The 57,671-nt window shown below is 70.2% G+C and carries 47 protein-coding genes and 2 tRNA genes (1 of these 49 cut by a window edge); 31 read left to right on the top strand and 18 right to left on the bottom strand.

The annotated features are described in order from the left end of the window. Positions 1-1,379, bottom strand: partial view of a M1 family metallopeptidase gene (locus ACIA5D_RS02445; protein WP_396028021.1) — the 5' portion only. Its footprint begins 64 nt before the window's first position; 1,379 of the gene's 1,443 nt are visible here — the first part of the coding sequence; its start codon is at positions 1,377-1,379; its stop codon lies beyond the left edge, outside the window. A gap of 123 nt (positions 1,380-1,502) precedes the next feature. Between ACIA5D_RS02445 and gatB the strand changes: the two genes are divergently transcribed. Next, entirely contained in the window at positions 1,503-2,996 is a 1,494-nt protein-coding gene (gatB, locus tag ACIA5D_RS02440) for an Asp-tRNA(Asn)/Glu-tRNA(Gln) amidotransferase subunit GatB (RefSeq protein WP_396028020.1), read from the top strand. Positions 2,997-3,051: 55 nt separating this feature from the next. On the opposite strand, the gene ACIA5D_RS02435 is transcribed toward gatB, so the two are convergent. The 3 genes from ACIA5D_RS02435 to ACIA5D_RS02425 form a co-directional block, all read right to left on the bottom strand. Then, a complete protein-coding gene (locus tag ACIA5D_RS02435) occupies positions 3,052-4,674 on the bottom strand; it encodes a metallophosphoesterase (protein ID WP_396028019.1) in 1,623 nt (540 codons plus the stop codon). Between the two features lie 6 nt (positions 4,675-4,680). Next, positions 4,681-5,859 carry a PQQ-dependent sugar dehydrogenase gene (locus ACIA5D_RS02430; RefSeq protein WP_396028580.1) on the bottom strand — a complete coding sequence of 393 codons (1,179 nt, stop codon included), beginning with the start codon at positions 5,857-5,859 and terminating at the stop codon, positions 4,681-4,683. Between the two features lie 91 nt (positions 5,860-5,950). Further along, positions 5,951-6,325 (bottom strand): PH domain-containing protein, encoded by a 375-nt coding sequence (locus ACIA5D_RS02425; protein ID WP_396028018.1) that lies wholly within the window; start codon positions 6,323-6,325, stop codon positions 5,951-5,953. 174 nt (positions 6,326-6,499) lie between these two features. Here ACIA5D_RS02425 and ACIA5D_RS02420 point away from each other — a divergent pair, with 174 nt between their 5' ends. Then, a complete protein-coding gene (locus tag ACIA5D_RS02420; RefSeq protein WP_396028017.1) occupies positions 6,500-9,124 on the top strand; it encodes a putative bifunctional diguanylate cyclase/phosphodiesterase in 2,625 nt (874 codons plus the stop codon). On the opposite strand, the gene ACIA5D_RS02415 is transcribed toward ACIA5D_RS02420, so the two are convergent. Then, positions 9,121-10,131 (bottom strand): LacI family DNA-binding transcriptional regulator, encoded by a 1,011-nt coding sequence (locus tag ACIA5D_RS02415; protein WP_396028016.1) that lies wholly within the window; start codon positions 10,129-10,131, stop codon positions 9,121-9,123. The two genes, ACIA5D_RS02420 and ACIA5D_RS02415, sit on opposite strands and share 4 nt — an antisense overlap. Before the next feature lie 299 nt (positions 10,132-10,430). Between ACIA5D_RS02415 and ACIA5D_RS02410 the strand changes: the two genes are divergently transcribed. From ACIA5D_RS02410 to ACIA5D_RS02395, 4 genes are all read left to right on the top strand, one after another. Continuing rightward, complete coding sequence (locus ACIA5D_RS02410; protein WP_396028015.1) at positions 10,431-11,702, top strand: ABC transporter substrate-binding protein; 1,272 nt, start codon at positions 10,431-10,433, stop codon at positions 11,700-11,702. Positions 11,703-11,767: 65 nt separating this feature from the next. Further along, positions 11,768-12,748: a carbohydrate ABC transporter permease gene (locus ACIA5D_RS02405; protein ID WP_396028014.1), complete on the top strand. Its 981-nt coding sequence runs from the start codon at positions 11,768-11,770 to the stop codon at positions 12,746-12,748. After that, positions 12,745-13,599, top strand: coding sequence for a carbohydrate ABC transporter permease (locus ACIA5D_RS02400; RefSeq protein ID WP_396028013.1), 855 nt, complete (start codon positions 12,745-12,747; stop codon positions 13,597-13,599). Before ACIA5D_RS02405 ends, ACIA5D_RS02400 begins: the two co-directional genes overlap by 4 nt. 11 nt (positions 13,600-13,610) lie before the next feature. After that, the gene (locus ACIA5D_RS02395; RefSeq protein WP_396028012.1) at positions 13,611-16,067 is read left to right on the top strand and encodes a glycosyl hydrolase 2 galactose-binding domain-containing protein; all 2,457 of its coding nucleotides are present in this window, start codon (positions 13,611-13,613) and stop codon (positions 16,065-16,067) included. Here the strand turns inward: ACIA5D_RS02395 and ACIA5D_RS02390 are convergent. The 4 genes from ACIA5D_RS02390 to ACIA5D_RS02375 form a co-directional block, all read right to left on the bottom strand. Beyond that, positions 15,999-19,715, bottom strand: a complete 3,717-nt coding sequence (locus ACIA5D_RS02390) for a HEAT repeat domain-containing protein (protein ID WP_396028011.1) — start codon at positions 19,713-19,715, stop codon at positions 15,999-16,001. The genes ACIA5D_RS02395 and ACIA5D_RS02390 overlap by 69 nt on opposite strands. A 167-nt stretch (positions 19,716-19,882) precedes the next feature. After that, positions 19,883-20,440 (bottom strand): carboxypeptidase-like regulatory domain-containing protein, encoded by a 558-nt coding sequence (locus ACIA5D_RS02385; RefSeq protein WP_396028010.1) that lies wholly within the window; start codon positions 20,438-20,440, stop codon positions 19,883-19,885. Positions 20,441-20,758: 318 nt separating this feature from the next. Continuing rightward, positions 20,759-21,571 carry an MFS transporter gene (locus tag ACIA5D_RS02380; protein WP_396028009.1) on the bottom strand — a complete coding sequence of 271 codons (813 nt, stop codon included), beginning with the start codon at positions 21,569-21,571 and terminating at the stop codon, positions 20,759-20,761. Between the two features lie 35 nt (positions 21,572-21,606). After that, entirely contained in the window at positions 21,607-22,491 is an 885-nt protein-coding gene (locus tag ACIA5D_RS02375) for an SDR family oxidoreductase (RefSeq protein ID WP_396028008.1), read from the bottom strand. Positions 22,492-22,575: 84 nt separating this feature from the next. Between ACIA5D_RS02375 and ACIA5D_RS02370 the strand changes: the two genes are divergently transcribed. After that, a complete protein-coding gene (locus ACIA5D_RS02370; RefSeq protein WP_396028007.1) occupies positions 22,576-23,139 on the top strand; it encodes a helix-turn-helix domain-containing protein in 564 nt (187 codons plus the stop codon). Positions 23,140-23,292: 153 nt separating this feature from the next. On the opposite strand, the gene ilvD is transcribed toward ACIA5D_RS02370, so the two are convergent. Beyond that, positions 23,293-25,140 carry a dihydroxy-acid dehydratase gene (gene ilvD, locus ACIA5D_RS02365; protein ID WP_396028006.1) on the bottom strand — a complete coding sequence of 616 codons (1,848 nt, stop codon included), beginning with the start codon at positions 25,138-25,140 and terminating at the stop codon, positions 23,293-23,295. Between the two features lie 102 nt (positions 25,141-25,242). On the opposite strand from ilvD, the gene ACIA5D_RS02360 reads away from it, so the two are divergent. The 6 genes from ACIA5D_RS02360 to serA all read left to right on the top strand — a co-directional run bounded on the left by ACIA5D_RS02360 (position 25,243) and on the right by serA (position 34,378). After that, positions 25,243-27,597, top strand: a complete 2,355-nt coding sequence (locus ACIA5D_RS02360; RefSeq protein ID WP_396028005.1) for a putative bifunctional diguanylate cyclase/phosphodiesterase — start codon at positions 25,243-25,245, stop codon at positions 27,595-27,597. 153 nt (positions 27,598-27,750) lie between these two features. After that, positions 27,751-29,580: an acetolactate synthase large subunit gene (locus ACIA5D_RS02355; protein WP_396028004.1), complete on the top strand. Its 1,830-nt coding sequence runs from the start codon at positions 27,751-27,753 to the stop codon at positions 29,578-29,580. A gap of 2 nt (positions 29,581-29,582) precedes the next feature. Next, entirely contained in the window at positions 29,583-30,098 is a 516-nt protein-coding gene (ilvN, locus tag ACIA5D_RS02350) for an acetolactate synthase small subunit (protein ID WP_030436185.1), read from the top strand. A 71-nt stretch (positions 30,099-30,169) separates the two neighbouring features. After that, positions 30,170-31,183: a ketol-acid reductoisomerase gene (ilvC, locus tag ACIA5D_RS02345; RefSeq protein WP_396028003.1), complete on the top strand. Its 1,014-nt coding sequence runs from the start codon at positions 30,170-30,172 to the stop codon at positions 31,181-31,183. A gap of 139 nt (positions 31,184-31,322) precedes the next feature. After that, positions 31,323-32,591: a mannosyl-3-phosphoglycerate synthase gene (gene mpgS / locus ACIA5D_RS02340; RefSeq protein WP_396028579.1), complete on the top strand. Its 1,269-nt coding sequence runs from the start codon at positions 31,323-31,325 to the stop codon at positions 32,589-32,591. Between the two features lie 191 nt (positions 32,592-32,782). After that, on the top strand, positions 32,783-34,378 hold the full coding sequence (serA, locus tag ACIA5D_RS02335; RefSeq protein WP_396028002.1) for a phosphoglycerate dehydrogenase: 1,596 nt from the start codon (positions 32,783-32,785) through the stop codon (positions 34,376-34,378). On the opposite strand, the gene ACIA5D_RS02330 is transcribed toward serA, so the two are convergent. Then, positions 34,375-34,710: a hypothetical protein gene (locus tag ACIA5D_RS02330; RefSeq protein WP_396028578.1), complete on the bottom strand. Its 336-nt coding sequence runs from the start codon at positions 34,708-34,710 to the stop codon at positions 34,375-34,377. The genes serA and ACIA5D_RS02330 overlap by 4 nt on opposite strands. Positions 34,711-35,056: 346 nt before the next feature. Between ACIA5D_RS02330 and ACIA5D_RS02325 the strand changes: the two genes are divergently transcribed. The 4 genes from ACIA5D_RS02325 (at position 35,057) to ACIA5D_RS02310 (ending at position 38,270) form a co-directional block, all read left to right on the top strand. Continuing rightward, positions 35,057-36,088, top strand: a complete 1,032-nt coding sequence (locus tag ACIA5D_RS02325) for a 3-isopropylmalate dehydrogenase (protein WP_396028001.1) — start codon at positions 35,057-35,059, stop codon at positions 36,086-36,088. A gap of 113 nt (positions 36,089-36,201) precedes the next feature. Next, complete coding sequence (locus ACIA5D_RS02320; protein ID WP_396028000.1) at positions 36,202-37,299, top strand: branched-chain amino acid aminotransferase; 1,098 nt, start codon at positions 36,202-36,204, stop codon at positions 37,297-37,299. Positions 37,300-37,703: 404 nt separating this feature from the next. After that, the gene (locus ACIA5D_RS02315) at positions 37,704-37,844 is read left to right on the top strand and encodes a hypothetical protein (protein WP_396027999.1); all 141 of its coding nucleotides are present in this window, start codon (positions 37,704-37,706) and stop codon (positions 37,842-37,844) included. 12 nt (positions 37,845-37,856) lie between these two features. Further along, positions 37,857-38,270, top strand: coding sequence for an NUDIX hydrolase (locus ACIA5D_RS02310; protein ID WP_396027998.1), 414 nt, complete (start codon positions 37,857-37,859; stop codon positions 38,268-38,270). Here ACIA5D_RS02310 and ACIA5D_RS02305 read toward each other — a convergent pair. The 3 genes from ACIA5D_RS02305 to arfB all read right to left on the bottom strand — a co-directional run bounded on the left by ACIA5D_RS02305 (position 38,267) and on the right by arfB (position 40,361). Next, positions 38,267-38,473 (bottom strand): helix-turn-helix transcriptional regulator, encoded by a 207-nt coding sequence (locus ACIA5D_RS02305; protein WP_396027997.1) that lies wholly within the window; start codon positions 38,471-38,473, stop codon positions 38,267-38,269. The genes ACIA5D_RS02310 and ACIA5D_RS02305 overlap by 4 nt on opposite strands. 722 nt (positions 38,474-39,195) lie before the next feature. Continuing rightward, complete coding sequence (locus tag ACIA5D_RS02300) at positions 39,196-39,390, bottom strand: hypothetical protein (protein WP_396027996.1); 195 nt, start codon at positions 39,388-39,390, stop codon at positions 39,196-39,198. A gap of 530 nt (positions 39,391-39,920) precedes the next feature. After that, positions 39,921-40,361: an alternative ribosome rescue aminoacyl-tRNA hydrolase ArfB gene (gene arfB / locus ACIA5D_RS02295; protein ID WP_396027995.1), complete on the bottom strand. Its 441-nt coding sequence runs from the start codon at positions 40,359-40,361 to the stop codon at positions 39,921-39,923. A gap of 75 nt (positions 40,362-40,436) precedes the next feature. On the opposite strand from arfB, the gene ACIA5D_RS02290 reads away from it, so the two are divergent. The 6 genes from ACIA5D_RS02290 to thrS all read left to right on the top strand — a co-directional run bounded on the left by ACIA5D_RS02290 (position 40,437) and on the right by thrS (position 47,128). After that, positions 40,437-41,759, top strand: coding sequence for a M16 family metallopeptidase (locus tag ACIA5D_RS02290; RefSeq protein ID WP_396027994.1), 1,323 nt, complete (start codon positions 40,437-40,439; stop codon positions 41,757-41,759). Beyond that, entirely contained in the window at positions 41,756-43,102 is a 1,347-nt protein-coding gene (locus ACIA5D_RS02285) for a M16 family metallopeptidase (protein ID WP_396027993.1), read from the top strand. Before ACIA5D_RS02290 ends, ACIA5D_RS02285 begins: the two co-directional genes overlap by 4 nt. 67 nt (positions 43,103-43,169) lie before the next feature. Continuing rightward, positions 43,170-44,150, top strand: coding sequence for an endonuclease/exonuclease/phosphatase family protein (locus ACIA5D_RS02280; protein ID WP_396027992.1), 981 nt, complete (start codon positions 43,170-43,172; stop codon positions 44,148-44,150). 53 nt (positions 44,151-44,203) lie between these two features. Continuing rightward, complete coding sequence (locus ACIA5D_RS02275) at positions 44,204-45,223, top strand: endonuclease/exonuclease/phosphatase family protein (protein ID WP_396027991.1); 1,020 nt, start codon at positions 44,204-44,206, stop codon at positions 45,221-45,223. Next, complete coding sequence (locus ACIA5D_RS02270; RefSeq protein ID WP_396027990.1) at positions 45,220-45,729, top strand: GNAT family N-acetyltransferase; 510 nt, start codon at positions 45,220-45,222, stop codon at positions 45,727-45,729. The genes ACIA5D_RS02275 and ACIA5D_RS02270 overlap by 4 nt, the downstream gene beginning before the upstream one ends. A gap of 169 nt (positions 45,730-45,898) precedes the next feature. Further along, on the top strand, positions 45,899-47,128 hold the full coding sequence (gene thrS / locus ACIA5D_RS02265; protein WP_396027989.1) for a threonine--tRNA ligase: 1,230 nt from the start codon (positions 45,899-45,901) through the stop codon (positions 47,126-47,128). Here thrS and cimA read toward each other — a convergent pair. Further along, the gene (cimA, locus tag ACIA5D_RS02260) at positions 47,095-48,681 is read right to left on the bottom strand and encodes a citramalate synthase (protein WP_396027988.1); all 1,587 of its coding nucleotides are present in this window, start codon (positions 48,679-48,681) and stop codon (positions 47,095-47,097) included. The two genes, thrS and cimA, sit on opposite strands and share 34 nt — an antisense overlap. Before the next feature lie 197 nt (positions 48,682-48,878). On the opposite strand from cimA, the gene ACIA5D_RS02255 reads away from it, so the two are divergent. Continuing rightward, on the top strand, positions 48,879-49,622 hold the full coding sequence (locus ACIA5D_RS02255; protein WP_396027987.1) for a tyrosine-protein phosphatase: 744 nt from the start codon (positions 48,879-48,881) through the stop codon (positions 49,620-49,622). Here the strand turns inward: ACIA5D_RS02255 and ACIA5D_RS02250 are convergent. The 3 genes from ACIA5D_RS02250 to ACIA5D_RS02240 form a co-directional block, all read right to left on the bottom strand. Beyond that, positions 49,599-51,515, bottom strand: a complete 1,917-nt coding sequence (locus tag ACIA5D_RS02250; RefSeq protein ID WP_396027986.1) for a caspase family protein — start codon at positions 51,513-51,515, stop codon at positions 49,599-49,601. The genes ACIA5D_RS02255 and ACIA5D_RS02250 overlap by 24 nt on opposite strands. 136 nt (positions 51,516-51,651) lie before the next feature. Beyond that, on the bottom strand, positions 51,652-52,593 hold the full coding sequence (locus ACIA5D_RS02245) for a 3-methyladenine DNA glycosylase (RefSeq protein WP_396027985.1): 942 nt from the start codon (positions 52,591-52,593) through the stop codon (positions 51,652-51,654). A gap of 41 nt (positions 52,594-52,634) precedes the next feature. Next, entirely contained in the window at positions 52,635-53,396 is a 762-nt protein-coding gene (locus ACIA5D_RS02240) for an alpha/beta fold hydrolase (protein ID WP_396027984.1), read from the bottom strand. A 56-nt stretch (positions 53,397-53,452) separates the two neighbouring features. On the opposite strand from ACIA5D_RS02240, the gene ACIA5D_RS02235 reads away from it, so the two are divergent. From ACIA5D_RS02235 to ACIA5D_RS02205, 7 genes are all read left to right on the top strand, one after another. After that, positions 53,453-54,379 carry an ABC transporter ATP-binding protein gene (locus tag ACIA5D_RS02235; RefSeq protein WP_396028577.1) on the top strand — a complete coding sequence of 309 codons (927 nt, stop codon included), beginning with the start codon at positions 53,453-53,455 and terminating at the stop codon, positions 54,377-54,379. Continuing rightward, a complete protein-coding gene (locus ACIA5D_RS02230) occupies positions 54,376-55,221 on the top strand; it encodes an ABC transporter permease (RefSeq protein ID WP_396027983.1) in 846 nt (281 codons plus the stop codon). Before ACIA5D_RS02235 ends, ACIA5D_RS02230 begins: the two co-directional genes overlap by 4 nt. Positions 55,222-55,228: 7 nt before the next feature. Further along, the gene (locus ACIA5D_RS02225) at positions 55,229-55,486 is read left to right on the top strand and encodes a helix-turn-helix transcriptional regulator (protein WP_396027982.1); all 258 of its coding nucleotides are present in this window, start codon (positions 55,229-55,231) and stop codon (positions 55,484-55,486) included. Between the two features lie 36 nt (positions 55,487-55,522). Continuing rightward, positions 55,523-56,317, top strand: a complete 795-nt coding sequence (locus ACIA5D_RS02220) for a fumarylacetoacetate hydrolase family protein (RefSeq protein ID WP_396027981.1) — start codon at positions 55,523-55,525, stop codon at positions 56,315-56,317. After that, positions 56,314-57,129, top strand: coding sequence for an NAD(P)H-binding protein (locus ACIA5D_RS02215; RefSeq protein WP_396027980.1), 816 nt, complete (start codon positions 56,314-56,316; stop codon positions 57,127-57,129). The genes ACIA5D_RS02220 and ACIA5D_RS02215 overlap by 4 nt, the downstream gene beginning before the upstream one ends. Before the next feature lie 64 nt (positions 57,130-57,193). Then, positions 57,194-57,265, top strand: a tRNA-Gln gene (locus ACIA5D_RS02210). 92 nt (positions 57,266-57,357) lie between these two features. Further along, positions 57,358-57,430: transfer RNA gene (locus ACIA5D_RS02205), tRNA-Glu, on the top strand. The last annotated feature ends 241 nt before the right edge of the window (positions 57,431-57,671 follow it).

Genomic DNA, 57,671 nt, shown 5'->3' with positions numbered 1-57,671 from the left:
GTCTGCTTGTTGACGAACGCGATGAACGACGCCCGGTCCTGCTGGGTGCCCTTCTGCGTCTGGACCCACGCCTGGGCCAGCGCGAAGAACTTCGCGTCGCCGAGCGCGTCGTTGAGCTCCTTGAGCATCGCCGCGGGGCAGTAGTAGACATTGCTCTCGGCGAAGTTCGCCGCCTGGGGATGCCCGGGCGGCCCGAGCCGCTTGCGCAGCTCGGCGTCGGCCCTGCGCAGGTAGTCCTCGAGCGCGGTGTCGCTGAAGTGGTAGAGCTTCTGCTCCCAGAGGTACTGCGCGTAGGTCGCCCAGCCCTCGTTGAGCCACAGGTCGTTCCAGTTCGACGTGGTCACGGCGTCGCCGAACCACTGATGCGCGTACTCGTGGAGCAGGTCCTCCTCGAACGCCGCCGCGTCGAACTTCTTGATCCTGCCGCCCATCGTGATCATCTGCTGGGTCTCCATGCCGGAGGCCGAGTCGACCACCACGATGCCGCCGCTGGCGAACGGGTACGGGCCGAACCGCTCCTCCAGGAAGTTCAGGAACTGCGGCGACTTGCGCAGCGAGGGCAGCAGCTTGTCGTCGGCGCCGGGGCGGTACCAGTAGGCCAGCGGGACGCCGCCGGGACCCTCGGCGCTGACCTTCTTGTATTTGCCGACGGCCAGGGTCTGCAGGTAGGACGCCATCGGCACGTCGCTACGGTAGGTGAACGTCGTGCCCTCAACCCCGGCCGGCGTGCCCGCGGCGATCGCCGAGAACCCGGGCGGCACCGTCACCGAGATGTCATAAAGCGCCTTGTCCGAGGGCTGGTCGTTGGCGGGATACCAGGTGTACGCCCCGAACGGCTCCTGCATGGTCCAGAGGCCGCCCTCCTTGGTGACAGTCAGGCCCAGTGGCTCGACGTCGCCGCGGTGTGACGGCATCGGGGTCGTGCTCGGCGTGCCGTGATAGGCGACCGCGAGCGTGACCGGCTTGTCCTTGGTGACCGCCACCGGCACGACCAGCCGCTCGGCGGTCACCTCGGCGCCGTCGACGGGCTGGTCGTCGACGGTGACCTTGTCCAGCGTGTACGGCTTGAAGTCGAGCTCGATGGTGGGGGCGTCGGCGGCGGGGCGGATCTGCAGCGTGGCCAGGCCGGTGAGCGTCTTGGTCGGGGGCGCCCAGGACAGGTCGAGGCCGTACTGCAGCACGTCGAGGGCCGGGTTGCCGTGCTTGGGGTAGACCGGGTCGGCGACCGGGGTCGATTTGCCCTTCTCCCAGGCGGTGTAGTCGACAGCGGCCTTCGCCGGGGCGGGGGCGGACGGCTTTGTGAGCGGGGTTGCGGGCTTGCCGTCGCAGCCTGCGACCAGAAGGACCGCGGCGAGGGCCAGGAGCAAGGTGCGGCGCATGGTCGGGACGCTACCCAAACGATCATCTGTTGTGGGGGCAGCGCGAGGTCGGCGAAATTCTGTCGGCGGGGGCCACTAGGCTGGAGGCCGAAAGTCACCGGATCCAGTCTGGGAGCTCACCGCATGACCACCATCGCTCTGCCGACGTACGAGGACGCCGTCGCCCGCTACGAGCCGGTCATCGGCCTCGAGACGCACGTCGAGCTGGGCACGCAGACCAAGATGTTCTGCGGCTGCCGCACCGAGTTCGGTGCGGAGCCCAACACGCAGGTCTGCCCGGTCTGCCTCGGCCTGCCCGGTGCGCTCCCGGTGGCCAACCGCGCCGGCATCGAGGCGACGATCCGCATCGGTCTCGCGCTGAACTGCGGCATCGCCGAGTGGTGCCGCATGGCGCGAAAGAACTACTTCTACCCCGACATGCCGAAGAACTTCCAGACCTCGCAGTACGACGAGCCGCTCTGCACCGAGGGCTACGTCGACGTGGAGGTCGGCGGCAAGAAGTACCGCATCGGCATCGAGCGGGTCCACCTCGAGGAAGACACGGGCAAGTCGCTGCACGTCGGCGGCGCCACCGGGCGCATCCAGGGCGCGACCGAGTCCCTCGTCGACTACAACCGGGCCGGCATTCCGCTGGTCGAGATCGTGACCAAGCCGGTGCCGGGCCTCGGCGAGCTGGCCCCCGAGGTCGCGCGGGCCTACGTCACCGAGCTTCGCGACATCATCCGCTCGCTCGGCGTCTCCGACGTGCGCATGGAACAGGGCTCGCTGCGCTGCGACGTCAACACCTCGCTCAACAAGTCCGGCGCCGAGTGGGGCACCCGTACCGAGACGAAGAACGTCAACTCGCTGCGCTCGGTCGAGCGCGCGGTCCGCTCCGAGATCATCCGGCAGGCCGCGGTGCTCGACGGCGGCGGCCGCATCATCCAGGAGACCCGCCACTTCCACGAGGACCGCGGCGAGACCAGCCCGGGCCGGTCGAAGGAAGAGGCGACCGACTACCGCTACTTCCCCGAGCCCGACCTGGTGCCGATCGCGCCCGACCCGGCGTGGGTGGCCGAGCTCAAGGCGGCCCTGCCCGAGAAGCCGAGCGTGAAGCGGGCGCGGCTGCGGGAAGACTGGGGCATCAGCGAGCTTGACATGCAGTCGGTGGCCAACGCGGGCGCGGTCGAGCTGATCGAGGAGACGATCGCGGCCGGCGCGTCGCCCGCGGGAGCGCGCAAGTGGTGGATGGGCGAGCTGGCCCGCCGCGCCAACGAGACCGGCGTCGAGCTGTCTGCCGTGGGCCCGACCCCGGCGCAGGTCGCCGAGCTGCAGAAGCTGGTCGACGAAGGCAAGCTCAACGACAAGCTGGCCCGCGCCGTGCTCGAGGGCGTGGTGGCCGGCGAGGGCGACCCAGCGGCGGTCATGGCGGCCCGCGGCCTCGAGGTGGTCAACGACGAGGGCGCGCTGACCGCGGCGGTCGACGAGGCCATCGCGGCCAACCCCGACATCGCGGCGAAGATCCGCGACGGCAAGGTGGCGGCGGCGGGCGCGCTGGTGGGCGCGGTCATGAAGACCACGCGCGGCCAGGCCGACGCGAAGACGGTGCGCGAGCTGATCCTCGCGCGTCTCTCCTGATCAGAGAAGTTCGGCCAGGCGGGTCCACGCGCGAGAACGGTGATCAGGTCAAGCGTCAGCTGGGCGAGGTGCTGGGCGAGGTGGTCGCCGGGGAGTTGTCCTTCGCCCCGATGACGTTTCGCTGCATCTCCACGTTGGACTGACCGGTGCCGCCGAGCTGAATGTCGTCGTACGCCTTGAGCTGGTGATTCTCGTCGAAATAGAGCACCGACAGGCTCAACGGCGTCGGCTCCTCCTTCTCGAGCCCGCGCAAGCCCGCGCCCCCGGTCGAGCCCTCCACCATCAGCCGGGTCTCCACCGGCGTCTGCGGGGGGCCCGACGCGTCCGGCGTCGGCGTGGGCCCGGCCGAAGCCCCCGAGGCCGAGGGCGCCGGGGCCGGCGCCGGCAGCAGGCTGACCTCGCGGTGGTGCAGGTGACCCGCGAGCACGAGCGGCACCAATCCCGAGAGCGGCGACGCCATGGCCGGGTCGTGCACCATCGCGATGTCGACCGGCTTGCCGCTCTGCCGGACGGTCTGGGCGAGGCGGTCGCCGGACTGCAACAGCGGGCTGGTGGCGGGGTCGTCGGCGTTGGCCGCCGCCGGGGTCTCGCTCTTGTCGGGCGTGAACTCGGGGTCGCCGATGCCGGCGATGGTGAGTCCGTCGACCGTCGTGGTGCTGTTGTCGAGCACCACCGCGTTGCGCTGACGGGCCACCGCGGCCTGGATCGCGCCGGAGTCGTGGTTGCCGCGCACGTAGATGTACGGCACGCCGATCGAGGGGATCGAGCTGACGTACCCGGTCTCGGCGCTGGAGCCCCAATCGACCATGTCGCCCGTGTCGACCACGGCGTCGATGTCGAAGGTCTGCACCACGGTGCGGATCAGCCCCCACGACGACGGGTTCAGATGCAGGTCGGAGACGTGCAGGATGCGCGTGGTGTTGCCGGCCGGCTCGTACACCGGCAGCGTCGACACCGTGGTGTAGAGGCGGCTCACGTTGCTGACGATCTGCTGGAGCTGGTCGGCGTAGCGGCCGTAGTTGTCGGCGATGCGGCGGGCGTCACCGACCACGGCGGGGGCGTTGACCAGCAGACCCTCGTACCGCGGCTCGGCGATCGAGTCGGGGCGCAGGGTGAAGGCGGCCAGGCCCAGACTGCCCAGCGCCACCACCAGCGCGGTCACGCCGGCCGCGGCGACCCGGCGGACATTCCGGAAGATCAGCGCCGAGAGGATCAGGGCGGAGAGGACGGAGATGCCCAGCGCACGGACGCCGAGCCGGATCACGCCCATGCGGACGTCGTCGACCGCGTTGTCCCCGGCGGAGCTGATCGCCGACGGGTCGTCGATCAGGGCCTCGGTGCGGCTCTGGTCGAGGGAGGCCAGGTTGACCTTGAGGTGGATCGGGCCGTCGTGGCTGTCGAGGTGGAGCGAGCCGAGCGGCGGGATGTCGACCTCGGTGCCGCCCTGGATCGACGGGCTGATCGACATCTCGGCCCGGAAGGGACCGACGTTGATGTTCGCGTGGGCGAACAGCATCGTGCCGATCACCACGCCGCCGATGCTGATCAGCCCGACCGCGGCCGCGATGCGGGCCCGGCGGGCCCAGCGATGGCGGTGGACGCGCCCGGTCGCCGCCGCGGCGCTCTGCGCGTAGCGGCGGACGGTGGACAGATGGCGGAGCCAGGTGGGAGCAGTCATAAGTGATCAGGTGATTCCCGCACCGCCGGCAGAGAAAACGAGCCGGATGATCCGGTCGTCGTCGGGGGCGGGGTCGCCGGCGTCCTCCTGGTTCGACGTGGACACCCAGAGCGAGCCGTCGGGCGCCGCCACCAGGCCGCGCAGCCGGCCGTACTCGCCGGTGAGCAGCGCCTGCGGGGTGCCGAGCACGGTGCCGTTGTCGGTGATGTCGAGCAGCCAGACCCGCTTGCCGAGCAGGCAGGCGGTGGCCACGGTCTGCTCGATGACGCCCACGCCCGAGCAGTACGAGTCGGCGACCGGCCACGTGTAGATCGGGCTCGCCAGCGCCGTATCGGCGCTCGCGCCGTCGGCCTTGGCCCAGCCGTAGTTCTTCCCCTTGACGATCACGTTGAGCTCGCCGCTCTTGGGCTGACCGTTTTCGGTCGCGTACATGCGCTTGGTCTTGTCCCAGGCCAGGCCCTGCACGTTGCGGTGGCCCAGCGACCAGACCAGCGAGTTCTTGATCGGGTTGCCGGGAGCGGGCTTGCCCGCCGTGGTCATCCGAAGGATCTTGCCGCCCAGGCTCTTGGGGTTCTGTGCCTGCGTGCCGTTGGTGGCGTCGCCGGTGCCGGCGTACAGGTAGCCGTCCGGGCCGAAGGCCAGCGCGCCGCCGTTGTCGTCCGGCGAGCGCGGGATGCCGGTCACGATCGGCTGCAGCTTCCCCTTCAGCACCAGCTTGCCGATCCGGTTGTCCTTGGCCGTGGAGTAGTAGACGAAGACCGTCTTGTCGGCCGAGTACTTCGGGGAGACGGCGATGCCGAGCAGGCCGCCGTCGCCGGAGGCCTGCACCTCGGCGAGCCGCTGCATCTCGGTGACGGTCAGCCCGTTCGCGTCGGACTGGGGACCGACCTGGAGGATGCGGCCGGTGTCGCGCTCGGTGACCAGGGCCGCGCCGTCGGGCAGGAAGGCCATGCCCCACGGGATCTCCAGGCCCTTGGCGAGGACGGTGACCGCAACCTCGGAGTCGCCCTCGGGCTCGCTGCTCGCGGATGCCTCGCCCGAGGGTTTCGGCAGGTTGGGCGGGGTGCCCTGCTGATCGGCGTCGGGCTGGCCGAAGCTGCAGGCCGCGGTCAGCGCCAGCACGGCGCACAGCAGTACAGCCGACTGAGCTGACCCGCGGCGGAAAACCCCAGAAAAAAACGACATAGGGGCCTGGCGGCGGGAACGCACGGTCAACGCGACCTCCTCGACTCGACGCACCCCAGGGTAGCGGCGCTGCCTGGAAAGCCCCTGGCGATCAGTCGGGGTGGCTGATCTCTTGCTTTCCGGCCGCCAGCACCCGCGGGAGATTGCCCTGGGTGACGCCGGTCAGACGGATCACGTTACCGTTGTCGAGCAGCGCCGAGATCTGGCCGCGGTGGCCGGGCGCGAGCTCGGCGATGCTGGCCCAGGGGACCCGGGTGCTGCCGATCAACGCCCGCACCCTGAGCTCGTCGGCGTAGACGTCGGTGCCGGCCCGCCAGGCCCACACGAAGATCGCGGCCGGGATGAGCAGCACCGGCGCCAGCCCCCAGGAGACCCCGGCGAGCGGGACCGCGCCGACGAACGCGATGACGGCGGCGACCATGAGCGCGCCGGTCTTGCGGACGCGAAGGAGGGGCTTTCGACTCACCCGCCCATTGTCCCACCCACGCCGCCGCGGACCTTCTCGCGGGCCGCGTTGTCCACAGGCGACGATCTGTGGATGCGGTGGGACCCGGCCCGGCCGTAACCTGTCCGAGGGACATTCGTTGATCCCGTCAGCCGCAACCCCCTGTCAGACCGGCACCGCAGAGGATCCGTCGACGTGGCAGTGCAACCCCCCGTGCACTCCCGGCTCACCGACCGGGTGTCGCTGCTCGGCGTGCCGGTGGTCGCCGTGGCGGTGCTGCTGGCCGGCGTGGCGGGCCTCACGCCGCCCGAGGTCGCGCTGGCCATCGGGGTGGGCGGCGCGGGTCTGTGGGCCTGCACGCACCTGGTCCGGGCCGCCCTCGAGATCCACCACGCCGACGGCACGTTCGTGGCCTGTCGCGGCGCCGGCTTCATCGGCCTGGCCGCGCTGGCGGCCGGCCTCACCGCGGTAATTCCGCTCTGGGGTCCGCCGTCGGCGGGCGTCTGGGCGACCATCGCGTACGGGGTGGCAGCGGCCCTCTACGCCACGGGCGTGCTGTTCCTCCCCGGCTCGGCGACGACCTGGGTGGTCCGCACGAGACGGGCCTTCGACGGCGCCGGGCTGGGGGTGAGCCTCGCCTTCGCGGGCTATCTGATCCCCCCGGTCAAGGACGAGCACCTCGAGACCCTGCCGGTAACGCTGCTCGGCGCGCTCAGCATCTCGATCACGGTGGTGGCCGTGCTGCGCAGCCGCCCGCACGGCGGCCCCTCGGTGCGCTGCGGCGCCGGCGCGATCGCGTCCCTCGTGACCCTCGGCATCCTCACCACGATGATCGTGCTCGACGGCGGCGGCCGCCTGCTGCCGCTGCTCGGCCTGCCGATCGTGGCCGGGCTCGCGCTCTCGGCCGACGGCGGCTCCCGGCGCGACCTGCCACCGCCCCCGCTCGAGCCGCGCAGCCCCGATCAATACCTGGCGAGCTACCCCCTGCTGGCCGTGCCGGGCGCGGTCGGCGTGGTCGCCGCCCTCTGGCACCTGATCACCGTGCGCGACTTCGACACCGTCGCCATCTGCCTGGGCATCGGCATGGTCGCCGTGCTGGTGATGCGCGAGCTGCTCGTGGTCCGCGACATCCGGCTGTACGCCGGCCAGCTGCAGACCGCCGAGGCTCATTTCCGGTCGCTGGTGGCCGGCGCGACCGACCTCACGCTGGTCCTCGACGAGCGGCTGCGCATCAGGTGGCAGTCGCCGGCGGCGTCGCGGCTGTTCGGCCTCTCCGACGACGAGGTGGTCGGCCGCGCGTTCCGCGACCTGATCCACCCCGACGACGTGGCCGGCGCCCAGGCGGCGATCGACTCGGTGCTGGCCGGCGAGCACGCCGATGGGCCGCCGGCCCTGGTCAGCGCCCGGCTGCGGGACGGCGCCGAGATGTGGCGCGACACCGAGTCGACGATCGCCGACCAGCGCGCGGTGCCCGAGGTGGCCGCCCTGGTGGTGCACGTGCGCGACATCGGCGAGCGCAAGCACCTCGAGCGCGCGCTGCACAAACTCTCGTACACCGACCAGCTCACCGGGCTGGCCAACCGGCGGGCGCTGATGCGCGACCTGCTGTCCTACCGCCGCCGCGCCGGGCAGCAGGGCACCCTGCTGGTGATCGACCTGCACGGCCTCGCCGAGATCAACGACAACCGCGGGCGCGAGACCGGGGACGCCGTGCTGATCGAGGTGGGCCGCCGCATCAAGACGCTGCTCGCCGCCGACGACGTGCCGGCCCGCCTGGGTGGCGACGAGTTCGCCGTGCTCACCGCGGACGGCGCGGTGCTGGCGTACGCGCTGGGCACCCGGATCGCCACGGTCCTGGCCGAGCCGCAGGCGCTGCCCGGCTCGATCGTCGAGCTGCACACCAGCATCGGCCTGGCCGAGCTGGCCGGCGGCGCCGACTCCGACGAGGTGCTGCGCCACGCCGACCTGGCGCGCAAGCGTGCCCGGCAGCTGGGCCTCGACCGGGTCGAGTGGTACGACCCGGACGTCGAGATGAAGCTCAACCGCCGCATGGAACTGGAGCAGCAACTGCTCGGCGCGGCCGACCGGGGCGAGCTCGACCTGGTCTTCCAGCCGGTGGTCGACCTGCGCGGCGGTCAGCCGGTCGGTGTCGAGGCGCTGCTGCGCTGGCGGCACCCCGAGCTGGGCACGATCCTGCCCGGCGAGCTGCTGCCGATCGCCCGCGCGGTGGGCATCGCGGCCGAGATCGACGAGTGGGTGCTCGACGCCGCCTGCAAGCACCTGATGGCCTGGTCGACCGGCGACAACGCGTTCTGGCTGTCGATCAACGTGTCGCCCCGCGAGCTGCTCACGGCCCGCTTCCCCGACCGGGTCGCGACTACCCTCAACCGCTACGGACTGCCGCCCGAGCGCCTGGTGGTCGAGGTCGCCGAGGACTGGATCGCCGAGGACGTGCCGACGATCGTGGCGTCGCTGGCCGGGCTGCGCAAGCTGGGCGTACGCGCCGCGCTCGACGACTTCGGGGCGGGGCAGGCGTCGCTGTCGCACCTGCGCCGTCTGCCGGTCGACATGCTGAAGCTGAGCACGTCGCTGGTGAACAGCACTTCCGAGGTGGCGGCCGGCAGCGGTCCCGCGGTGATCGACGTGGTGGTGAGCCTGGGCCGCCGGCTCGGCCTCGAGATCGTGGCGAAGGGCCTCGAGACCCCCGAGCAGATCGAGCGCGCGGCGAAGGCGGGCTGCCCGTACGGCCAGGGCTTCGCGCTGGGCCGCCCGGCGCCGGCCGAGCGGATAGAGGCCTACCTGGAGACGCACAGGGCCTAGCGGGGCGGCGCCGTGCTCCCGCGGGGGGTGAGGTGGGCGGTGCCGGCCTCCACATTGCCGACCTGCTTGCCGTCGATCGAGGCCAGCAGCTCGCGGGCGGCGTGCGCGCCGTATTCCGCGATGTCGCGGGTCAGCGCGGTCAGCGGCGGGTGCACCAGGCTGCACAGGGGAGAGTCGTCCCAGGCCACGATGGACAGATCGCCCGGGACGGTCAGGCCCATCTCCTGTGCCACCGCGAGCCCGGCCACCGCCATCACGTCGTTGTCGTAGATGATCGCCGTCGGGCGCTCGGTGTCGATCAGCAGGCGGCGAGTGGCCCGGCTGCCCTCTTCGCCCGTGTAGTCGGAAGGCACGGTGATCGCCGACAGCCCCAGCGAGGAGCAAATGTCGTCGAAAGCCCGCGTACGTGTCTGCGTGTGCAGCAACCCGGGGAGACCGCTGACCCGCGCGATCCGCCGATGCCCGAGCGCGACCAGATAGCGCACCGCCTCGGTGATCGCGCCCGCGTCGTCCGACCAGATCTGCGCGATCGTGCCGGTCTCGACGGGCCCGCCGATCACCACGGCCGGCAGCTGCAGCTGCTGGAGCACCGGGATGCGGATGTCGTTCTCCCGCAGGTCGGTGACGATCACGCCGTCGATCCGGCGCTCGCCCCACCACCGCCGGTACACCTCGACCTCGAGCTCGGGCGTCGCCACGACCTGAAGGGTCAAGGCGTACGACCTCGCCGAGAGCTCGGCCTCGAAACCGCTGATCAGACCCATGAACCAGGGCTCGATGCCGAGGATCCGCGCCGGCCGGCACAGGGTGAGGCCCACGGCGCGTGCCGACGCGCCCGACAGCGCACGGGCCGCGCTGTTCGGGTTGAACCCGATTTCCTGGGCGATGGCGACGATCCGCTGCCGCGTCGCCTCGGAGACTCCGGGCTGTCCGTTGAGCGCGTACGAGACGGCGCCCTTGGACACGCCCGCCCGCCGCGCGATGTCGGCGATCGTGGGCCGCTTCACTCGGTCTCCCTCTACTTTCCGGCTGAAGCTTACCGGCACGCGTTTCGGTAGAGCGCTCTCACGTCACAGCACGGCGACATGAACAAGCGTCGGTGGCCAGGCTTGATCGGTTAAGTGTTACGGGACACAGGGCCGTTTGTAAACGCCGATCGGCGTGGAAGTCCGTTTCGTGCTACTTAACCGTCACTGACAACGTTGGGAAATCACCGCCGTAACACGCTATTGACACTCATCGAGGTGAGGCTTAGCGTCTCCACAACTTACCCGGTTCAGTAAATTCTCTCCTCTGTGGAGGCGCAATGAAACGGCTTGGCAAAGCCACAACAGCGGCCGGTATCGCCGCAACCCTGGCTCTCACGGGCTGCAGCGGACAGAGCCTCGAGGGCAACGGCGACAAGGCCCAGGGCACGGTCACGCTCAAGGTCGCGTTCTGGGGCGACATGGGCCTCGACAAACTCAAGGCCACATACGAGGCGGCCCATCCCAACGTCAAGATTGTGCTGAACTCCGGCGAGTACAACGCCCAGCACGAGGACCTTCAGAAGAAGCTGGTCGCCGGCACCGGCGCCCCGGACATCTCGGCCATCGACGAGGGCTTCATCGTCCAGTTCCGCAGCCAGGCGGACAAGTTCGTCAACCTCCTCGACAAGGGCGGCGCCGACTACGAGGCGAAGTACCTGCCCTGGAAGTGGCAGGGGTCGATGTCCACCGACGGCAAGCAGATCGGCCTCGGCACCGACGTCGGCGGCCTGGCCATGTGCTACCGCTCCGACCTGTTCAAGGCGGCCGGCCTGCCCACCGACCGGGACGCGGTCAGCAAGCTCTGGACCAACTGGGACGACTTCATCAGCGTCGGCAAGCAGTACACCGCCAAGACCGGCAAGAAGTTCGTCGACTCCGGCACCAACATGTTCAACCCGGTGCTCGCCCAGCAGCCGGTCGGCTTCTTCGACCCGAGCGAGAAGCTGCAGATGGAGGGCGGCCCCAAGGTCGCGTTCGACGCCAGCATGAAGGCGATCGACGCCGGCATCTCGGCCAACCTCGCCAGCTTCCAGCCCAACTGGGACCAGGGCTTCAAGAAGGACCAGTTCGCGGTCCTGGCCTGCCCGGCGTGGATGCTCGGCCACATCCAGGAGACGGCGCCCGAGCAGAAGGGCAAGTGGGACATCGCCGCGATCCCCGGCGGCGGCGGCAACTGGGGCGGCTCCTGGTGGACCATCCCGTCGCAGGGCAAGAACGTCGACGCCGCGGCCGACTTCGTGAAGTGGATGGTCGCGCCGGAGCAGCAGATCGAGGTCTTCGAGACCGTCGGCAACCTGCCCTCGCAGCCCGCGCTCTACAAGGACCCGGCGGTGCTCAACTACAAGAAGGAATTCATGAGCAACGCCCCGACCGGCCAGATCTACGCGGCCACCGCGGAGAACCTCAAGCCGCAGTACCTGGGCAAGAAGAACGGCCCCACCCGGGTCGCGGTGGAGAACGTGATCACCCAGGTGCAGCAGGGCAAGCTCAAGTCGGCCGATGCCTGGGCGGTAGCGGTCAAGGAAGCCGAAAAGGCCGCCAACTCCTGATCTGACGAAGACGAGTGGCGGGGCGGCGGATGCCGTCCCGCCACCACCCTTACCTAGGAGTGGCCGTGTCCCTCACCCAGCTCAGGCCGCCGCCGCAGCACGCGGCGCCGCCGGCCCGGCCCAGCAAGTTCAAGATCTGGCTCTACCGCTTCGACACCAAGACCATCCCGTACGTGTTCATCGCGCCGTTCTTCATCCTGTTCGCGATCTTCGGGCTGTTCCCGATCGTGTACAACGCGATCGTGTCGCTGCGCACCTGGCGGCTCGACGAACCGGACAAGGACGGCTGGGCCGGCTTCGCCAACTACACGAAGCTGCTCAGCGACTCCGACTTCTGGAACGCGCTCTTCAACACGCTCGGCATCTTCGTCCTGTCGACCGTGCCGCAGCTGCTGCTCGCGCTGATCATCGCGAACCTGCTCAACCGCAAGCTGCGGGCGCAGTCCTGGTGGCGGATCGGCATCCTGCTCCCGTACCTCACACCGGTGGTCGCCTCGACGCTGGTCTTCTCGGTCTTCTTCGCCCGCGACAACGGCATGGCGAACTGGCTCCTCTCACTGGTCGGTTTCGGTCAGGAGCAGCCGCTCGACTGGCGGGCCGAGAAGTGGAGCAGCTGGATCGCGATCGCCACGATGGTCAACTGGAAGTGGATCGGCTACAACGCGCTGCTCTACCTCTCCGCCATGCAGGCGATTCCCAAGGACGTGTACGAGGCGGCCGCGGTCGACGGCGCCGGCCCGTGGCGGCAGCTGTGGCGGATCACCGTGCCCATGATCCAGCCGGTCGTGGTGTTCACGGTGATCCTGTCGACCATCGGGGGGCTGCAGCTGTTCAACGAGCCGATGATGTTCGACCAGAACCCGCAGTCGGCGACCGGCGGCTCGGCGCACCAGTTCCAGACCATCGCCCAGCTGATCTACAAGGTCGGCTGGAAGGACCTCAATCTCGGGTACGCGGCCGCGATGTCCTGGGCGCTCTTCCTGATCATCCTGATCGTCGCCGGCATCAACGCCCAGCTCACCAAGCGCATCGGAGGGGACCGGTGACCTCGTTCGTGAACCGGGCGCCGCAGGACACCCGCGGCAGCTGGAAGACGTACCTCGGCCTGGTCGCGGTGCTGCTGATCTCGGCCTTCCCCGTCTACTGGATGTTCGTCATTGCGACGAGCACCGACGCGGCCGTCTCGCAGATTCCGCCGTCGGTGATCCCGGGCAGCCAGCTCTTCGAGAACCTCAACGAAGTCTTCACGATGCAGGAGGTCTACTTCACGGCCTCGCTGATCAACAGCGTGGTCGTGTCCAGCGTGATCACCGCGGCGACGCTGTTCTTCTGCTCGCTGGCCGGGTTCGCCTTCGCGAAGCTGAAGTTCCCGGCCCGCAACGCGTTGATGTTCGTGGTGATTCTGACCCTCACCGTACCCAACCAGCTCGGTGTCGTTGCCCTTTACATCCTGATGGGCAAGCTCGGCTGGAACGGCACCCTGCTCGCGGTCATCGCGCCCGGCCTCGTGAGCGCGTTCGGCGTCTTCTACATGCGGCAGTTCATCGCCCACGCCGTGCCCGACGAGCTGGTGGAGTCGGCGCGCATCGACGGCGCGATGACCATGCGCGTGTACTGGAGCATCGTGCTGCCGGCGATCCGGCCGGCGCTCGCCGTGCTCGGGCTGCTGACCTTCGTGATGGCCTGGAACGACTTCCAGTGGCCGCTGATCACGCTGAACGGCACCGACTTCCCCACGTCGATGGTCGCCCTCAGCGACCTGGCAAGCGGCAACTATGTGATCTATCGCCGCGTGCTGGCCGGCGCCTTCGCCGCTACCGTTCCCTTGATCATTCTGTTGCTTCTCGGCGGCAGGCAGATCGTTCGGGGAATTATGGAAGGCGCAGTCAAGAGCTGATGGGAAACGTCGTGACCTCGTACCAACCGTTGCATGAAGGCTGGACGCTCTCCGGGGCCGATGTCGCCGGGCTACCGGCGACCGTGCCCGGGTGCGTGCACACCGATCTGCTCGCGGCCGGCCGCATCGAGGACCCGTACCTCGACGAGAACGAGACGAAGCTGTCCTGGATCGGGCGTACGGAGTGGGTGTATTCCGCGTCGTTCGCCGCCGGCCTCGGCGCGCGCCGGATCGACCTCGTCTGCGCGGGCCTCGACACGGTCGCCGAGATCGAGCTGAACGGGGAGCAGGTCGGCCAGAGCGCCAACATGCACCGGAGCTACCGCTTCGACATACGGAGTCTCCTGCGCGAGGGCGACAACACCCTGAAGATCAAGTTCAACAGTCCCTACGCGTACGCCGAGGAGCAGCAACGCCGATTGGGGTACCGGCCCAACGCGTACGACGAGCCGTTCAACTTCATCCGTAAGCAGGCCTGCAACTTCGGCTGGGACTGGGGACCCATCCTCGTCACGTCGGGCATCTGGCAGCCGATCGGCCTGCACAGCTGGTCGGTTGCCCGGCTCGCCGAGGTCCGCCCGCAGGTCACGGTGGCGAACGGGACGGGCCGGGTCGAGGTGCGCGTGCGGCTCGAGCGGGCGGCCGAGGAACCAGTGACCATCACCGCCTCGGTCGCCGGCCGCCTCGCCACCGCCACGGTCGACGGCATCGAGGCCCTGCTGATCCTCACCGTCGACGACCCGGCGCTCTGGTGGCCGCGCGGCTACGGCTCGCCGTCGTTGTACGCCCTGGACGTCGCCGTGTCGTCGGCCTCCGGGGAGGTCCTCGACACCTGGTCGCGGATGATCGGCTTCCGCACGGTGCGCGTCGACCACACCGACGACGCGTTCACCGTGATCGTCAACGACGTGCCGGTCTTCGTGAAGGGCGTCAACTGGATCCCCGACGACGTCTTCGACAACCGCGTCACCCGCTCGCGCCTGACGGACCGCTTCCAGCAGGCCGCCGACGCGAACGTCAACTACATGCGCGTCTGGGGCGGCGGCCGCTACGAGTCCGAGGACTTCTACGACCTGGCCGACGAGATGGGCTTCCTGGTCGGGCAAGATTTCCTGTTCGCCTGCGCCGCGTATCCCGAGGAGGAGCCCTTCGCCTCCGAGATCGAGGCGGAGGCCCGCGAGAACGTCGTGCGCCTCAGCTCGCACCCCAGCCTGGTCATGTGGACCGGCAACAACGAGAACCTGTGGGGCTTCGAGGACTGGGACTGGAAGCGGCGCCTCGAAGGCCGTTCCTGGGGTCTCGCCTACTACCTCGAGCTGCTGCCGCGCATCGTGGCCGAGCTCGACCCGACCCGTCCGTACTGGCCCGGCAGCCCGTACTCGGGCACCCAGGATCGGCACCCCAACGACCCCGGGTTCGGCACTGCCCACATCTGGGACGTGTGGAACACCGACGACTACACGAAATACGCCGCTTACCGCCCGCGCTTCGTCGCCGAGTTCGGTTTTCAGGGCCCGCCCTCGTACGCGACGTTGCGCCGCGCCATCTCCGACAACCCCCTGGCACCCGACTCGCCCGGCATGGCCGCCCATCAGAAGGCCGGCGGTGGCGACCGGAAGCTTTCCCTCGGCCTGACCAACCACCTGCCCGCCCCGCGCACCTTCGACGACTGGCACTACCTGACCCAGCTCAACCAGGCCCGCGCGGTCGCCTTCGGCATCACCCACTTCCGCTCCCTGCGTCCCCTCTGCATGGGCAGCATCATGTGGCAGCTCAACGACTGCTGGCCGGTCACTTCCTGGGCGGCTGTCGACGGCGACGGCCGCAAGAAGCCTCTCTGGTACGCGATGCGCGACGCCTACGCCGACCGCCTGCTGACCCTGCAGCCGCGCACCGGCGCCCCGCTGACCCCCGGCGGCCCCACCTCGCCCGTCGGAGAAGGAGCGGTCTTCGTCCCCGACGGCGCCCCCGCGCTGGTGGCGGTCAACGACGGCCGTACCCCGTGGCGGGTGGAGACCACGGTGACCCGTCGCAACCTGGCCGGCGACATCCTGGCCTCGGCCGTTCTCGAGGCCACGGTCGCCCCCGGCTCGGCAACGACGATCCCCCTTCCCGCCGACGTCACCACCCCCGGCGACCCCACCACCGAGCTGATCGTCGTCGACTCGGGTCCCCGGTGGTTCTTCGCGCTGGACAAGGACATCCCCTGGCCGGCGCCGTCCTTCACCACGGACGTCACCACGGAAGGATCGTCCACAAAGGTCACCGTGACCGCGGGCTCGGTCCTGCGCTCGCTGACCCTCTACCCCGACCGCCTCGACCCGGCGGCCGAGACCGACAACGCGGGCGTCACCCTGCTCCCCGGCGAGTCGGTGACCTTCACCGTCCACTCAGCACAGTCACTCGACGCCGGCGCTCTCGTCTCCCGGCCGGTTCTGCGCAGCGTCAACGACATCGCCGCGCGCTGAGGCCGGGTAGGCGTTCAACGCCTCCGAAGCGGCCCGCCGGACGGACCCAGTCGGGTCCGATCCGGCGAGCCTGCGGAGGAGGGGCAGCGTGCTGGGATGATCGCGCCAGCCGACCGCCAGCGTTTCCAAGGCCAGCCGCCGCAGCCAACCTCGGTCGCTCCGGATGAGCCCGTGAAGCATGGGTAGCGTGGTCGGCTCGTCCGGCCAGACGTCCGCGACGATCGTCACAGCGACGCGGCGGGCACGTATGTCGAGCTCGGCCGAAGCGGCCCGGCGGAAGAGGCCGGCCACGTCGTCGTCGGCCAGCCAGGTCGGCGCCAGCGCCGCCAGCGCGGCGGCGCGGACACCGCCGCTGTCATCGTTCTCGGCGACGGTCCGAAGCCACCGCGCGATCTCCGGATCGTCGGGCAGCCGATCGGCGACGGCACGCACCGCGGCAATGCGAACGAGCGAGTCCGGGTCGGTCTCGCCGCATCGGCGCAGCCCGTCGAAGATGCCCGGCTGAGCGTGCCGCGAGGCCGCGAGTTCGAAGATGGCCACTCGTTTGGTCGCGCGCGAACCCTCGGCCAGGGTCCGCCGCAAGAGATTTAGCACATCGGGGTCGTCCGGGCGAGCCGTGGCCAACCTGCGGAGCGCCCGCGACCGGGCAATGTCGGTCCGGTACTCGGCCACCTGCTCGATCTCAGGCGCCCAGACGGATTCGCCGGCGTCCGGCCCTGCTCGGCTTTTCAACGCGGCGAGGGCCCGGGGATCATCCGGCCATCCGTGGGTGATGATCTGCATTGCCACGGACGCCACCGACGGATCGTTGAGCTGATCGAGGAGCAGCGGCAGAGTCTCGACGTCATCGGGCCAGCGAGACATCACGAGTCTCAGCGCGACCTGACGGACGCCGGGATCCGGGTCCGCCCTGGCAAATCCCCGGATACGCGACAGGATGGTGGGTGACGCCGGCTCGCTGTCGGCGAGCGCGCTCAGGCCGATGCGCCGGGTCGGGGCGTCGGGCGAGTCGACGAGCGCATCGATGAGCGGTCTCATCCCGCCGTGCTCGGGCCAATGCTTTGCCAGGACACGCAGCGCGGTCGCACGCACCTGGGAGTTCTGATCGTTGACCGCCCGATCCTCCAGAAACGCGTGCAGCGCGGGATCGTCGTGCCAATCCCGTGCCAGGACTCGCAGCGCGAGGCGTCTGATCTCCCGATGCGGGTCGGTCGCGGCGCGGTCGACGAGCAGATCGTGGGTGGCGGAAGCGTGACGCGCGTGCACGGTCAGTTCTCGCATCACGCTGTGGCGGACCGCGCGGGTCGGGTCGGAGGTCGCCAGGTCGTGTGCCATGGCCAGGGTGGCTTGATCGGTGGGATCGAATTTCACCAGCGAAACAGCGACCCGCTGGCGGACCTGTTGACTGAGATCCGATGTCGCCACGTCCCGCAGAGTCGTGCGAATGTCGAGATCGTCCGCAAGGAACGCGAGCGCCTCACCCGCAGCGACTCGGGCGGACGCCTGCTGCGCGGTCCTCACCTGATTCAGCAAAAGCCGACGGAAGCCCGCGTCATCGGCCAGCATGACAACTCCGAGGCGAGCGGCAGTCGGCACCACGGAAGGGGCGTATCCCACCGGCCGCACGTCGCCGAGGAACCGTCCGCGGGTCTGGTACCACTCGTGGTAACGGTGCCGACCGGGCCAGGTCGTCCCATGCCCGGCGAGCATAGGGAGGGCGGCTCGCTCCACCGCCTGCTCGAGCGGCCTTCTCCGGCTGGCGGTCTCCATCATCCGCCCGATGACGTCCGCGACGGCCTCGCACTGAGCGACCAGCTTGCCGACCCTGCGAACCTCGCCGAGGCTGCGGATCGCGAGCAGCAGGTGGTGGGGGATCCCGTTGCGGCGCCGGAACCAGTCCGGGTCCTCGGCCAGCAGGAAGTCGATGATGCGGCCGGCGAAGCTCTCCTGCATGCCGACGATCAGCAGGAGGACCTCGTGCCAGGACGGGTCCTGCCAGTGCGCTGCGTAAATCCCGAGCAGGTCGTCCTCGGAGAGCTCGCGGTCGTGGAACCGTTGCACGATGTCGGCGGCGGCCATGTATTCCAGGAAGGCCCGGTGGACGAAGCCGAACACGTCGCCGCCGAAGTGGCTGAGGATGAAGTTCCGGGATTGGAACTGCTCCAGCATGATTCGCGCGGTCCGGCGGGCCTCGACGACCGGCAGGCCGAGTACATCGGTCAGGTAGGCGCGTAAGTGCTCGAGCAGGACGCTTCGCGTGATGTGGTTGCCGGCGACGTCGGCCTGCATGTGGCGGGCGATCAGACGCAGCATCTCCAGCTTTTCGTCGCGCCCCAGCGGTGAGTCGGCCGCGGCCGGCGACTTGTTGACTTCCCAATGCTCGACCAGCACGGTCACCGCATGTTCGTAGGCGGTCCGGCGATCACGGGGCAGTTCGGCCCGGCGGGCGATGATGGCCAGGATCGTCAGCAGCAGGGGGTTGCCGGCCAGCTCGCGGACCGCGCGGGCGGCGCCTATGCCGTCGCGGAGGCGCCTGGCGAGCCGGGCGGCCTCCGCCAGGTCGTGCGGGCAGGCGAGCTCGTACCAGCGCCCCGCGAACTCGTCGACCTGATTGTCGTCGAGGTCCTGAAGCATGAAGTGGTGGAAGCCGGCGGCGTCAAACGGGCCCCGGAGGTATCCGATCACGCGGGAGGTCACGAGCACCCGGACCTGCGGATAGCGGGCCGCGAACCCGGTGATCCGGTCAGAGATCTCCCGACGCAGCCCCGGGTCGAAGACCTCGTCGAGGCCGTCGAATACGACCAGCGCCCGCCCACCGCTGAGCAAATACTTCTCCAGCAGGGGCCGGGGCAGCCCCAGGCCGTCCTGCATGTTGCGCCGGTCGATCATGTTGAGGAACGTCTCGGTGGTGTCGGCGGCATATGCGCGCAACTCGACGAGGATCGGCAGCACGTCGTCGGTGTCCGCCGCGGCCAGCGCTAGATACCGGGCCAGCGTCGACTTGCCCGCCCCCGGATCGCCGACCACGACCGAGCGGCGGCCCTCCGGGCCCGCGAGCACCTCCAGCACCGGACGAGGCGGGCGCTCGCGGTACGCCGCCCGGGCCCGGGCCAGGCGTTCGTGGTCGAAGCCGGCGGGCAACTCGTCCGGGTCGACGTCGCCGGCATCGATGAGCCGGCGCAGGACACCGCGAGGCAGGTCCAGGCGAGGCGGGTCGGCGCGGACGTGCTGCGGCACGAAGACTTCGCGCAGCCGGACCGGGACCGGCGTCTCCTGGTCGGCGAGGGGGAGCAAGGTTTCGGTGTCGATGCGGCCGAAGCGCTCACGGAGCCGGCTCAGATAGGCAGCGCGCGCGTCGGCGAAGGCGCGATCCGGCGCGGGCGCCGCCGTTTCCAGCCGGGCGATCCAGCGGAGCTTGTCGCGGTCCTCGGCCGGCAGCGGGTGGCCGCGTCTGGCCGCATAACTCGCGCATGCGTCGACGAACGCCTCCACCGTTGCCGGGCGTGGGCGGCCCTTCGCGGTTGGCGAGATCAGACCGATAAGCGTGGACTCGGCCACGTGGTGGCCGGCGGCGTCGGCGTGAGACTTCAGCGCGCTCTTTCCGGGGGCGCCGGCGTCCTGGTGCAGGCGGCGCAGTTCATCACGCATCGGGTCGTCCGGTTGTCCGGCGGGTCTGGATCCGGACGATCCAGACGGTGTCCTGCCCCAGATTCGAGCACATCGGAACGGACAGCGGAAGGAGCGCTCCGATGTGGCTGGAGATGGTGGCGACTGTGACCTCGGCGGTCAGGCTGGGCCTCGCGGTGTACGAGCTTCTAGGTCGGCGAGCCGGACGGGACCGGGGACGCCCCGAGCAGGATGTCGTGGTCGATGTGCTCGCCGGAAAGGGTGACGCGGCCGGCGACCGGGGCGTGGCCGCTCGCGGCGATCGTGTAGACGCCCGGCGGGAGATCGCGTAGCTCGTAGCGGCCCTCGTGGTCGGTGGTGGTGGAGCCGGCGACCTCCCCGGCGGCGACCACCGCCATCACCGATGCCTCGGGGATGGGGCGGCCGGAGCGGGCGGCGCGGACGTTGCCGGTCAGCGTGGTGCCGATCGTGAGGACCAGGTCGGCCTGGCGCGAGCGGCCCGGCGAGATGATGCGGGTCGCGGGGCGGGCGTGCTCGGCCGTCGCGGTGAGCATGTAGTCGGCCTGGTCCAGGCCGGACAGGCGGTAGCGGCCGTCCGGAGACGTTGTCGCGGTCGCGACCACCGTGCCGGCCAGATCGGTGAGGGTCACCGTGGCGTTCGGGACCGGGCGGGTCTGACGGTCGGTGATGCGGCCCTCGATGCGGCCGGCGCCGGCCAGCGAGAGCACCCGGCGGAGCTCGCCCACGCCCGCGTTGACCAGGACCGCGGCCGGCTGGTGGTCGTCGGCGGCGCAGATCAGCGGGAGCGGCAGCGGGAGCGGCGGGAGCGGCGCGCAAAGGGATCTGGGGCAGGAAGAGGAAGAGCAGGAACGCGATGACCAGGATCGCCGCGGCGATCAGGAAGATGTGGTCCGTCGCCGTCGAGAAGCCCGACTGGAATGGCCGGGCCAGCGCCGGCGACACGTGGTCGAGGAACGACGTGTCGTCCAATGAGGACGATCCGCCGCCCCGCACGGTGTCGAGCACGGGCTTGTTGGCGGGATTGCCGGTCACCGCCGGATCGCTCAGCACCTTCGACGAGCGGGCGCTTCCTCGCCCATCACCGCCTCGGTGAGCAGGAACATGACCAGGCCGAACGCGCCGACCGCGTAGCAGACCAGCGAACCCGCCGAGCCCCAGCCCCACGAGCGACCCTGGTCGGCGACGGTGAGCAGCGGCACCAGGCAGACGCAGATGGTGACCGCGCCCCACCAGTCGATGCGGTGGTCGCGCCGGTTGTGCGGCAGGCGCAGCACCTTCGCGACCACCAGCAGCGCCACCGCGCCGATCGGCACGTTGACCAGGAAGACCCAGCGCCAGCCGGCGATGCCGAGGATCTCGTCGGCGCCCGCGAAGAAGCCGCCGATCACCGGGCCGAGCACGCTCGACATGCCGAAGACGCCGAGGAAATAGCCCTGGTAGCGCGGGCGATCGCGGGCCGGCACGACGTCCGCGATGATCGCCAGGGCCAGCGAGAACAGGCCGCCCGCCCCGAGGCCCTGCACGGCCCGGCAGCCCGCCAGCAGGTACATCGAGGTGGCGAACGAGCAGGCTGCCGAGCCGAGCACGAAGATGGTGATGGCGGCCAGGAGGAACCGCTTACGGCCGTAGATGTCCGAGAGCTTGCCGTAGAGCGGGGTCGAGATGGTCGCGGTGATCAGATACGCCGTGGTGACCCACGCCTGCATCGACAGCCCGTGCAGGTCGTCGCCGATGGTCCGGATCGCCGACGCGACGATCGTCTGATCGAGCGCCGCGAGGAACATGCCGAGCATCAGCCCGGCGAGCACCTCGAGAATCTGGCGGTGGCCCAGCTGCGATGACTCGGTTGATCCCACCTATTCGCAACGATGCATCGTGCCGCGAGGTTGCCTTACGACGTGTACGCGCCCGCGTCGAGGTCTTCGATGAGGCCGGGGTGGGTGGGCTTCCAGCCGAGAGTCTGCCGGGTGATCTCGCTGGTGATCGGGAGGTCCATCGCGAAGAACGCGGACAGCCACTCGAAGCTCTCGGCGGGGACGGACTTCACCGGGAGGCCGGCGGCGCGGCCGAACGCCTCGGCGATCTCCTTGGTGGCGACGCCCTCCTCGGCGATCGCGTGCCAGATCGAGCCGGGCGTGGCCTGCTCGACGACGAGCCGCAGCAGGGTCGCGGCGTCGAGCACGTGGACGGCCGGCCAGCGGTTGCTGCCGTCGCCCGGGTAGCCGCTCACGCCGGTGCGGCGGGCGATGTCGACGAGCACGGACATGAAGCCGTAGTCGCCCTTGCCGTGCACGGTCGGGGCGAACCGGATCACCGCCGATCGCACGCCGCGGTCGGCGAGGGCCAGCGTCGCGGCCGCGTTGGCGACCCGGGGGTGGATTCCGGCGTCGGGCCGGTCGTTCTCGGTGGCGGCGCGTCCGTCGACGACGCCGATCACGCCCGAGGCGATCAGGAACGGCTTGCCGGTGCCCTCGAGAGCGTCGCCGACCGTGTCGATGACGGCCCGGTCGGTGCCGGCGGCCGCGGCCATGCCCGCGGGGGAGAAGTCGCCGTGCTTGTAGCCGAGGTGGATCACGCCGTCCGAGTCGGCCGCGGCGGCGCGCAGGCCGTCGAGGTCGTCCAGGTCGCCGCGGCGGACCTCGGCGCCGAGCGCGGTCACCTTGGCGGCGGACGCGTCGGAGCGGGCCAGGCCGACGACCTGGTGGCCGGCCTCGATGAGCTCGGTGACGGTGGGCGAGCCGATCCAGCCGGATGCGCCGGTGACGAAGATGCGCATGTCGAACCTCCAGTGATGTCACTTGCTGACATCACTGACGTTAGCACGAGTCATGTCACGATGTGACATGACTAGAATCATGCCGTGGCAAGGTGGGAGGGTGACGCGGCGGGCCGCTTGCGGGAGGCCGCGATGCGGCTGTACGGCGAGCGCGGCTACGAGCAGACGACGGTGGCCGACATCGCGGGCGAGGCGGGTCTGACCGCGCGCACGTTCTTCCGGCACTTCGCCGACAAGCGCGAGGTGCTGTTCGCCGGCTCGGAGATCCTGCTGACGCGCATGGTGGAGGCGCTGGACGCGGTGCCGGTGCCGGACGGGCCGATGCGGGCGGTGGCGGCGTCGTTGGATGCGGCGGCCGTCATGCTGGGCCGCGACCGCGCGTTCTCGCGGCGGCGTCAGGCACTGATCGACGCGAACGCGGAGTTGCAGGAGCGCGAGCTCATCAAGATGGCGAAGATCGCCGCGGCGCTGCGCGACGGGCTGCTTCGCCGTGGCGTCCCGGCGGCCGATGCCAGTTTGGCGGCGGAGGCGGGGATCGCCGTGTTCCGGGTCGCCTGGGAACAGTGGATGGCCGGCTCGGACGATGTCGACCTGCCGGCGGTCATGTCCGCGGCGAGGGCTCGCCTGGCTGCGATGACCGCGGCCTGAGCTTCTCAGGCGACATATCCCGGGGTAAGGGCGGTGACCATCGACTCGGCCGGCGCCGGCCGACGGTCTGGGCCACGCACTCAGCCGGTGCGTGGCCCAGGGGGCTGCCGTATATGTGGTTGTGAGCTCGTCGAGCCGTACGATATATCGGTTTTATTCGGGAACGCGGCGGTAGGCGCCATCTGAAGCGGAAGTCGCCATCGAGGCATAGGCCCGCAGGGCCGCGGAGACCGGACGAGTGCGGTCGGCCGGCGAGTAGGGCTTCGGGCGGCGCTCCTGCTCGTGGCGGCGCTGGGCCAGAGTCTCGTCGTCGACGTTGAGCGTGATGCTGCGGCCGGGGATGTCGATGGTGATGTCGTCGCCGGTCTCGACCAGGGCGATCAGGCCGCCGGAGGCCGCTTCGGGGGAGACGTGGCCGATCGAGAGGCCGCTCGTGCCGCCCGAGAAGCGGCCGTCGGTGATCAGCGCGCACGCTTTGCCGAGGCCGCGGCCCTTCAGGAAGCTCGTGGGGTAGAGCATCTCCTGCATGCCGGGGCCGCCGCGCGGGCCCTCGTAGCGGATCACCACGACGTCGCCCTCGACCACCTGCTTGCCGAGGATGCCGTCGACCGCGGCGTCCTGCGACTCGAAGACGCGAGCGGGGCCGGTGAACTTCCACAGCGACTCGTCGACGCCGGCGGTCTTGACCACGCAGCCGTCGGGGGCGAGGTTGCCGAAGAGGATCGCGAGGCCGCCGTCGACCGTGTAGGCGTGGTCGACGCTGCGGATGCAGCCGTTCTCGCCGTCGGTGTCCAGGGTCGCCCAGCGGTTCTGGGTGCTGAACGGCTGGGTGGTGCGGACGCCGCCGGGGGCCGCGTGGAAGAGCTCGAGGGCTTCCGTGCTGGGGCTTCCGCCGCGGATGTCCCATTTGCCGAGCCAGCTGGACAAATCGGGCGAGTGCACGCTCCGGACGTCCGTTTTCAAAGCATTTCCGCGGTTGAGCTCGCCGAGCAGGGCGGGGATGCCGCCGGCCCGGTGCACGTCTTCCATGTGGTACTTCACGCTGTTCGGCGCGACCTTGGACAGGCAGGGCACCCGGCGGGAGATCGCGTCGATGTCGGCCACGCTGAAGTCGAGCTCGGCCTCGCGGGCCGCGGCCAGCAGGTGCAGCACCGTGTTGGTCGAGCCGCCCATCGCGACGTCCAGCGCCACCGCGTTCTCGAACGCCGAGCGGCTGGCGATGCTGCGGGGCAGGACCGACTCGTCGTTCTTCTCGTAGTAGTCCTTGGCGATCTCGACGATCAGCCGGCCGGCCTGCTCGAACAGGGCGCGGCGGGAGGCGTGGGTGGCCAGCGTCGACCCGTTGCCGGGCAGGGCCAGGCCGATCGCCTCGGTGAGGCAGTTCATCGAGTTGGCGGTGAACATGCCGGAGCAGGAGCCGCAGGTCGGGCAGGCCGAGCGCTCGATGGCGCCGAGCTGCTCGTCGGTGACCGCCTCGTTGGCGGACGCGCTCATCGCGTCGATCAGGTCGAGCTTCTCGTGCACGATGCCCTCGATGGCGACCGTCTTGCCGGCCTCCATGGGCCCGCCGGAGACGAAGACCGTCGGGATGTTGAGCCGCAGGGCGGCGATCAGCATGCCGGGGGTGATCTTGTCGCAGTTCGAGATGCAGACCAGGGCGTCGGCGCAATGCGCGTTCACCATGAATTCGACCGCGTCGGCGATCAGCTCGCGGCTGGGCAGCGAGTAGAGCATGCCGCCGTGGCCCATCGCGATGCCGTCGTCCACGGCGATCGTGTTGAACTCGCGGCCGACGCCGCCGGCCTCGGCGATCGCGTCGGCGACGATGCCGCCGAGGTCTTTGAGGTGCACATGACCCGGTACGAACTGGGTGTAACTGTTGGCAATCGCCACGATGGGCTTGCCGAAGTCGTCGTCGGTCATCCCGGTGGCGCGCCACAGGGCGCGCGCGCCGGCCATGGTGCGACCGTGGGTCGAGGTCCGGGAACGCAGGTCAGGCATCCCCTCATAGTGCCACCGTCCGGGCCTTCCGCCGCCAACGGCGTCCACAGCTCGGGATTTCGGGGGCTCCCCAAATACATCGAGATCCGGCACAGTGTTCCCGTGCAACCACCGTCCGGCGTGGAGCTTGCCGGGGTCGTGGGCCTCCTGGTCACCGTCCCGGCTGTCGCCGTGCTGGGCAATTCGGGCCGCCGGCACACCGGCGCGGCCCGCCGGGCGCACCTGATCTTGGCTCTCGGGGGCGCGGTGGCCACCGCCGCGGCGCTCGCCGGCGCGCTGAGCGCCCTGCTCAGCGACGCTCCGCCGCCGCGGCTGGGCCTCGGCTCGGCCGTGGGCATCGGCACCGCGATCGGCACGCTCGCCCTGCTGATCGGCACCGCCCTGCTGCCGGGCGCGGCCGAGAGCCCCGGCGCGGCCGCGCGCCACCTGCTCGACGGCCTGGTGATCGCGGCCGCCGTCTGGTTCGTCGGCTGGGTGCTGCTCACCGAGCCGACCGGCCTCCTCGGCGACGCCACCCCGATGGCCTGCCCGTCCCTGCTGATCCCGACCGGGCTGATGGTGATCTCGCTGGGGCTCACCATCGTGCTGGCGCTGCACGCCCACCGGCCGCGGCTGACCACCGTCCGGGTCGCCGCCGGCGTGACGCTGGTGGCCGCCGCCGCGGTCGCCCTGGGCGGCGGCATCTGCCAGGCCCGCGACAGCTGGGTGCTGACCGGCTCGCTGCTGCTGCCGGCCGGGCTGTTCCTGATCGCCCACGCGGTGAAGCAGGCCGACCAGCCGGTCGAGGTGATCGGCGATCTCAGCGAGCGCGGCACGGCGTACGCGGTGGTCCCGATGGTGGCGATGGTCACCGCGCTCGGCTTCCACCTGTCCCGCGGCGGCGTCTTCGGCTTCTACGCGTTCCTCGGGGCCAGCGTCGAGGGCTTCGCGCTGGTCGGCCGGCAATATCTCGCGCTCGGCGACGTCCGGCGGTTCACGCTGAAACTGCGGCAGAGCGAGGCGCACTTCCGCGAGCTCGCCCACACCGACCCGCTCACCCGGCTGGCCAACCGGCGCGGCCTGCAGCGGGCGCTGCGCGACTGCCAGTGCCCCGACGAGCCGCTCGTGCTGGTCGGCATCGACCTCGACGGCTTCAAGACGGTCAACGACATGCGCGGCCACGAGGTCGGCGACTCGGTGCTGGCCGAGGTCGGTGAGCGGCTGCGGCGCAACCTGCTCGACGGCGACGTGGCGGCCCGGCTGGGCGGCGACGAGTTCGCGGTGCTCATGCACGGAACGGCCGACGAGGCGATGCTCACCGCGCATCGGCTGCTCGCGGTGCTGGGCGAGCCGTACGAGGTCGACGGGGGCTCGGTGTTCCTGTCGGCGAGCCTGGGCGTGGCCGATACGGGCGAGCTCATTCGCGACGCCGACCTGGCCCTGCGGTATGCCAAGCAGCGCGGCAAGAACCGGGTGGAGCGCTACCAGGCCCGCTACGACGAGCTGCTGCGCCGTCGCGGCACACTGGAGAGCGAGCTGCGCCACGCGATCGACCGCGAGCAGTTCCGGCTGGTCTTCCAGCCGGTGGTGGCGTTGCCCTCGATGCGGCTGGTCGGCGCCGAGGCGCTGCTGCGCTGGCACCACCCGACGCTCGGCGCGGTCCGCCCCGACGAGTTCATCCCGGTGGCCGAGGATTCCGGCCTGATCAACCGCATCGGGTCCTGGGTGCTCGCGCAGGCGTGCAAGCAGCTCGCCGACTGGCTGGCCAAGGGGCACGACGTCTGGGTATCGGTCAACCTGTCGCCCAAGGAGCTGCACGCGGCCGACTACGCGGGCCAGGTCGCCGACGTGCTCGCCGAGCACGGCGTGCCGGCCCAGCGGCTGGTCCTCGAGGTGACCGAGCACGCGGTGGCCACCGACATGGAAGAGCTGGTCAGCCGGCTCGCGGAACTACGGGCCACCGGCGTGCGGATCGCGCTCGACGACTTCGGCGCGGGGTACTCGTCGCTGGGGCAGCTGCGGACGATGCCGGTCGACATCCTCAAGATCGACCATGCGCTGGTGGCGGAGCCGGAATCGCGTACGGGCACGGCCGCCCCGCTCGTCGACGTCGTCGTGCGCCTCGGACACCGGCTGGGGCTCGAGGTGCTCGCCGAGGGAATCGGCACACCGGGGCAGCGGGCCGTGGTCGAGGAGGCGGGCTGCCGGCTCGGCCAGGGGTCGCTGTTCGGCTGGGGAGTGCCGGCCGAGCACCTCGAGGCGCAACTCGACAGCCTGCGTACCGGATCGCCCCGCCCGCTTCCGGCGCCGCGCAACGACCCGCCGGTCAGCGGCGCGCCGCGCAGCCAGGTGGTGACGCTCGGGCCCGGAATGAAGCAGCTCAGGGCCGTTCTGCCGACCGATCCCGCGTTCGGGGCACTCGTGGGTGATCAAAATGTGGGATCAGTTGACTCGCCGAGTGAGATGGGGCAACCTTAGGCGCATGTGCTTCGCGTCCCGAGTACTTATGTGAGCGCACTCCTGCTGAGTTAGAGATCAGCGAGGGTGCGCTAGGTCCCGTGCTTACAGAGCACTAGGGGCCTTTTTTGTTGCTCAAGTACTGGACGTCAATCCCGAGAAGGTTCGAAAACCATGACGAGACCCACTCCCGAGACTCTCGCCCACCGAGCCAACCCGGCCACTGTCGCGGCGGCGGCCAGCGCCGCCCCGGCCGTAGCCTCCCCGGTGCCCACCTCCGGCGCCGGCGCTCTCGTGCGGTCGCTCGAAGCGCTCGGGGTCGAGGTCGCGTTCGGCATCCCCGGCGGGGCGATCCTGCCGGCGTACGACCCGCTCTACGACTCGAAGGTGCGGCACATCCTGGTCCGCCACGAGCAGGGCGCGGGCCACGCGGCGACGGGCTATGCGCAGGCCACCGGCAAGGTCGGCGTCTGCATCGCGACCAGCGGCCCGGGGGCGACCAACCTGGTCACGCCGATCGCGGACGCGTACATGGACTCGGTGCCGATCGTCGCGATCACCGGCCAGGTGGCCCGGCCCGCGATCGGCACGGACGCCTTCCAGGAGGCGGACATCCAGGGCATCACCCTGCCGATCACCAAGCACAACTTCCTGGTGCAGACGCCGGAGGAGCTGCCGCGGATCCTCGCCGAGGCGTTCCACCTGGCGACGACCGGCCGGCCCGGCCCGGTCCTGGTCGACATCCCGAAGGACGTGATGCAGGCGCAGACCACGTTCTCCTGGCCGCCGACCATCGACCTGCCCGGCTACCGGCCCACGCTGCACCCGCACGGCAAGCAGATCCGCGAGGCGGCCCGGCTGATCGCCGGGGCCAGGCGCCCGGTGCTGTACGTCGGCGGCGGCGTGATCAAGGCCGGCGCCACCGACGGGCTGCGCAAGCTGGCCGAGCTCACCGGCATCCCGGTGGTCACCACGCTGATGGCGCTCGGCTCGTTCCCCGACTCGCACCCGCAGCACCTGGGCATGCCCGGCATGCACGGCACGGTTCCGGCGGTGTACGCGCTGCAGAAGTCCGACCTGCTGATCACCCTGGGGGCCCGCTTCGACGACCGGGTCACCGGCAAGCTCGACTCGTTCGCCCCGGACGCCAAGGTCGTGCACGCCGACATCGACCCGGCCGAGATCGGCAAGAACCGCCACGCCGACGTGCCGATCGTCGGCGACGCGCGGCACGTGATCGACGAGCTGATCGCGGCGGTCTCGGCCACGGCCGGCGGCGCCGCGCAGTACGAGTCGTGGTGGGCCACGCTGAATGAGCTGCGCGAGCGCTACCCGCTGGGCTACGAGGAGCCGACCGACGGCTCCCTGGCGCCGCAGTATGTGATCAAGCGGATCGGCGAACTGGTCGGCCCGGACGCGATCTACGTGGCGGGAGTCGGGCAACACCAGATGTGGGCCTCGCAGTTCATCAGGTACGAGAAGCCCGGCACCTGGCTCAACTCCGGCGGCGCCGGCACGATGGGCTACGCGGTGCCGGCCGCGATGGGCGCCAAGGTCGGCCAGCCCGACACGGCGGTCTGGGCGATCGACGGCGACGGCTGCTTCCAGATGACCAACCAGGAGCTCGCCACCTGCGCGCTCGAGGGCATCCCCGTCAAGGTCGCGATCATCAACAACGGCAACCTCGGCATGGTGCGGCAGTGGCAGACGCTCTTCTACGAGGGCCGCTACTCCAACACCGAGCTGGGCACCCACAAGCACCGCATCCCCGACTTCGTGAAGCTGGCCGAGGCGCTGGGCTGCATCGGGCTGCGCTGCGAGTCCAAGGGCGACGTTGACAAGATCATCAAGCAGGCCATGGAGATCAACGACGCTCCGGTGGTCATCGACTTCACGGTCGGCAAGGACGCCATGGTCTGGCCCATGGTCGCCGCCGGCACCAGCAACGACGAGATCATGTTCGCCCGGGACGTGCGCCCCAGCTTCGACGAGGACGACCTGTAGCCATGAATAAGCACACGCTGTCCGTGCTGGTCGAGAACAAGCCGGGCGTGCTCGCTCGCGTCAGTGGGCTCTTCTCCCGGCGCAGCTTCAACATCGACTCCCTGGCGGTGGGCGAGACGGAGAACCCGGACGTCAGCCGCATCACGATCGTGGTCAACGCCGACTCCTCACCCCTGGAGCAGGTGACCAAGCAGCTCAACAAGCTGGTGAATGTCCTGAAGATCGTGGAGCTGGATCCGCAGCAGTCGGTCCAGCGGGAGCTTCTGCTGGTCAAGGTGCGCGCCGATCGTGCGCAGCGAAGCCAGGTCCTCGAGACGGTCGAGCTGTTCCGGGCGAAGGTGATCGACGTCGCTCCGGATACCCTCACGATCGAGGCGACGGGTAACCCCGACAAACTGGACGCGTTGCTGCGCGACCTCGAGCCGTACGGCATCAAAGAGATGGTGCAGTCCGGGCTGGTGGCCATCGGCCGCGGCTCGCGCTCCATCACGACCGGCCCGGCGCTCCGCGCCGCCTGATTCAGAGCCTGAAGGCCCGTCCAACCTCCCCACCGCCGCCCTTAACCAGACTAAAGACTCAAGGAATCCACATGACCGCGGAAGTTTTCTACGACGACGACGCCGACCTGTCGATCATCCAGGGCAAGAAGGTCGCCGTGATCGGCTACGGCAGCCAGGGGCACGCGCATTCGCTGTCGCTGCGTGACTCGGGCGTCGAGGTGGTGGTCGGTCTGCAGGAGGGCTCGAAGAGCCGGGCCAAGGCGGAGGAGCAGGGCCTCGAGGTCAAGACCCCGGCCGAGGCGTCCGCCTGGGCCGACGTGATCATGGTGCTCGCGCCGGACACCGCGCAGCGCAAGATCTACGCCGAGTCGATCGCCCCGAACCTGACCGCCGGCAAGGCGCTCTTCTTCGGGCACGGCCTCAACATCCGGTTCGAGCTCATCAAACCCCCGGCCGACGTGACCGTGGCGATGGTCGCCCCCAAGGGCCCCGGCCACCTGGTGCGCCGCCAGTACGTCGACGGCAAGGGCGTGCCCTGCCTGGTGGCCGTCGAGCAGGACCCGACCGGCGAGGGCCTCGCGCTCGGGCTCTCCTACGCGAAGGCGATCGGTGGCTCCCGCGCCGGGGTCATCAAGACCACCTTCAAGGAGGAGACCGAGACCGACCTGTTCGGCGAGCAGGCCGTGCTCTGCGGCGGCACCGCGGCGCTGGTGCAGACCGGCTTCGAGGTGCTCATCGAGGCCGGCTACGCCCCCGAGATCGCGTACTTCGAGTGCCTGCACGAGCTCAAGCTGATCGTCGACCTCATGTACGAGGGCGGCATCGAGCGGATGCGCTACAGCGTCTCGGACACCGCCGAGTTCGGCGACTACACCCGCGGCCCGCGCGTGATCAACGCTTCGGTCAAGCAGGAGATGAAGAAGATCCTCTCCGAGATCCAGTCGGGCGAGTTCACACGTGAGCTCATCGAGGACGACGACAACGGCCGCCCGCTGATGACCAAGTACCGCGAGCAGGCGTCGCAGCACCCGATCGAGGTCACCGGCCGCAAGCTCCGCGGCATGATGAGCTGGGTCGACCGGCCCATCACCGAGACGGCCTGATTTTCGCGAGAAGCAGCCTGGTTTCGTCCCTCTTGTCGGGATGAAACCGGGCTTTGTCGTAAAGCTGAAACGTCCGCGTTACGTCCCGCTTACATCGTTGGCGCCGAAACAGAATTGTGTGCCGTTCGGGTACTTGAAGATGGTCTTCGGCGGGTATCTTCGCCGCATGCGACTGGCTGATTCTTTTCGGAGCGAGCGCTTCGGCGCGGTCCGGATTCATGAGCTGCAGCGGGTCATCGAGCTGGACTCGGGCACGTCGGGCGGGGCCGGCAGTCGTATTGTGGCCCCCGACGAGTTAAGCGCTGTCGAATCGCAAATGGTAATCGTCGTGCCGTGCATGAATGAGGCACGCGGCGTCATCGAGGGAGTGCTCTCCGGCATTCCGCACGACTGCCTCATTGTGCTGGTGTCCAACAGCGACCGGGCGCCGGTCGACCGGTACGAGATTGAAGCGCAGACCGTCGAGCAGTTCTGTCGCCTGGCCGGCCGCTCCGCCATCACCGTTCACCAGCGCGACGCGGGCGTGGCCGGCGCGTTCAAGGCGGCCGGGATGCCCGAGCTCATCGACGACGGCGGGCTGGTCCGCGCCGGCAAGGGCGAGGCCATGCTGATCGGGATGGCGCTGGCCGCGATGACCGGCCGCCGCTACCTGGGCTACGTGGACGCCGACAACTACGTGCCCGGCTCCGTCCACGAGTACTGCAAGGTCTACGCGGCCGGGCTGCACCTGGCCGACTCGCCGTACTCGATGGTGCGGATCTCCTGGCACTCCAAGCCGAAGCTGCGCGACAACCGGCTGTTCTTCAGCCGCAAGGGCCGCAGCTCGCAGATCACCAACGAGTGGCTCAACCGCTTCCTGGCCGAGTACTCGGGCTTCGGCACCGAGGTGATCGCCACCGGCAACGCCGGCGAGCACGCCATGACCCTCGATCTCGGGCTCAAGCTGCGCCTGGCCGGCGGCTTCGCGGTGGAGCCGTACGAGTATCTCGACCTGTTCGAGCAGTTCGGCGGCGTGCTCGAGAGCACGAATGCGGACGTCATGGCCAACTCGGTCCCGGTCATGCAGATCGAGACCCGCAATCCGCACTTCCACGACAACAAGGGCGAGGAGCACGTGCAGGGCATGCGGATGCAGGCTCTCAACGTCCTCTACCACTCGCCGGTGACGCTGCCGGCCGTGCGCCAGGCGATCGCCGACTTCATGGTCGAGCAGGGCGCGCTCGGCATCGGCCAGGAGCCGCCGCGGGAGCGGGTGTATCCGCCGGTCGGCACCCTCGACCTCGACCTTCTCTACGACGCGCTGGACGCCGAGGCGCTCAGCTTCCGCCAGCCCGACGGGCGGGCCGCGTCGGGCCTTTCGGCCGCTCCGCCGATCGACCGCGCGGCGATCCCGCGCCGGGTCGCGTGAGCCGCTGGAAGTGGGCGCTTGCCCACTCATAGTGGGCAGATGCCCACTATCGAGCCCGGAAGTGGGCGCCTGCCCACTTCAAGTGGGCAAGCGCCCACTTCAGAGCGATATGTGACACCGGTCACATAGGTATCACGTGACGGCGGGGGTCGGCGGCACGATACGAGGGCCGTGACCCGGATGGAGGCGCATTGACTCCCGTCGTTCTGATAGCCGAGGAACTCGCCCCGTCCGCCATCGATGTGCTCGCCTATGACTTCGACGTACGCCACGTCGACGGCACCGACCGCAAAGCCCTGCTCGAGGCCGTCGCCGAGGCCGACGCCCTGATCGTGCGCAGCGCGACCCGGGTCGACGCCGAAGTGATCGCGGCCGGCCGCGTGCTCAAGGTGGTCGCCCGGGCCGGCGTCGGGCTCGACAACGTCGAGGTGCCGGCCGCCACCGCCTGCGGCGTCATGGTGGTCAACGCGCCGACCAGCAACATCGTCTCGGCCGCCGAGCAGGCGATCGCGCTGCTGCTCTCGGTCGCCCGGCACACGTCCAGCGCCAGCGCCGCGCTCAAGCGCGGGGAATGGAAGCGGTCGCGGTACACGGGCGTCGAGGTGCAGGGCAAGACCGTGGGGGTGGTCGGGCTCGGGCGGATAGGGGTGCTGTTCGCGCAGCGGATGGCTTCCTTCGGGACCAGGCTGATCGCGTACGACCCCTATGTTCAGCCTGCTCGGGCCGCTCAGCTGGGCGTACGCCTGGTGGGTCTCGAAGAGCTGCTGCGGGAGAGCGACTTCATCTCCGTGCACCTGCCGCGGACCCCCGAGACGTTCGGGCTGATCGGCGAGAAAGAGCTCGGCATGGTCAAGCCGGGGGTGCGGATCGTGAACGCGGCCCGCGGCGGGCTGATCGACGAGCCGGCGCTGGCCGCCGCGCTGCGCGAGGGGCGGGTGGCCGGGGCCGGGCTCGACGTGTTCGCGACCGAGCCGATCACCGACTCGCCGCTGTTCGGCTTCGAGAACGTCGTCGTCACACCGCACCTGGGCGCCTCGACCGCCGAGGCGCAAGACAAAGCCGGGCTCTCGGTGGCGCGCAGCGTGAAGCTCGCGCTCCAGGGCGAGTTCGTCCCGGACGCGGTGAACGTGCAGGCCGGCGGGGTGGTGGACGAGGACGTACGCCCGCTGCTGGCGCTCGCCGAGAAGCTCGGCCGGGTCTTCACGGCGGTGGCCGGCGGGGTGGCCGCGAGCGTGACCGTCGAGGTCCGCGGCGAGATCGTCTCGCACGACGTAGGCGTGCTGCGGCTGGCCGCCACCAAGGGCCTGTTCGCCTCGGTGGTCGACGAGCGGGTCACCTACGTCAACGCCCCGCAACTGGCCGCGGATCGTGGCGTCGAGGTGGAACTGCTGGTCAGCGACGAGCCGGCCGAACATCAAAACCTGGTTACCGTACGCGGTGCGCTGCCCGACGGCCGCACGGTGAGCGTGGCCGGCACCCTGACCCTGACCAGCACCCGTGAGATCAGCAAGCTCACCGGCCTCGACGACTTCGACCTCGACCTCACCGCCGACGGGGTGCTGCTGTTCTTCCGCTACAGCGACCGGCCCGGCGTGATCGGGGCGATCGGCTCGATCCTCGGCGAGGCGGGGGTCAACATCGCCGCCATGCAGGTGGCGCGCCGCGAGGCCGGCGGCGAGGCGCTGATGACGCTGACCCTGGACTGCTCGGTCGACGCCGACCTGCTCTCCACCGTGGAGGCGGCGATCGGCTCGTCCCGGGGAAGCCTGGTCGACCTGCGCGCCTAGCGCACCCGCGTCGGTGGCGGGTACACCGTGCCGTCCTGAAGGTCGAGCAGGTCGAGGTTGAGCTCGGCCGCCAGCCGCTCGATCGTCTCGAGCACCTCGTCCGGGCAGTTCTCGTCGAGCCGCATCTCGATGTGGTCGGCCGCGGCGTGCAGCGGGGCCTGCGCCCACGGCGAGCCGGGCGCGGAGGCGCGCGGGCCGCGGTCGGGATAATCGCTGGTCAGGGCGTCATAGAAGGCGACGACGCGGGGGTCGGCCGGGCGCTGCGGGTGCTCTCCGCGCGCGCATCGCGCATTGGCGTCCCGCACCGCGTCCGGCGGGTCGGTCCGGTCCATCGCCCACACCACTAGGTCGAAACTCACCGGCGCATGGTGCCATCACCGAGCGCGACTCGCCGGAACTATGCCGCCGACACGCGGGGGATGCGTCTTGCGCGTCTTTAGTCCGCATCGCTAGCGTTGTCCGTGCCACACGGTGCCTGACGGGCTCGTCTTCGGGTGACGCTGCCCGCCCTCGAGCGCCTTGTGTATCGGCGGGACCGAGCCACGCGTACTCGTCGTAACAGCCCCGCACCGAATTGCCGCGGTGCGGGGCTGTTCCTGCTTATTGAGACCGCGTTACCGAAGATCGGGACACGGAGCTAGCCTGGTCGAGTCTTTCACTAGCGGTAGGGAGCAGGACGTGGGCGTGGCGCGGATCGCGGTGGTGGCCGGCGACGGCATCGGAACCGAGGTGACCGCGCAGGCCCGCAAGGTCATCGAAGCCGTGCTCCCCGGCGCCGAGTTCGACGACTACGACCTCGGCGCGCGCTTCTACAACCGCACCGGCGAGGTGCTGCCGCAGGCCGTCGAAGACGAGCTGGCCCTGCACGACGCCATCCTGCTCGGCGCGATCGGCGACCCGAGCGTCCCGCCAGGCGTCCTCGAGCGCGGCCTGCTGCTCAAGCTCCGCTTCGACTTCGACCAGTACGTCAACCTGCGCCCCTCCAAGCTCTGGCCGGGCACCACCAGCCCGCTGGCCGGCCTGAAGCCCGGCGAGATCGACATGGTCGTGGTCCGCGAGGGCACCGAGGGCCTCTACGTCGGCGCCGGCGGCGTCCTGCACAAGGACACCCCCGCCGAGATCGCGACCGAAGAGAGCCTCAACACCCGGTACGGCGTCGAGCGGGTCATCCGCGACGCGTTCGCCCGCGCCCAGCGCCGCGAGCGCCGCCACCTCACGCTCGTGCACAAGACCAACGTCCTTACCAAGGCCGGCAGCCTCTGGGCGCGCACGTTCGCCGCCGTCGCCGCCGAGTTCCCCGAGGTCACCACGGAATACCAGCACGTCGACGCGGCCAGCATGTTCATGGTCAGCAACCCGCAGCGGTACGACGTGATCGTGACCGACAACCTCTTCGGTGACATCATCACCGACATCGCCGCTGCCGTGACCGGCGGCATCGGCATGGCAGCCAGCGGCTCCGTCAACCCGGAGCGCCGGTACCCGTCGACCTTCGAGCCCGTGCACGGCTCCGCGCCCGACATCGCCGGCCAGGGCATCGCCGACCCGGCCGCCGCGATCCTCTCCGCGTCGCTGCTGCTCGAGCACCTGGGCCACCACGACGAGGCCCGCCGAGTATCCGAGGCGGTCGCGGCCGAGGTCGCGTCCCGCACCGCGGGCACGCCGCTGCGTACCGCCGAGGTCGGCGACCGGGTCGCCTCCGCGCTCTGACCCTACTGCCGGGTCACTTCACCCCCGTTGTCTTAACGGCCGTTCGGGGTATCTTTCATGCACTGCGGCTGACGCGTGCCCTCATTCTTTTCAGATAGGCAGGTCTATTCGCCATGAGTGGTGGTGACAACCTCGATTTCGAGATCCGTCCGAACCCGGCGCCGGTAAACGCCGCCGAACGGGACGCGCTGCTGGTCAACCCCGGTTTTGGCCGTATCTTCACCGACCACATGGTCACGGTGCGCTATGCCGACGGCAAGGGTTGGTACGACGCCCGCGTGGAGGCCCGCGCGCCGATCTCGATCGACCCCGCCTCGGCGGTGCTGCACTACGCGCAGGAGATCTTCGAGGGCCTGAAGGCGTACAAGATGGCCGACGGCGGCGTCGCGATGTTCCGCCCCGACGCCAACGCCGCCCGGTTCGCCCAGTCGGCGCAGCGGATGGCGATGCCGCCGCTGTCGACCCCCGCGTTCCTCCAGTCACTGCGCGAGATCATCCGCATCGACCAGGACTGGATCCCGCCGGGCGACGAGGGCAGCCTCTACCTGCGCCCCTTCGCGTACGCGTCGGAGGTCTTCCTCGGCGTGCGGCCCGCGCTCGAGTACCTCTACCTGGTCATCGCGTCGCCGGTCGGCCCGTACTTCTCGGGCGGCGTCAAGCCGGTCTCGGTGTGGGTCAGCCCCGACTTCACCCGGGCGGCCCCCGGCGGCACCGGCGCGGCCAAGTGCGGCGGCAACTACGCGGCCGGCCTGTCCGCCCAGGCCGAGGCCATCGAGAACGGCTGCGACCAGGTCGTCTACCTCGACGCGGTGCAGCGCAAGTACGTCGACGAGCTAGGCGGCATGAACGTCTTCTTCGTCATGGACGACGGCAACCTGGTGACCCCGCCGCTGACCGGCACGATCCTGCCCGGCATCACCCGCGACTCGGTGATCCGGCTGGCCGGCCGCGTCGGCCGCGGCGTCGAGGAGCGTCCGGTGAGCATGGACGAGTGGCGCGAGGGCGCGGCTTCCGGCCGCATCCGCGAGGCCTTCGCCTGCGGCACCGCGGCGGTGATCACCCCGATCGGCGCCATCAAGTCTCCCGACTTCGAGTTCACCGTCGCCGGCGGCGGCTCGGGCGAGGTCACCATGGGCCTGCGCAAGGAACTGGTCGACATCCAGCGCGGGCGGGCGGCCGACCCGTTCGGCTGGGTCCATCGCGTTTTCTGACTGCGGTGCGCGGCCGGGCTTTGCTCCGGCCGCGCTTTGCTCCATGCTCGGCGCATGGGCGATCGCCGGCTCGCTCTGGTCGTGGCGGTCGACCACTACGACCATTTCGCGCTGCACCGCCTCGCCGCGCCGGCCGCCGACGCCGAGGCGCTGGCCGAGGTTCTGGGCGATCCGGCGCGAGCTGTACCTGGCGGCCACCAACACCCGGCCCGAGCTGCTCGCCTCCACGGCCGTCGATGCTGCCTGGGTCAACCGGCTCATGCGGCGCAGCCGGGCCCAGCGGATCGTGCTGCTGCTGGACTGCTGCTACGGCGGGGCCTTCGAGCACGGCGTGCTGGCCCGCCCAGCAGGTCCACACGTTCAGTTCGCTCCCACCCGGCACCCGCACCGGGGTGATCTCGTGCGTGCCGGACTCCTCGTACGTCAACGTCCGCTGGGGCGTGGACGAGCTCCTGGTGACGGGCCTCTTCCAGTCGGAGGGCCGCACCGACTACGCCGCGACCTATCAGCATGCCCTCGACGTCCTGCGGCAGCTGCCGTCGTGACAGGATCTCGCGGTGGCCAGATATGAAGTGGCGCTGGTGCTGCTCGTCGACCCTTCCGGCGCCGTGCTCATGCAGCATCGCGACGAACACGCCCCGGTCTCGCCCAACCAGTGGAGCCTGCCGGGCGGCCACATCGAGCCGGGGGAGCAGCCCGAGCAGGCTGCCCGCCGGGAGCTGCGGGAAGAGACGGGATTGACGGCAGGCGAACTGGAACCCCTGTGGAGCGGCCCCCGGCCGTACGAGGCCGGCTTCCCCCACGACGTGACGGTCCATGTCTTCCACGGCGTGACCGACGCCCGGCAGGAGGACGTGGTGCTCGGCGAGGGCCGCGCGATGGTATTCGTGCCGCGGAACGAGCTTCTCGACCGCGACCTGGCCGTGACGACGGCCGCGATCCTGCCGCACCACCTCGGCGGCGGACGCTAGCCGGCCGACCGGTTCTTCGGGCGGTGGGCGAGGATCCATGCCTCGACGTCTTCGGTTCGCCACACCTTGCCCTGTTCGAGCTCGGCGATGGGCTTGGGGAAGTGGCTGTAGTTGGTGATCTGGTGGACGCGCTGGCGGCTGACGCTGCCGAGGCGCAGGCGGATCTCGTGGGCGCCGACCAGGCGGGATGACGACATACCCATGACAATAGGCGTACGACTATAGGCGTGCAACCAGTTGCCGAGTGTTCGGTTGTCATTCCCGGCTGTCCCCACCCAGTGGTGTTGCATCTCTCGTCGCCCACTGTGGGGTGGCCGGTTTGCGGTTGCCGCGGCCGGGGCTGGCTGGTCGGGTTCGGGCTGTGGCGTCCGGTCGGGGTGCCATGGCCGACCGGCTTCAGGTGTGGCCGGTTACGGCGTGATGGTGGTCGGGCCGGGGATGCCATCGCCCGGTGCCTGCCTGGTCGCGGTAGCAGCGGCCGTCGCGGATGGGGCTGTCCCGGCATGTCGGGAGTCGGGCCGGATATCACCATTGTTGACGGCGGCTATTCGGGGTGAGAATGGCATGCTCGAAGTCGGTTCTGGGCTTACCGCCGGATTCTTTGGAGTGGGATAATTCTGGGGTGCGGCAGATGGAGCTCTTCACCAGGTCCCAGCTAGCGGAAATGCGTGATCCGACCCGGTCGCGTCGTTATTCTCCGGCGCGTGAAGAGTTCCGCCGCGTGCATGCCCGGCAGCGCGCGTGGGGGCTTGTCGAGCGGCACGCGCGTAAGCTGCGCCGGCTGCACGGCGGTGACGACGGTTCACCCTTGACGGCGGCCGAGCGGCGGCTCTGGTCGGGCCGCGCGGGCACACCTGGGCACCCGGTGGCGGCCGTGGCGCCGGTGGCGCCGACCGCTCCCGCCCGCACCGGCCAGAGCCTCAGCTCACCAGCGCAGCGGGTGGTGCACCCGGTGCGCAACCCGATCGCGCAGCCCACCCCGGCGGTGCCCGCCGCGGGCGGGCAGGTCACGCGGCCCGCGCCCACCCAGCAGGCCGCGCCCGCCACGGCCGAGCAGGTCACGCGGCCCGCACCCACCCAGCAGGCCGCGCCCACCCAGCAGGCCGCGCCCGCCGACCACGACCGCACACCACCCGACCCGCGGCGCCGACCAAATTTCGGCCGCCGTAGGTACCATTCCGTCAGCGCTGTTCCGCGCCATTCTTCCGCAACGGCAAGTGCCATTCGACGGCCTCCACCGACGATGGCGAATACCGATCGCATCGGCGTGGGACGGGCCGGGCGAAATCGGCGCCGACCAAGTGGAGACTCACGCAGCCCGCCACGCCCGGCATATCGCGCCCGGCACACCGCACGCCCACCCGGGAAGACCGCACGCCCCCCGCATACCGCGCTGCCGCAGTCGACGTACCGCGCCGCCACCGCCCGCCGGGGCGAGACCGGGCGGCTGCCATGGCCCCGGGCGGCGACGGGCGCGGCCCGCCACCACCCGGCAGATCTCGTCCATGCGCCGGCAGTTGATCGAGGGCGGCCGGCGAGGATGCGTGCCGCCCGTCGCGGTCATCCGTGGCTTCCGCGTCCGGCACCGGTCCCGGCTCGGCCATCACAGCCAAAGCCCGCTTAAATCCAGACCCCCACCCCAGGAGGTGTCTAGTCGTTCGGGTAGGAGCGGCGGTTTCGCTTGGTTTCGCCGCGGCGTTTCTTGTCGGCTATGCGGCGCTCGACCGCGCCCTTCGACGGGCGGGTGGCGCGGCGAGCCCGGGGTGGCGGGGCGACCGCGGAAGCGACCAGCGCGGCCAGGCGGTCGGCGGCCGCCTCGCGGTTGCGCAATTGGGAGCGGAATTCCGAGGCCGTGATGGTCAGCACGCCTTGCACCAGACGAGAGCCGAGGCGAGAGAGCGCCCGCTCCTTCAGATGCGGAGGCAGCACCGTAGAGCCCCCCAGGTCCCAGGAGAGCTCTACTCGGGAGTCGGTCGTGTTGACGCCCTGGCCGCCGGGGCCGCTGGAGCGCGAGAAGCGCCAGGACAGTTCGGCCGCCGGGATGGTCAGGCGGTCGTTGACCCGGACATCTTCCAGCACATCGGCAAGCATGACACCCGGCCGCGGGCGTACGCCACGCGATATCGATCATGCGCACTGAGCGTGAGAACAGGGCAGTATGGGTGAGTGACGTCCCCAATCGCGCCGGTTGTCACGACCGGCTATCCGTGGCCTATCGAAACCACGCGACTGAGCAACGGCCTGCGGGTCGTGGTCAGTGAGGACCGGTCAGCTCCGGTCGTCTGCGTCAACCTCTGGTACGACGTGGGCTCGCGGCACGAACCGGTCGGGCAGACCGGCTTCGCGCACCTGTTCGAGCACCTCATGTTCGAGGGCTCGGTGCACGTCAAGAAGACCGAGCACATGCGGCTGGTGCAGGGCAACGGCGGCTCGCTGAACGCGACGACGAACCCCGACCGGACGAATTATTTCGAGACCATGCCGTCGGAGCACCTCGAGCTCGCGCTCTGGCTGGAGGCCGACCGGATGGGCGCCCTGGTGCCGGCGCTCACCCAGGAGACCCTCGACAACCAGCGCGAGGTAGTGAAGAACGAGCGCCGCCAGCGGTACGAGAACGTGCCGTACGGCGATGCCTGGCTGCGCCTGCTCGCGCTGCTCTACCCGGCGGGCCACCCTTACCACCACCCGACGATCGGGTCGATGGAAGACCTGAACGCGGCGAGCCTGGACACCTTCAAGGCGTTCCACCAGCAGTACTACGCGCCCAACAACTGCGTGCTGACCGTCGTCGGCGACGTCGAAGCCGCGAAGGTCTACGAGAAGGCCGAGAAGTACTTCGGCGCGCTCCAGCCGGTGCCGGACATCCCTCCCGCGCCGACCGGGCACATCGTGGGCCCGGCAACGACGCCCGTGCATGAGACGGTGACGGCTGCGGTGCCGGCGCCGCGGATCTACGTGTCGCACCGCACACATCCGTTCGGCACCAAGGGGTACGACGCGATCACTGTGCTCGCCACGATCCTGGGCAACGGCCGCGGCAGCCGGCTCTACCAGCGGCTCGCCGACGGCAAGCGGATCGCGCAGCCCGACTACATCGGCTCGTACGGCGTCGACCTGGCGCACGCGCCGGCCCCGCTGATCATCACGGCGACGGCGAAGGACGGCGTCGACGTGGCCGACCTCGAGGAGGGGCTGGCCGAGGTCGTCGGCAGCCTGGTCACCGAGCCGGTCACCGAGGAAGAGCTCAACCGGGCGAAGGCGATGCTCACCACGGCCTGGTGGCGCTCGCTGTCCACAGTGGGCGGCCGCGCCGACACACTCGGCCGGTACGCGACCCAGTTCGGCGACCCGGAGACCGTCGCCTACCGGCTCCCGCAGTGGCTGGCGATCACCGCCGACGAGGTCACCGAGGCCGCCGCGTACACCCTGAGGCCCGAGTCCCGGGTGACCCTGACCTACCTGCCCGAGACCACGGAGGAGAAGGCGTGACGCTCGTCGCCAACCGCCCGGAGGCCGGCGAGGCCCGCCCTTACCGCTTTCCGGAGATCCGCAGGGAAGAGGTCGCCGGCGGCACCGTCGTCGCCGCCCACCTGCCCGGGCAGCTGCTCGCCAGCTCGCTGCTGATGCTCGACGCCGGCGCGACCCACGAGTCGAGTGGTCGCGAGGGCACCGCCACCGTGCTCGCGAAGTCTCTCGAGGAGGGCACGAGGACCCGCGACTCGACCGCCTACGCGCTCGCCCTCGAAGGCCTCGGCGCCGAGCTGAGCGCGTCGGTCGACTGGGACTCGTTCCGGGTGGGCGTCTCGGCGCCGGTGCCGGTGCTGCTCGACGCGGTGCGCCTGGCCGCCGAGGCCACCCGCACCCCGCGGCTCGACCCCGCCGACGTGACCCGGGTGCGCGACGACGAGGCGACCGCGCTGCGGATGGACTGGGCGCAGCCCGGCCCGCGGGCGGACGCCACGCTGCGTAAAGACCTGTTCGGGGCGGGCGACCGCTACGGCCGTCCGCTGCACGGCGATCCCACCTCGACCGCGGCGGTGACCGTCGACGACGTGCTCGCCTTCCACGAGGCCTGGCTGCGCACGCCGGGTGTGCTGCTCGTCGCCGGCGACCTCGACACGCTCGACCTCACCGCGCTCGGCGAGGCGGCGTTCGGTGGGACGAACAAAAAGAACAAACCCCATGAAGATCCAACAAAGTACGAAATCCGCGACGGACGCCGTGTGATCCTGGTCGACCGGCCCCACTCGGTGCAGTCCACGCTGCGCATCGGCCACCGCTCGCCCGAGCGCGCCACCCCCGACTACGTGCCGATGACGCTGGCGGCCACGGTGCTGGGCGGCGCGTTCACCTCGCGGCTCAACCACCTCATCCGCGAGGTGCGCGGCTACACGTACGGAATCCGCGGCAGTTACGCGATGACCCGGCGCTTCGGCCGATTCGAGGTCGCCTCGGGCGTGCAGACCGCGGTGACCGTTCCGGCGATCACGGACACGATCGGCGAGATCGCGCGTACCCAGCTGGACGGGGTGACCGAGGAGGAGCTGGCGGTGGCCCGCTCGTGGCGCGCCGGTCAGCTGTCGGTCGAGATGCAGACGCCGGGGGCGATCGTGGGCGCGCTGAGCACTCTGGTGCTGCACGGCCTGCCCGACGACTACTACCCGTCGCTGCGCCGGGAGTACCTCGAGGCGACCGTCGAGCAGGTGTCCGCGGCCGCAGCGAAGCACCTGCACCCGAAGGGCCTGACCCTGGTGGTCGAGGGCGACGCCGCGGTTCTCCGCGACGAGCTGACGGCCGCCGGTCTCGGCGAGCTGGTCGACGCGGAAATCTGAGAATCAAGGGCCCTGATGCGTACGCGTCAGGGCCCTTTTCCACAGCTCAGGCCGCTACCGTCGCGCCATGACGATCACCAGCACGCCGCCTGAGGTCAGGCCGGCCCGGCGGGTGGTGCGCACCGTCCTGCTCGCGCTGCTGGTGCTGCCCGGCCTCGTCTGGGCGTTGCTGCGGCTCCTCGGCGCCGAGCGCGGCTATGTGGTGCAGCTGTTCGCGTTCACGCCGTACGTCGCGGCCTGGGCGTGGATCCCGGTGATCCTCGCGCTGGCTGCCCGGAAATGGCTGGTGGCGGCGGTGGCCGCGATCGCCGGGGTGCTGCTGGCGGCGTGCGTGCTGCCGCGGGCGCTGCCCGACGCCGACCGCGGCCCGTCGGACGGCGCGCCGCTCACGGTCATGACGATCAACATGTACATCGGGCAGGCCGACCCGGCCGCGGTCGTCGCGCTGGTGCGCGAGCACGACGTGGCGGTCCTGGCCGTGCAGGAGTTCACCACCGCCGCCGGGCACGGCCTCACCGCCGCGGGCCTCGACGCGCTGCTGCCCTATCACGCGCTCGCCGGCGACGAGGCGCTCGGCACGACCGGCTCGGGGCTCTACTCGCGCCATCCGATCTCGGGATCGGGCTCGGAACGCGGGGCGGGTGGCAACCTTCAGGCGTACGCGATGATCCATCCCCCGGGCGCGGCCGCGCTCTCGGTCGAGTCGGCGCATCCGCTGGCCCCGTACGCGAAATCGGTTCTTGGCCTTTGGAAAGAGGACCTCGACCGGGAGCCGGGCAAAAACATCCTGCTGGGTGACTTCAACTCGACGCTGGACCACGCGCCGGTGCGCGACCTGATCCGCCGCGGCTACCGGGACGCCGCCGACGCGACCGGGAAAGGCCTGCTCGCGACGTGGGGACCGTTCGCCGGCCGGCCGATCCCGCCGGTCACCCTCGACCACGTTCTCGTGGACAAGCGCATCGGGGTACGGGAGGTGTCCGTTGAACCGGTGCGTCTCAGCGACCATCGCGCGGTGATAGCGGAGTTGTCCGTGCCGAGGTCGTGAAGACGCTGTGCAGCCCGGGGTGAGCGTGGCGCCGAGTCGTTAGCCTCGCGCTCATGACGATCACGAGCGCCCCGGCCGAGACGCCGCCGACCGCACCCGGCCGGCGGCTGGGAAGGGTGGCTCTGACCGTGCTGATCTGGCTCCTGATTGTGCCCGCGCTGCTCTCGGCGATAGTCCGGGTTTCCGGCTGGGATCGCGGCCCGCTCGTGCAACTGCTCGCCTACACGCCGTACGTCGCGGCGTGGTCGGTGCTGCCGATGGTGCTCGCGCTGGCCACCCGCCGCTGGCCGGCCGCCGCGGTGGGGCTGGCGGTGGTGCTGGCCTTCGCGCTGCTGGTCGCGCCGCGAGCCATCCCGGGCGGCCGCGGCCCGTCGACCGGCGTGCGCCTCAACGTGATGTCCTCGAACCTGCTGTTCGGCGGCGCGGATCCGGCGCAGATCGTCGGCCTGGTCCGCGAGCACGACATCGAGGTGCTGGCCGTCCAGGAGTTCACGACCGACGGCAAACTGGCCCTGGCCAAGGCCGGTCTCGAGGACCTGCTGCCGTACACGTCGTTCGCCGACGAGGCGGGCGCTTCGGGCTCCGGGCTCTACTCGCGCTATCCGATCACCGGGGCCGGGCATCGCCGCATGGGCGGCGGTTTCCTTCAGGCGTACGCGACGGTGCAGCCCCCGCACGCCGAGCCCGTGCTCGTGGAGTCGGCGCATCCGCGGGCGCCCTCGGATCTCGGCCTCAACGGGCTCTGGCGCAGCGATCTCGCCGAGGAGCCCGGGACCGGGCCGGACGGCACTCCCCGCATTCTGCTCGGCGACTTCAACGCGACGCTCGATCACGCGCCGCTGCGCAGGCTGGTCGCGCGCGGCTACCGGGACGCCGGGGTCGCCACCGGGCAGGGCCTGACCCCGACCTGGCCGTATTTCGAGCACCGCGGCATTCCGTGGGTGACCCTCGACCACGTTCTCGTCGACAAGCGCATCGGCGTACGCGACATCAGCGTGCACCGGATCACCAACAGCGACCACCGCGCGGTCCTCGCCGGGCTCACCGTGCCGGCGGCACAATTGCCGGCGTGACCACCCGCCTCGTCGCCCCGGGCGACGCCGCCGAACTGGCCGCCCTCCTCGCCGCGAACCGTGACTTCCTCGCGCCGTGGGAGCCGTTCCGCACCGAGGAGTACTTCACCGCCGAGGGCCAGCGCACCTACCTCGAGGACGTGCTGCGGCAGACCGCCGCCGGCGTGACGCTGCCGCACGTGATCGTCGAGGACGGCCGGATCGTCGGCCGGATCACGCTCAGCGGCATCGCCCGCGGCCCGTTCCTCTCCGCGAGCCTCGGCTACTGGGTGGCACAGTCCGCGAACGGGCGGGGGGTGGCCTCGGCGGCGGTGGCCCGGATGATCCGGGTCGCCTTCGACGAGCTGGGGCTGCACCGGGTCGAGGCGGGCACGCTGGTGCACAACGCGGCCTCGCAGCGGGTGCTGGAGCGCAACGGGTTCAAGCGGTTCGGGCTGGCGCCGCGCTACCTGCGGATCAACGGCGAGTGGCGCGACCACGTGCTGCTCCAGCTGCTGGCCGAATAATCGGCTGCCGCGCCGCCGCGGCCGCGCTATCGTCGGCGACATGATGCGCAGGTTCATGACGACGACGCCGGAATGTCCCGGCGTCGGTTCGCGCATCTAGAAAACCGCCCGGGCGAGATGCCCGGGCTTTCTTTTTGCGGGGTCTCGCCCTTTCCTCAGGGAGATCCCCATGAACATCGACCACCGCAAGCTCGGCCGCGAGCTCGACCTCTTCGACTCCGACCCGCTGATCGGCGCCGGCCTGCCGTTCTGGCTGCCGGACGGCGCGGCGGCCCGCCACGAGGTGGAGTCGTACCTTCACGAGCTCGAGCGGCGCGCCGGCTACAAGCACGTCTACTCGCCCGCGCTCGGCAAGAAGCAGATGTACGAGTTGTCGGGGCACTGGAAGAACTTCGCCGACGACATGTTCCCGCCGATGGTGCTCGGCGGCGACGAACTGGTGCTGCGGCCCGCCCTCTGCCCGCATCACGCACTGATCTTCAAGTCGCGTCAGCGCTCCTACCGCGACCTGCCGCTGCGCATCGCCGAGATCGGGCCGATGTACCGGGCCGAGCGCTCGGGCGTGCTCGGCGGTCTCTCCCGGGTGCGGTCGATCCAGCTCAACGACTCGCACATCTTCTGCGGTCTCGACCAGGTCGGCGCCGAGGTGGCCGACGTGTTGCGGCTGATGGGGGTGGCGCACCGGGCGCTCGGGCTGCGGCCGTCCTCGTTCCGGTTGTCGCTGCGCGGCGATTCCGGGAAGTACGCGGGGAACGACGAGATGTGGGAGCGGGCGTCCGCGCTGCTTCGGTCCGCGCTCGACGATGCGGCCGTTTCCTACGAGGAGGCGCCGGGCGAGGCGGCCTTCTACGGGCCGAAGATCGACATTCAGATCGAGGACGCGGCCGGCCGGGAGTGGAGCCTGTCGACCATTCAGGTGGACTTCCATCAGCCGGCGCAGTTCGATCTGTCGTTCGTCGGGCCGTCCGGGGAGCGGGAGCGCCCGGTCATGATCCATCGGAGTCTGGCGGGCTCGATGGAACGGCTCTTCGGGTATCTCATCGAGGCGCACCAGGGGGCTTTTCCGCTCTGGTACGCGCCCGTGCAGATCGCGGTGCTGCCGGTCTCGGAGGACCAGTCGGCGCCGGCATCGGCGTTCGGTCAGGCCGCCATCGAGAGCGGTTTGCGGGCCGAGGTGCTGTTCGACGGCTCGATCGGGGGGAGGATCCGGCATGCGGCCGAGCGCAAGATCCCGTACGCGGCAATCGTCGGCAAGCGCGAGGCGGCGGAAGGGCTGATCGCTCTCCGCCTGCGCGACGGACGTCAGTTGCCGGCCAGGCCGGCGGCGGAGGCCATCGCGTTGATCGCCTCCGCCGCCGCCGAGTCTCAGGCCGGCGTCGACGTCCTGGCCAGGCCGTAGGTGAGCGCGTCCACCAGGGCCACCCAGCTGGCCTCGACGATGTTCTCGTGCACGCCCACGGTGGTCCACTCGCGGTTGCCGTCGCCGCTCTCCAGCAGCACCCGGGTGATCGCGTTGGTGCCGTGCGTGCCCTCGAGGATGCGGACCTTGAAGTCGGTGAGCTCGACGGTCTTGAGCTGCGGGTAGTGCTGCGACAGGGCTACCCGCAGCGCCTCGTCGAGCGCGTTGACCGGGCCGACGCCCTCGGCGGTGGCGATGATCCGCTCGCCGCGTACGCGCACCTTCACGGTCGCCTCCGAGACCACCGAGCCGTCCTCGCGGTGCTCGACCTGCACCCGGTACGACTCCAGCGTGAACGGCCGGGCGAAGCCCTCGCCCGGCAGCTCGCCCCGCACCAGCAGCTCGAAGGAGGCGTCCGCCGCCTCGAACGACCAGCCGCCGGCCTCCAGCTCCTTCACCCGCCGGGTGATGGTGCTGAGGGCGTCCGGGTGGCCGGCCAGGTCCAGCCCGAGCTCCCTGCTCTTGAGCTCGATGCTGGCCCGGCCGGCCATCTCCGTCACCAGGATCCGCATGTCGTTGCCCACCACCGACGGGTCGACGTGGTTGTAGAGCAGCGGATCCACCTTGATCGCGCTCGCGTGCAACCCCGCCTTGTGAGCGAAGGCGGCGGCCCCGACGTAGGCCTGGTGGGTGTCGGGGGCGATGTTGGCGATCTCGGCGAGCGCGGTGGAGACCCGCGTCGCCTGCTCGAGGCATCCGTCCGGTAGGACCTTCAGCCCGAGCTTGAGCTGTACGTTGCTGACGACGGCGAACAGGTCGGCGTTGCCGGGGCGCTCGCCGTAGCCGTTCGCGGTGCACTGGAAGTGCTTCACGCCCGCCTCGACCGCGGCGATCGTGTTCGCGACCGCGCAGGAGGTGTCGTTCTGGCAGTGGATGCCGAGCCGGTCGGCGCTTACGCCGGTGCGGGCCACGACCTCCTCGATCGCCTTGGTGATCATCGAAGGGAGCATGCCGCCGTTGGTGTCGCACATCACGACGCGCTCGGCGCCGGCCTCGAAGGCGGCGCTCACGACGCTGGCGGTGTACTCGGGGTCGTAGCGGAAACCGTCGAAGAAGTGCTCGCAGTCGACGAAGACGCGGCGGTTGTTGGCTTTCAGATGACGGACCGTGTCGCGGACCATGTTGAGGTTCTCGTCGCCGGTCGTGCGCAGCGCCCGTACGACGTGCCGGATGTCGGACTTCGCGACCACGCAGACCACCGGGGTCCCGGCGTCGAGCAGGGCCTTGACCTGCGGGTCGCTCTCGACGGCCACGCCGGCCTTGCGGGTCGCGCCGAATGCGACGAGCAGCGCGTTCTTGAGGTCGAGCTCGGTCTTCGCGCGCTCGAAGAACTCGGTGTCCTTGGGCATGGCGCCGGGCCAGCCGCCCTCGATGAAGCCCACGCCGAACTCGTCCAGCAGCCGCGCGACCGCCAGTTTGTCGGCGACCGAGTAGCTGATCCCTTCGCGCTGCCCGCCGTCTCGCAGCGTGGTGTCGAAGACCTGGTAGTCCATCGGAGCGTTCCCTTCGAGGATTCAGTGGCCCAACAAAAAGACCCCCCGCGGATGCGGGAGGTCTGCGCGTCGGCGAGGAGTCAGCCGGCGCGCTAGGTGCCAATAATGAGCACAAGACGGGTCACGAAATGAAGCATGCCACTAACGGGCCTCGTGGGAAGCGTTGTTCCACCCTTCGAGACTAAGTTGGAGGTGTGGTGACGGACTCATACCCCCGGAATCTTGGTTTCTCCGCTACCTACAACTTCCGCGACGTCGGCGGCTATGCGGGTCTCGACGGCCGCACGGTGCGCTGGCGGCGGCTCTTCCGTTCCGACGCGCTGCACCGCATCGGCGAGGCGGACGCGGCGGCGTTTGCCCAGCTCGGCGTGCGTACGGTGATCGACCTGCGCCGTCCGGACGAGGTCGAGAAGTTCGGCCGGGTGCCCGAGCGGCACGGCATGGACTACCGCCATCTGGTGCTCAACCACATCGACTGGGAGACGATCTCCCTCGATGAAGAGGTGCCGCGGGACCGGTGGCTGGCGGACCGGTACCTGAACTTCGCCGAGGACGGGCGCGAGGCGATCCTGGCCTCGCTGCGGATCATCGCGGAGCCGTCGCGGGCGCCGGTGATCGTGCACTGCATGGCCGGCAAGGACCGCACGGGGACGGTGTGCGCGCTGACGCTGGCGTTGCTCGGAGTGTCCGACGAGGACATCGCGGCCGACTACGCGCTGACCACCGCGGCGATGACGTCGCTCACGGCGTACCTGATGGAGAAGCACCCATCGGCGGTGCTGGGGAACGAGCACATGTTCGACTCGCCGCCCGGCGCGATGCTGAAGTTCCTGTCGGATCTGCGGTCGCTGCACGGCTCGATCGAGAACTACGTGCGGGAGATCGGCATGCTCGGCTCGGAGATCGACTCGATGCGCTCACATCTGCTCGAGCACGCCTAGGGCCCGGTCGTAAAGCTCGTGGTAGGCAGCCTCGTCGACGCCGGCACCGGAAAGGAACGTGCCGGTCATCAGCAGATCGTCCACCTCCCAGGAGACGACGTAGTACCCGTCCCCGTTGCCGTTCTTGTTGAAGTTGCAGGCGATCCGCCCGGCCGGCACCCCGCTGGGCAGATGCTCGGCGGCCGGGTGGTCGAGGGTAGGAGCGCTGGAGCAGGTCCCGCCGAAGCCGGTGCTCTGGTCGTTGTCCATGGCCGTCCTGCTGTTCCACAGTTCGTAGACGCCCGGCTCGCAGCCCGCGGCGGCGGAGCTGTTCGGGTCGGGCGGGCCTTCCTGGCAACTGGCCCGGACGGAGGACGGGAGCATGGCGAGGAGGCCCTGGTAGTCGCGGGCGCCTGTGGTGGGGGTGGTCGATCTGTTGCCCAGCCAGACTATGGCGATGCCGGTGGCGGCTATCAGGGTGATGATCGCGGCTATCAGGACGGCTTGGCGTAGGCGTCTCGGTTGATCGGGGGCCGACTCTTCTGGGGACGGCTCTTTCGGGGCCGGCTCGGCGGCGCCCGGCTCGGCTGTGGCGGTCGGCTCGACGGGGGCCGGCTCAGTGGCGCCCGGCTTGGCTGCGGCGGTCGGCTCGACGGGGGCCGGCTCAGTGGCGCTCGGCTTGGCTGCGGCGGTCGGCTCGACGGGGGCCGGCTCAGTGGCGCCCGGCTTGGCTGCGGCGGTCGGCTCGACGGGGGCCGGCTCAGTGGCGCCCGGCTTGGCTGCGGCGGTCGGCTCGGCCGGGCGGCTTGTTGGCACTGGGGCGGGCTGATCCGGCAGCAGGCTGCCTGATTTATCCCCGATCAGGGGAAATTTCATCTCAGGGGCGGTGGGGGCCGGGGGCGCGACAGCAGCCGGCTCGGGTATCGGCTCGGTCGCGGTGGGCTCGGCCAAGGCGGCGAGGGCGGCCGCGCTCACCTGCCGGCTGTCGTCGTCGGCCAGCCGTTCCAGAGCCGACCGCGCCGCCGCGGCCCGGGCCGGTTCGTCGTCGGTCAGGATCGCGGCCAGTTCCTGCACCGACGCGCGCCGTACCGCCGCCATCGGGTGCCGGGTGAGTTCGAGCAACTCCGTCGCTAGCGCCCGGCGGTGGGGATTCCGCGCCACGTACAGGTCACCGCGCAGGCCGAACTCCCACTTGCTCGGCGTCTGGTTCGGCGTGCTGTCGCGCACTCGGTCGTACACGTAGTCGTACAGCTCGCCCAGCGCGACATGCCCGTCCTGGTCCCGATCGGCGTTGCCGGTGCGGATGCCCTCCACGAGCGCACCCGTGAAGATCGAGGGCGGCGTCGGCGACCCCTCGGCCAGTCGCGCGCCTTCGAAGGCGTACTCCATGGCGGTTGATGCCGTGATCACCACGCGCCCCCGGCCCTCGCCGAGCTGTCGCTGCCGGAACTGATCGCCCACATCGACACCGCCCGCGGCCCGTGCGATCACTCCGCGCTCGAACGCCCCGCCGTAGCAGCAGTCCAGCAGCAACACGACCCGCTGCGCCCGGCTCCGCTGCATCACCCGATTCACCCAGGCGGCGTCGATCGCGGTGGAACCGAGGAGGTCCGGCCGTGTGTTTGTGGCCGCGAGATAGAGCTCTCCCGAGTCGTCCTTGAGCCCGTGACACGAGAAGTGCAGCAGTACGAGATCGGTCGACTGCCGGTCGGCCAGCGTCTGCTCGACGCGCTCGGAGGCCTCCGACGAGCTGGGGTTGTGCAGGATCTCGACCTCGAAGCCGCCGAGTTCGGCATCTCCGAGCACCTCGGCCAGCGCGTCGGCGTCGGCGGCCGGCGAGGCGAGCCGGTGCAGAGCGGCATGGTCGTAGCGGTCGACCGCCACGACCAGGGCCAAGCGCCGCTCGCCGCCCATGCCCCGAGCATCCCGCCGCACCCGAGCGGTGTCCCTCCCCCATTCAGGCGAGGCAGCATTCAGGCGAGGCAGCAGTCAGGCGAGGCAGTCGGCTCCGCTGTTGCCCGGATGATGACCAGCGTCGCCATCGGCCCGGTCAGCGGTGGTTGAAGGGCGCGACCGCCTCCCGGCTCCGCGCCGACCCCTCGGGCCCCAGCAGCTCTTCGCACACCCGGATCAACCGTGCCCGCAAGGCCGCCGCCCGCCGGGCGAATTCCCGCTGGCGCGCCACGTACTCGGCTTTGCCTTCCGCCGTCTCGATTTTCACCGGCTCGAAGCCGTACGACGACAGGTCGTACGGGCTCGCCTGCATGTCGAGCAGCCGGATGTCGGCCGCCAGCGCGAAACAATCCAGCGCGAGCGCGCCCGGCACCGCCGGACCCAGCTTCTGCGCCCACTTGTGCACGTCCATCGCCGCGTGCAGGCAGCCGGGCTGGTCGAGGTCGACCTGGGTCGCGCGGGTGGGCTGGAGGCGGTTCAGGCCGACCGACTCGGGCGTGAAGAAGCGGAACGCGTCGTAGTGCGTGCATCGGATGGGGTGCTGCTCGACCACACGATCCGTCTCGGCCTGGCCCAGGCGCAGCGGCAGCGAGTGGCGATGCTCGGGCGAGCGGTACACCATCGCCCACTCGTGCAGCCCGAAGCAGCCCGAGAACACCGGGCGGGACGCCGTCGCGGTGAGCAGGCCGTGGATGTAGCGGACGCTCTCGCCGCGGGCGTGCAGGAAGGCGTCCTGGTCGAGGGTGACCACGCCGTCGGGGTAGGTCATGTAGAACTTCCACGACGCGTGCTCGGCGACGCCCGACGGCGCCGGCGAGAGGCCGGTTCCGATGCCGGGATGCCACCGGCGCAGCTGCGCGGGACGCGTGCCGTAGTAGTCGTAGAGGAAGTCCTCGATCGCGTGTTTCTCGCCGGCCGCGCGGCGGGCACGGTGGCCCGCGGTCATCTCGTCGGCGCGCTCGGCGTGGGCGCGGGCGAGGGGTATCCAGGCGACCGAGGGCAGCGTCGTGGTGAGCGCCCTCACCTGCTTGATCCCCATCGCATCAGCGTATCCAGCCGAGGCGATCAACACGATCACCGTTAGGCGCGAATGAGGTCCGCCACCGCTTTCGGCGCGCCCAGATCTGGGGCATTGTGGTCGAATTCGGGTGTCACCACGAGCTTGGAGCCCGGGATCGTCTCCAAGAGCACATGCAAAGCCTCCAACAGGTACGCCGGGGAGCGCCCGCCGCCGAGCAACAGGGCCGGCGCGGTGACCGCCGAGTAACGCCCGCCGTTCGAGTCGAGCTCGCGGGCGACGTGGAACTCCGCGGGAACCGTCCCCAGCACCTCGCGGGTGGCGCTCCCCTCGGCCGTGAAGCGCTGCATCGCCCAGGCGACGGCGACCATCGCCGGCCCCGAGGGCATCAGGTCGAGCGCGTGCAGAAAGTGGACCATCGCCCGGGCGTCGTGCCCGCCGGCGAGCAGCTCCTCGTACCTCGGCAGCCACGAACAGGGGAGCGAGCCGTCGATGCTGGTCGCCGGCTCGTACACGATCACGCGGTCGAGCGTGGTCCACAGCGCGGCGTGCAGCGCGACCAGCCCGCCGTAGCTGTGCCCGAAGACCTGCCGGGACTTGGTCTCCTCGAGCACCTCGAGGGCGTCCGCGATCTCGACGTCGAGCCCGTAGTCGTCGCCCTGACCGGGACTCTTGCCGCGGCCGCGCCGCTCGATGACATGCACGGTGTACGTGTCGGCCAGCGCATCCGCCAGCGCCTGGTAGTGGCGGGCTCGCCGGGTGGTGCCGGGGATGACGACGAGCCCCGGGCCGTTTCCGGTGGACAAAACATCGACAGAAGCCATGCTCACGAATGTAGTACATCTACTACAACTTTGATACTGTGCTGGACATGGGAGGAATGACTTTGACGGGGGCTCTCGACCTCGGCACCGACGTGCCGGCCGATGGGCGGGTCATCGACGTCCGCGATCTGCGGATGCGCTATGGAACCAAGGACGTGCTGTCCGGCGTCAGCTTCGACGCCCGGCGCGGCGAGGTGCTCGCGCTGCTCGGCCCCAACGGGGCGGGCAAGACCACCACCATCGAGATCCTCGAGGGCTTCCGCATGCGGTCGGCCGGCGAGGTGAGCGTGCTCGGCATCGACCCGGCATCGGCCGGCGAGCGCTGGCGCGCCCGCATCGGCGTGGTGCTGCAATCGTGGCGCGACCACGGCAAGTGGCGGGTGCGAGAGCTTCTCAAACACTTGGGTACGTACTACGCGCCGTACTCCACCGAGCAGATCCGCCGCCCGTGGCCCGTCGACGACCTGCTCGACGTGGTCGGCCTGACCGAGCATGCGAACCAGCGGGTCATGCGGCTCTCCGGCGGCCAGCGCCGCCGGCTCGACGTGGCGATCGGCATCGTCGGCCGGCCCGAGCTGCTCTTCCTCGACGAGCCGACGGTCGGCTTCGACCCCGCGGCCCGTCGCGAGTTCCACGACCTGGTGCACCGGCTGACCGATGTGGACGACACCACGATCCTGCTCACCACCCACGACCTCGACGAGGCCGAGAAGCTGGCCGACCGCATCGTGATCCTGGCCGCCGGGCGGATCATCGCGGACGGCTCGGCCGACCAGCTGTCCCGCCAGGTCGCCGGCGAGTCCGAGATCCGCTGGACGCGCGACGGCCAGCGCTTCGTCCACTCCGCGGTCGATGCGACCCCGTTCGTCCGCCAGCTCTTCCTGCAGTACGGCGAGGGCATCGCCGACCTCGAGGTGCGCCGCAACAGTCTCGAGGACACATACATGAAGCTGGTCCTGGATTCTGAAGGGGGCATCCGATGATCTCGATATTGCGAGCGGGAGTGGCCCGCGGCGGGATCGAACTGCGGCAGACGCTGACCACGGGCACGGACCTGTTCACCTACCTCTTCCCGGCCCTGCTCCTGCTGGGGACGGTCTTCTTCATGCGCAACGCGCACGTGCCGGGCACCACGTTCTCGCTCGGCGCGAGCACCCTGCCCAGCGTGCTCGGCATGGGGCTGGCGTTCGGCGGCCTGATGACGGTCTCGCAGCAACTGGTGGTCGAGCGTGAGGACGGCACGCTGCTGCGAGCCAAGGCGACGCCCAACGGCATGACGGCGTACCTGATCGGCAAGGCCGTCGTGGTCGGCGGCATGACGCTGCTGAGCCTGCTGCTCCAGCTGATTCCCGGCCTGTTCATCGTCGGCGGCAGCCTGCACGTGAGCGCGGTCGGCTGGCTGACGCTGGCCTGGCTGATCCCGTTGGCGTTCCTGGCCACCATGCCGATCGGCGCGGTGATCGGCTCGCTCTTCGAGAACCCGCGGAACATGAGCCTCGCGATCCTGCCGATCTTCGGGCTGGTGGCGATCTCCGGCATCTTCTATCCGATCACCGCGCTGCCGGGCTGGCTGCAGGGCGTCGCGCAGCTCTTCCCGATGTACTGGCTAGGGTTGGGCATGCGCTCGGTGTTCCTGCCCGATTCGCTGGAGGCCGTCGAGCTCACCCACTCCTGGCGGCATCTCGAGACGTTCGGCGTGCTCGCGATCTGGGTCGTGCTGGGCCTGACGCTGGCGCCGGCGATCCTGCGGCGGATGGCGCGCCGCGAGTCCGGCTCGGCGGTGGCGGCGCGGCGCGAGCGGGCGCTGACGACGATCGGTCGTTGAGGGAGAGATGGGCAACAGCGAGGTCACGTACAACCGGATCGCGATGCTGCGCGCCGAGCGCGGCATCTCGCGGCGGCAGCTCGCCGACGCCCTGGGTGTCCACTACCAGACGGTGGGCTACCTGGAGCGCGGCGAGTTCAGCCCGAGCCTGCACCTGGCGCTGCGGATCTGCGCGTACTTCGAGGTGCCGGTCGAGGTCATCTTCTCCCTCGAGCCGTTCCCCCGGCTGGGCGCGGAGTCGAACGGGGTGTCCCGCCCGGCGTAGATTTCGGGTGAGCCTTCTAGAGATGGGATTTCACCCGTGCGTTTCGCCCGTTTTGTCCATGCTGGTGGAGTGTCGTTCGGTGTAGTCGAGGGCAACGAAGAGCAAGGCCTCACCATCGCCGAGATCGGCTCCCTGCCGTTCGAGAAGGTGCAGTTCACCGGCCAGCGCTGGGCGCTCGCCGACGTACGCCTGCTCGCCCCGATCTTCTCCAGCAAGGTCATCGGCGTCGGCCGCAACTACGCCGACCACGCCGCCGAGCTCGGCAACGAGGTGCCGAAGGAGCCGCTGATCTTCATCAAGCCCTCCACCACGGTGATCGGCCCCAACGACGCGATCCGGCTGCCACCGCAGTCCCAGCGGGTCGAGGAAGAGGCCGAGCTCGCCGTCGTGATCGGCGCGACCGGCGCCCGCCGGGTCGACCGGGCCGGCGCCGAAAGGGCGATCTTCGGCTACACGATCGGCAACGACGTGACCGCCCGCGACCTGCAGCGCAGCGACCCGCAGTGGACCAGGGCCAAGGGCTTCGACTCGTTCTGCCCGATCGGCCCGTGGATCGTCACCGACCTCGACGTGAGCGACCTCGAGATCCGCTGCGAGGTCGGCCGCAACCCCGAGAGCCTCGAGGTGCGCCAGATCGGCCGCACCAAAGACATGGTCTTCGACGTACCGACCCTGGTGTCGTACGTGTCGCACGTCATGACGTTGCTGCCCGGCGACATCATTCTCACCGGCACCCCGGCCGGCGTCAGCGAGCTGACCACCGGCGACATCTGCTCGATCACGGTGCAGGGCATCGGCGAGCTGCGCAACACGGTGGTGTCGCTGGAGTGACGAAGATCCTGGTCACCGGCGCCACCGGCAACATCGGGCGGATGGTGGTCGACGAGCTTCTGGCGGCCGGCGCCGATGACGTGCGTGCCCTGACCGTCGACCCGGCGCGGGCCGCCTTGCCCGACGGGGTCGAGGTCGCGCGCGGATTCGTCGGCCGCCCGTCGACGCTGCCCACGGCGTACGCGAACGTGGATGTGCTGTATCTCGCACCGCACCTCCCGACGGTGGTCGAGGCGTGCCGGATGGCCGACGAGGCCGGGATCGGCCACATCGTCGACCTGGCCGGGCCGAAGGGCGAGCATTGGCAGGCCGTGGAGGACGCGGTCGAGGCCTGCGGGGTGCCCTACACCCACCTGGAGCCCGGGGAGTTCATGGCGAACGCCACCTTGTGGGCCCGCCAGATCCGGGCCGGCGACGTGGTGCTCGACACCTGCGGCGACGCGACCAACGCCCCGATCGCCCAGGAGGACGTGGCCGCCGTCGCCGCCCGTGTCCTCCTCTCGCCGGGCGAGCACGTGGGCCGTTCCTGCGAGTTGACCGGCCCCGAAGCGCTCTCCCGGCGGCAGAAGGTGGCGCTGCTCGGCGAGGCGCTCGGACGTGAGCTTCGCTACGTCGACCTGCCCCGCGACGAGGCGATCGAAGAGCTGGCCAAAGACATGGGCGAACACGCCGCCTGGTACGTCGACGGCGCCGGCCTATTGATCGAATACCCCCAGCGAGCCGTCCCGACTGTGACTGAAATAACGGGCCGGCCTGCGACAACGTTCCTCGAGTGGTCCCGGCGCAACGCGGATCTGTTCCGAGACCAGTAACCCGATTTGTTGGCCCCGGGGTGGTCAGGTAGAGTTCTCCTTCGGCGCGGCAAGCCGGGCCAAATGGGGTATGGGGTAATTGGCAGCCCGACTGATTCTGGTTCAGTTAGTCTAGGTTCGAGTCCTGGTACCCCAGCGCTACCAATCCTGCGGAGGATGGGTGGAGCTGGACTTCTGATAGAGTTCGGCCCGCCGCTGAAGCAGAGCGGAAGCAAGAAAGTAAGTCCTGGCCCCGTCGTCTAGCGGCCTAGGACGCCGCCCTCTCAAGGCGGTAGCGAGGGTTCGAATCCCTTCGGGGCTACGTTTTGGGTGACCCCCGTCAGCAGAAAGCGCTGACGGGGGTCACTTCGTATTCCTCCCCGGGGGCCGAGCCCCCGGACCCCCACGGTGCGGTGCTTGCGCCAGGGGGCGCGTCGCCGGCCCCCACGGTGCGGTGCTTGCGCCACGGGGCGCGTCGCCGGCCCCCACGGTGCGGTGCTTGCGCCACGGGGCGCGTCGCCGGCCCCCACGGTGCGGTGCTTGCGCCACGGGGCGCGTCGCCG

This window comes from Actinoplanes sp. NPDC051513, from assembly GCF_044454685.1.
GTDB lineage: Bacteria > Actinomycetota > Actinomycetes > Mycobacteriales > Micromonosporaceae > Actinoplanes.
Note: the sequence above shows the minus strand (reverse complement) of the source record. Positions and strands in the feature narration are given on the sequence as shown.

Bases quoted from the DNA above. Each gene is read 5' to 3' on its own strand.
- ACIA5D_RS02235 (WP_396028577.1), top strand. From the start codon at position 53,453: ATGACTTTGACGGGGGCTCTCGACCTCGGCACCGACGTGCCGGCCGAT.
- cimA (WP_396027988.1), bottom strand. From the start codon at position 48,681: ATGGACTACCAGGTCTTCGACACCACGCTGCGAGACGGCGGGCAGCGC.
- ilvN (WP_030436185.1), top strand. From the start codon at position 29,583: ATGAATAAGCACACGCTGTCCGTGCTGGTCGAGAACAAGCCGGGCGTG.
- ACIA5D_RS02430 (WP_396028580.1), bottom strand. From the start codon at position 5,859: ATGTCGTTTTTTTCTGGGGTTTTCCGCCGCGGGTCAGCTCAGTCGGCT.
- ACIA5D_RS02240 (WP_396027984.1), bottom strand. From the start codon at position 53,396: ATGGCTTCTGTCGATGTTTTGTCCACCGGAAACGGCCCGGGGCTCGTC.
- ACIA5D_RS02245 (WP_396027985.1), bottom strand. From the start codon at position 52,593: ATGGGGATCAAGCAGGTGAGGGCGCTCACCACGACGCTGCCCTCGGTC.
- ACIA5D_RS02330 (WP_396028578.1), bottom strand. From the start codon at position 34,710: ATGGACCGGACCGACCCGCCGGACGCGGTGCGGGACGCCAATGCGCGA.
- ACIA5D_RS02230 (WP_396027983.1), top strand. From the start codon at position 54,376: ATGATCTCGATATTGCGAGCGGGAGTGGCCCGCGGCGGGATCGAACTG.
- ACIA5D_RS02410 (WP_396028015.1), top strand. From the start codon at position 10,431: ATGAAACGGCTTGGCAAAGCCACAACAGCGGCCGGTATCGCCGCAACC.
- ACIA5D_RS02305 (WP_396027997.1), bottom strand. From the start codon at position 38,473: ATGGGTATGTCGTCATCCCGCCTGGTCGGCGCCCACGAGATCCGCCTG.
- gatB (WP_396028020.1), top strand. From the start codon at position 1,503: ATGACCACCATCGCTCTGCCGACGTACGAGGACGCCGTCGCCCGCTAC.
- ACIA5D_RS02275 (WP_396027991.1), top strand. From the start codon at position 44,204: ATGACGATCACGAGCGCCCCGGCCGAGACGCCGCCGACCGCACCCGGC.
- ACIA5D_RS02280 (WP_396027992.1), top strand. From the start codon at position 43,170: ATGACGATCACCAGCACGCCGCCTGAGGTCAGGCCGGCCCGGCGGGTG.
- arfB (WP_396027995.1), bottom strand. From the start codon at position 40,361: ATGCTTGCCGATGTGCTGGAAGATGTCCGGGTCAACGACCGCCTGACC.
- ilvD (WP_396028006.1), bottom strand. From the start codon at position 25,140: ATGCCTGACCTGCGTTCCCGGACCTCGACCCACGGTCGCACCATGGCC.
- mpgS (WP_396028579.1), top strand. From the start codon at position 31,323: ATGGTCTTCGGCGGGTATCTTCGCCGCATGCGACTGGCTGATTCTTTT.
- thrS (WP_396027989.1), top strand. From the start codon at position 45,899: ATGAACATCGACCACCGCAAGCTCGGCCGCGAGCTCGACCTCTTCGAC.
- ACIA5D_RS02225 (WP_396027982.1), top strand. From the start codon at position 55,229: ATGGGCAACAGCGAGGTCACGTACAACCGGATCGCGATGCTGCGCGCC.
- ACIA5D_RS02320 (WP_396028000.1), top strand. From the start codon at position 36,202: ATGAGTGGTGGTGACAACCTCGATTTCGAGATCCGTCCGAACCCGGCG.
- ACIA5D_RS02375 (WP_396028008.1), bottom strand. From the start codon at position 22,491: ATGCGCATCTTCGTCACCGGCGCATCCGGCTGGATCGGCTCGCCCACC.
- ACIA5D_RS02435 (WP_396028019.1), bottom strand. From the start codon at position 4,674: ATGACTGCTCCCACCTGGCTCCGCCATCTGTCCACCGTCCGCCGCTAC.
- ACIA5D_RS02250 (WP_396027986.1), bottom strand. From the start codon at position 51,515: ATGGGCGGCGAGCGGCGCTTGGCCCTGGTCGTGGCGGTCGACCGCTAC.
- ilvC (WP_396028003.1), top strand. From the start codon at position 30,170: ATGACCGCGGAAGTTTTCTACGACGACGACGCCGACCTGTCGATCATC.
- ACIA5D_RS02355 (WP_396028004.1), top strand. From the start codon at position 27,751: ATGACGAGACCCACTCCCGAGACTCTCGCCCACCGAGCCAACCCGGCC.
- ACIA5D_RS02390 (WP_396028011.1), bottom strand. From the start codon at position 19,715: ATGCGTGATGAACTGCGCCGCCTGCACCAGGACGCCGGCGCCCCCGGA.